Origin of the sequence: Enterococcus sp. 125944, assembly GCF_051909435.1 — a bacterium.
In the GTDB taxonomy this organism is placed as follows: Bacteria; Bacillota; Bacilli; order Lactobacillales; family Enterococcaceae; genus Enterococcus_D; species Enterococcus_D gallinarum.
The window spans coordinates 1-57,671 of the sequence record NZ_JBQASY010000015.1; the positions used below are offsets into that span (position 1 = coordinate 1).

Here is a 57,671-nt window from a genome sequence, read left to right on the forward strand (position 1 = left end):
CCCTACACATTGGTTCGTTTGCTTGCTTTGTTCAGTTTTCAAAGGTCTACTGCGCTGCGTTAGCAACTTTTAAATCATATCAGATCAACAAGTGAATGTCAACTCTTTTTTTAAAAGTTTTTTCAAGCGATTGTTATTTAATCACTCTTTATCTCTCAGCGACTTTTATATCTTATCATCTCGAAAGCTTTGTGTCAACAACTTTTTTGAAAGTTTTTTCTAACTTTTTAAGTTTTTTTACCTAATGCTTTCTGACGACTTTGTTATAATAACATCTGTCTTGATCTTCGTCAACATTTATTTTGAAAAAATATTTGAAAGATTTAAACAGTGACTATCACAAAGACAAATACTAATATAGCAATTCTACTGCGAAAAATCAACAAAAAACAAAGCTTTTTCTCAACATTTTTTTTAGCCGAATCTTTCTTCTATTCTTTATCTCATCGTTCGCTTTTATAGCAATAATTGCGTTTTATAACTATTCGTGTTCCTCAATCGTTCCTGTTTATATGAACAAGCAGAAACGCTGTCCATTAAGTAAGATCCCTTATAAAGAAAAAACCAGCTGATTGTCGCTAACCTACAACAACCAGCTGGTTTCTTCGCAGAGGATCTGCGCTATTTCAAAACATCCTTACTAGATTGAACCACAGGAATATATATTCTAAAAATCGTTCCTTGCCCAATCACACTTTCTGCAGTAATGCGCCCTTTATAACTTTCCAATAATTGCTTAGCAATGGATAGTCCTAACCCATTTCCCCCTTTGGTTCTTGCTCTCGCCTTATCCACTCGATAAAATCGATTGAAAATTTTATCCAAGTCATCTTTGCTGATTCCTTCACCAAAATCCTGAATTGCAATCTCAAACGTTTGTCGATCAGAAGAAATAGATAAATGGACCTCTTTGCGATCTGTGGAGTACTTGACGGCATTATCTAAGATGATAATAATAATTTGTTCGAAATGATTCCGATAAATTTTTAAAGTCAATTCGTGGTAAAGATCATCATCCAATGTGAAAACAAATTCCGGGTAAAGAATTTTAAAATTATTAAATACTTGGTATACGACTTCTTTGGCTTTTGTCGTTTCATTCGCATAGTGGACATCTACTTGCTCAGCTCTGGAAAGGTCGAGCATTTCCTGCACAAGTGTCTTCATTCGACTGATTTCTTGCATGCTGGCTGCAAGCGATTCATCTAATACTTCTGGATCGTCCTTGCCCCAGCGCTGCAACAGGCTCATATGTCCTTCAATGATTGCCACTGGCGTCCGTAATTCATGAGAAACGTCCTCTACAAACCGTTCTTGCTGCTCGATATATAGCCGCATACGGTCGAGCATCTCATTAAAGATGTCTGCCAAATCAGATAATTCATCATTTGTATTCAGTTCAGGCATATGCACGGTCGATTGGGGATTCTTTCGAACGGTTTCCATTGTATCCCGCAAAACTTTCAGTGGCTGCAAGAAATAAGCAGATAAGAAAAAACCTAAAACGCTACTGAGAATCAAGGAAACGACTTCAAGTATGATTAGCGTTAACAAGAGCTTACTGCGAATTTCATAAAATGAGGTCAGTTCATAAAATGTCTGAGCATAACCAATTTTTTCTCTCGTTTCTTTTGAGTAGATTGGCTGGATCGACAAAAAGCCTGTAATATTGTCCAATGTCACGATCGTGGGCGGCTTTCGCTGCACATCGATCAGAGAAAGATTATTTTCATGGGTTTTGAAAATCAATTCCTGATTCAGATTATAAACAAATAAGCTCAAAGGAGACTGGCCTAACTCGGAAATAAACGAGTCGATCTTCATTAAGTTCCCATCAATTGTTGAAGTTCGGTCGTAGATGCTCGTATCACCACTATCGTTCTTAGTTAAATTGCGATAGGTACGCACCAATGTCAATTCTTGGTCTGAATTGGCTAACCTAGAAGCTACTTCCGACATCGTACGCTCCACGTTATTTTCTTCTTTAGCCACAAGCAGGTTGATAGACGTTTTGTAAGTGATGACTGCAAAAATTGTAAAAACAACAAATATAAAGAAAGAACTTGCGAAGGCCCACTTCACAGTCAAAGAAGGCCCCTTCAGTTCTTTTAGTTTTTTCATTCTTTTTTTTAAGCTCACGAACGCATCACGTATCCTGTCCCCCGAACAGTTTGGATATAGCTTTCTTCTCCAGGTACGTCGATCTTATTCCGTAGATAACGAATATACACATCGACTACGTTTGTTTCTACTTCTGTTTCATAACCCCAAACTTTGTTCAGCAGAACATCACGGGCTAAGACGACATTGACGTTCTCCATCAAAGTAAGAAGCAACTCGTACTCACGCTTCGTCAATTCAATGACATCACTGCCTCGACGCACCACACGGTTTTCTTTCTCGATGGTTAAATCACGATAAGTGATCGTCGTTTGTTTGGCAACATTTTTGTCTCCTTCAATGTCGATTCGACGTAACAGCGCACGCAAACGAGCTAGTAGCTCTTCAATCGCAAAGGGTTTCACAATATAATCGTCTGCTCCGTGATCTAGCCCTGAGACCCGATCGATCACTGAATCTCTTGCTGTCATCATAATGATTGGCGTATTTTTGGTCTGGCGCACACGACGGCAAACTTCTAATCCGTTTAGTTCTGGTAGCATCAAATCAAGTAAGATGGCATCCCATTCATTGTTCAACGCTGCATCCAATCCAGTTCTGCCATTATAATGTACTTCGGTATTATAGCCTTCATGCTTTAATTCTAATTCCACGAATCGAGCTAAGTTCTTTTCATCTTCAATGATTAGAATATTACTCATTAGTTAGAGCTCCTTTATCGGTTATTCTGCATATAGTTAGACACTATCTGCTTTATTTTATCATGTATCTAAAAAATAAAAAAGAGATTGACCGAAAGTTCTCACTGTTCGGTCATTCTCTTAATTTGTTCTCAATTGTTCGACTTATTCTTCCTCATACCAAGAGTAGTGGTAAATTCCTTCTTTGTCCGTACGTTCATACGTATGGGCACCGAAATAATCCCGCTGCGCTTGGATCAAGTTTGCAGGCAAACGATCTGAGCGATAAGAATCAAAATAAGCAATTGCTGAAGAGAATGTTGGGACTGGTACGCCAGCTTGGACTGCCAATGCTACGACGTCACGAACGGATTGTTGATAGCGTTTTGTGATTTCCTTGAAATAGTCATCAAGCAATAAGTTTTCGATATCCGTATCTTTTTCATAAGCATCGGTGATTTTTTGCAAGAATTGCGCACGAATGATACAACCTGCACGCCAGATTTTAGCAATTTCACCAAATGGCAGTTGCCAATCATACTCTTTTGATGCGGTCCGTAATTGCGCAAAACCTTGTGCATAGCTCATGATTTTGCTGAAATACAATGCTTCCCGAATTTTCTCAACAAATTCTTGTTTGTCTCCTGTAAATTCGAATCCTTCAGGTTTTGGTAAGACTTGGCTAGCATTCACTCGTTCTTCTTTATAAGCAGAAATATAACGCGCAAAAACAGACTCTGTGATCAACGGTAGTGGAACACCAAGATCTAATGCACTTTGACTCGTCCATTTCCCCGTTCCTTTGTTGCCGGCAGCATCTAAAATCACATCAACGATTGGTTTCCCAGTACCTAAATCGTCTTTGCGTGTTAAGATGTCTGCTGTGATTTCGATCAAGTAGCTATCTAATTCGCCTTTATTCCATTCAGAGAAGATCTCCGCCATTTCAGAAACAGATAGCCCTAGAATTTTTTGCATCAAATCATAGGATTCAGCAATTAGCTGCATATCTCCATACTCGATACCATTGTGAACCATTTTTACATAGTGTCCTGCACCATTTGGTCCAATGTAGGTAACACAAGGAGTGCCATCTTCTGCTTTTGCTGAGATTTGTTCCAAAATAGGAGCCACTAACTCATACGCTTCTTTTTGTCCGCCAGGCATGATTGACGGGCCTTTCAATGCGCCTTCTTCTCCACCAGAAACTCCGGTACCGATAAAGTTGATACCAGAATTTGCTAATTCTTCATTACGACGGATTGTATCTTTGAAGAATGTGTTTCCTCCATCGATCAAGATGTCCCCTTTTTCAAGATGAGGCAATAATTCTTGGATGGTTGCGTCTGTCGCAAAACCCGCTTTGACCATCAAAAGAATGCGTCGTGGTCTTTCGATCGATTGTACGAACTCTTCAATCGTATAGGTTGCTTTAAAGTTTTTATCTGGATGTTCTTTTACTACTTCTTCTGTTTTAGATCCTGTACGGTTGAATAGGGCAACTGAATAACCGCGGCTTTCAATGTTCAACGCTAAGTTTTTTCCCATGACTGCCATACCGACAACGCCGATTTGTTGTTTTGTCATCACTCATCCTCCTAAGATTCAGTTATCTGTTTCATTATAGCGCAAAAGATAGTTGTTTTGAACTATTCTCTTTCAAAGAGTAAGAATTATTTCAGAAAAGTTCTAGTTTTCATGAAACTAATCTGAAACAAAAAGAAAAATCCTAAGGCTCCATGGTTAGCCTTAGGATTTTGAAATCCATTTTTCTGTAAAAAAGGATTATGCTTCTTTTGTTGCTACATCTTTTCCATCGTAATGACCACAGTTTGAGCATACATGGTGGCTTTTTTTCATTTCACCACAGTTTGCACATTCGTTCAAACCGTTGATTGTCAATTTGTAATGAGTACGACGTTTTGCTTTTTTCGCTTTAGAAGTTCTTCTTGCTGGTACTGCCATTTTGCTACACCTCCTTGTAAATGAAAGCAACCTTGAGGCTGCAATTTATTCCAATCCTACGCGTTATCATCTTCTGAATCATTGAACAGTTCCGATAATTTTGCAAGACGAGGATCAATTTGTTGGGCTTGCGCTTCTTTTTGGTTTGCATAGTCTTCTTCTGATAAAACAGCCCAGTCATTTCCTGACGGCATTTCTGTGCTATTTTTCTCTTCCTCAGTAAGGACTTGCATGGGAATCGCAAGTAATAGGTTATCAGCAACTGAATCATCCAAACTGATCGTCTGACCTTCAATGATCAAGACATCTTCTTCTGGAATCATTTCATCTCGCCGCTGAAATTGCTCTGGTGTCATGAAGAGTTCATCCACTGTAAAATCCATTGGCAAAGCAACTGGAGTCAATGAGCGTGTTGAAGGTAACGTGATGGTTGTCTCCACTCGATAATGTAGGAGATATTCATGTTTTCCAACAGACATCATGCCAGTGATTTTCACAGGAGACAAATCAATGATCTGTCCATCGCGTTTTATCAATTGATTTTTTAAGTTCAACGTTTCGTCGAACATTAGTGGTGTCTCTTGGTATTTTTTTAATTCCAATAAAGACCATTTCATTTTTATCACCCCTAAGCAACAAAAGCAATTATACAGGGGTTATTTCCCTTTGTCAATGAAATTTTCTTGACACCTTTTTCATTTCTACAGCTGTAATTTTACGCACAAAAAAGTGATTGCTTTTAGAGAAAAAAACAACAGACTCGCTACTTATGCACGAGCCTGTTGCCTCCATTAATCAATCTTTCGAAAGAAGATTAGATAGCTGTTGTTTCTCCACGGTAGACGATTCCACGACGAGAATCCACAGTAATCAATTCACCATCTTTGATCGTTGTTGTGGCATCTTTTGCCCCAACGATCACTGGAAGGTCTTTCGCAATGCCGACAACTGCTGCATGAGAAGTCAAACCGCCGTCTTCAACAACAAGTGCTGCTGCTTTCTCGATTGCAGGCATATATTCTTTATCTGTTGTTGGAACAACTAAGATCATGCCATCTTTTGCTTTAGCAATTGCTTCTTCTGCACTGTTGGCTACAACGGCATTAGAAACGATTGATTTTTCACCGATTCCTTGTGCTTCAAGCAATTTAGAACCGATCATTTGAATTTTCATCACGTTCGTTGTTCCACGTTCTCCAACTGGCACACCAGCAGTGATCAAAATCAAATCGCCTTCTTTGGCAAAACCAAGATCCACAGCTTGTTTAGCTGCTAATTCGAACATTTCGTCAGTTGTTGAAGGTTTTTCAGCAACTGTTGGATAAACACCCCAGTTTAACATCAAACCACGTTTTGTACGTTCGTCGAAAGTTACTGCCAAGATATCTGCATCTGGACGATATTTTGAAATCATTTTCGCAGTATAGCCAGATTCAGTTGCAGCAACGATTGTTTTTACGCCAAGATTTTTAGCTGCACGTGCCACAGAAAGACCAATTGTTTCTGTTACATCAGTTTTATCAAATTGGTTGATTTGGAAAGTACTCATTTCTGCTAAAGCATTTTCTGCTTCGATATCGATACGAGCCATCGTTGCAACAGCTTGTACAGGATAGTCTCCGTTTGCTGATTCTCCAGATAACATGGTTGCATCTGTTCCGTCAAAGACTGCATTGGCAACGTCAGAAGCTTCTGCGCGTGTTGGACGAGGATTTTGTTGCATTGATTCTAACATTTGAGTTGCAGTGATAACTGATTTACCTACCGCATTACATTTTTTGATGATTCGTTTTTGAACCATTGGTACTTCTTCTGCTGGAATCTCAACACCCATGTCTCCACGAGCAACCATGATACCGTCAGAAACTTTGATGATTTCATCAATGTTGTCGATACCTTCTTGAGATTCGATTTTAGAGAAGATTTGTACATGAGTCATGTTCTTTTCTTCAAGAATTTCACGAATTTCTAAAACGTCTTGAGCTTTACGTACGAATGAAGCTGCGATGAAGTCGATATCATTGTCTAATCCAAAACGAATATCGTCAGCATCTTTTTCAGTAATACCAGGCAAGCTGATTGATACGCCAGGTGCATTGACCCCTTTACGAGAACCCAACATTCCTGCATTTTTAACAACAACAACTAATTCACGTGCTGCTTCGTCTTTTTCGATGATCTCCATATCGATCAAACCATCATCAAATAAGATATGGCCGCCTACATATACATCATCAAATAATCCAGGATAGGTCACTGCAATCTTTTCTTTTGTTCCTTTGTGTTCTGGGTCCATTGAGATACGTGTTTGGTCACCAACGTTGAATTGGATATAGCCGGCACGACCATAATCTGCTTCAGTTGTGTCTTGAACGGTTGTACGGATTTCTGCTCCTTTAGTATCTAAAAGAATCCCTACATCTTTACCAGTTTTCTTGACCGCTTCACGCACCATTGTCATACGTCCTAATTGTTCTTCATGATCTCCATGAGAAAAATTGAAACGGAAGACATTTGCACCGGCTTCGATCAGTTCAGAAATAATTTCTACACTATTACTTGCTGGTCCTAATGTGCTGACGATTTTTGTTTTTTTCATTACTAAACGCTCCTATTCATTTATTTAAAATAGCTTAATAAGCTTTTTTTACAAAATTACTGTTGCGTTTCATACTTCCTAAACTTAAAAGGAAATTTCCTTGTTCAAGTCGTATAAAGAAATATCTGGTTTGTGACGATTGTTTTCAAGCGTTTCGATGATATCTGCAGCAACCATCTGGTTGTTTTCGATACCGATGCACAATCCGCCTTTGCCTTGTTGAAGCAACTCAACTGCGTAAGCACCAAATTTACTTGCTAGAACGCGGTCTCTTGCGCTTGGTGATCCGCCACGAACAACGTGTCCTAAAATCGATACCCGCGTGTGGAAATCGCCATATTCAGATAATTTATCAGCAAATTCGTTTCCGCCCATCACGCCTTCTGCTAAGACGATCAAGCAGTGTTTCTTACCGCGGTCCCGTCCTTCACGAATTCGGTTCGCAACAACGGCCATATCAAAGTCATGTTCTGGGATGATGATCTCATCTGCCCCACCGGCAACTCCTGACCAAAGCGCAATGTCACCTGCACCACGACCCATTACTTCGATTACGAATGTCCGGACGTGAGAAGTTGCAGTGTCACGAATTCGGTCGATTGATTCCAATACTGTATTGATTGCTGTATCAAAACCGATAGTAAAGTCCGTCCCAGGAATATCATTGTCAATCGTTCCTGGAATACCGATCGCCGGAAAACCATGGCGTGTTAGAGCCATCGCACCATGATAAGAGCCGTCGCCACCAATAACGACCAACCCTTCAATACCGAATTTTTTCAGTTGTTCAATCCCTTTCAACTGACCTTCCTGTGTCGCAAATTCAGGATAGCGCGCAGAGTACAAGAATGTACCGCCTCGTTGGATCTTGTCACCTACATCTGCCACATCAAGACGGCGAATATCTCCAGCTACCAAACCAGCATAGCCGTAATTGATTCCATATACTTCCAGCCCATCAAAGATAGCCTTTCTTACAACTGCCCGAACCGCTGCGTTCATCCCCGGCGCATCGCCGCCACTGGTTAGAATTCCAATGCGTTTCATTATCCATTCACCTCATTAGTAGATTTGTTTAGGGAATTGGAACTCCCTTATTTGATACTTTTCAAGTAATAACCACGAGTAGTATTTTACCATTATTCCAGAGAAATGTCTTGAAATAGTGGGAAAAAGTTGAAAAAAGTGTAAGTAAAATTTAACGTTTTCGGAAAATTACTTGAAAACAACATTTTCCTCTCCCAACAAGTGCCCAAGCTTTCTTTCCACTTCTTCGTCTTTTTTTAGCCAGTTCTCTTCCGTCAGCAACACTTTTTTCCCGTTGCTTTCATAGAACAACACCACAGGAACCCGGCCTCGATGCTTTCTCAGCAACTGCGACAATTCTTGCAAATGGTTCGTCTCAACATCACGTGTGATCTTCAGATAACACGTTTGATCTGTTAGCTGTGCTTGCGCTTTTTCAGCTAGCTCTATTTTATCAGCAATCAGTTGTATTTCACCATTGTAACGACTTACTTCCACTTTTCCTTCAACATACAAGACGGCGTTTTCTGCAACGTCAGATCGTATGTGACGATACAATGTGGGAAAAACAGTGATTGAGACTTCTTTACTAGCATCTGTTCCTTCAAGAAACGCCATTTGCTCTCCTTTTTTTGTACGGATTTCTCGAATTTGACGCACATAAAATAGTATCCGGACACGTTCGTTGGGAACTAAGTCAGCGATTGCTATCGTCTGCTTCAACTGTTGCAGCTTCTGATATTGTTGGACAGGATGACCTGATAAATAAACCCCTAGATATTCTTCTTCCAACGCTAACTTTTGCTCTAAGTCATAATCAGCGACTTCGGCTTCTTTGAGAGCCATTGTCTCTAACAAATCGAGACTGCCGCCACTATAGGTGATATTTTGGATTTTCCCTTCTAATTGGATAAGTGCTTGCTTCCGATTAGTGACCAATTCATCAAACGCACCAATACTTAACAACGGACGGATATAATCTTCTTTCAGCCATTTGTTATTCTTTTGATGCAAGCGCAACAGGAATTGATCTAAGGAGGAGAATGTCCCATTCTCCTTTCGTTCATCTAAAATATCTTGAATCAGGTCTCTACGTATTCCTTTAACACTGCTAAAGCCAAAACGAATCTGTTTTTCCGATTGAAGATAGAAACTATAGCCACTCTTGTTGATGGACGGCGGTAAGATTGCTACACCATACCGAGTCGCTTCATTCAAATATTCTTTTAATTTACCTGGATTATTCCTAACCGAGTGCAATAATGCAGCAAAAAATGGTCCTGGATAATGTACCTTTAAATACGCCATTTGGAAGCCGATAAATGAGTAGGCAAACGCATGAGAACGATTGAACCCGTAATTGGCAAAACGCTCAATATAATCGTAAACTTCTTCTGCTTTCTCCGCGGAAAAATGGTTGGCTACGGCTCCTTCAACAAAATGGCGCCGTTCTTCATCTAGGACGTCTTTTTTCTTTTTGCTGATGGCTCGCCGCAAGATATCTGCTTGACCAAGAGAAAAGCCTGCCATTTTAGAAGCAACTTGCATGATTTGTTCTTGATAAACAATGATTCCATAAGTATTTTGTAAAATCGGCACTAAAGCAGCATCCGGATAAACGACTTTTTCCTGTCCTTTTTTCCGTCGAATAAACGTATCGATATTTTGCATAGGTCCTGGCCGATACAACGCATTAACGGCTGCGATATCTTCGATACTTTCAGGTCCAAGTTTTCGCAAAACATTTCTGATCCCCGCTGACTCAAACTGAAAGATCCCGGCAGTATCGCCTTGCTGAAATAGTCGCAGCACAGCTGGGTCATTTAAAGGAATAGCTTTCTGGGTAACTGTTTCATTTGTAACTCGCTTGATCCCTCTTAAAGTATTGTCAATAATTGAAAGATTCCGTAATCCTAAAAAATCCATTTTTAACAATCCCACTGTTTCCACATCATTCATTGTGAACTGAGTCAAGAGGATCTCATCACTTCCTTGTTGAAGGGGGACTAGATCCAAGAGATTCTTGTCGCTGATCACCACACCAGCTGCATGGGTGGAAACATGTCGAGGCAATCCTTCCAGTACCTTAGCCACTGCAAACATCGTTTCATTTCGTTCATTGAAGGTAGCCAGTTCTCGTAATTGATTGGATTGTTCATAAGCTAAAGCCAATGTCATTTTTAATGCGTTAGGAATGGCTTTTGACCAGCGATTGGCTTCGCTTTGTGACAAACCAAACACTCGTGAAACATCCCGCAGCACCATTTTGGCCGCCATCGTTCCAAAAGTAGCAATTTGCGCCATGTACTCCTGACCATATTTTTGACGGACATAATGCAAAATCTCATCACGTCTGTTATCAGGTATATCTAAATCGATATCGGGCATAGTATAGCGTTCGGGATTCAAGAAACGCTCAAACAGCAAGTCATATTCAATTGGATCGACATCGGTGATGGCTAATACGAAAGCTACTAATGAACCTGCTGCTGAGCCCCGCCCTGCGCCGGTAACAATTTCGTTCTTGTGAGCAAAATCCATCACATCCCAAATGATCAAAAAGTAATCGTCAAATCCCATTGTATGAATAACGGATAGTTCATAATCCAAACGCTGACGGTAAATATCTGTGACCTGCGTAATACGTTCAGACAACTTTTCAAAACACAGTTTTCTAAGAAAATCAGCCGCATTTTCCCCTTCTTCTAAAGGGAAATGCGGGAGCAAACGTTGATGGAGAGGAATCGTCAGAGTACATTCTTCTGCAATTCGCTGATTATTTACCAATGCTTCTGAATTTTCTCCAAATGCCTGAATCAGTTCCGCAGGCTGTTCTAAATAATACGTTTCGGAAGATTGTTCCTTCGCTTTACGAAAATCTTCGATCTGAGTACCGTTCTTAATATGTTCCATGACTTGAACAGCAAATAGTTCTGCTTGTTCCAATGCTGCTACGGGTTGATAAGCGCACAGCTCAAGACCATGCTGTTGAAACCACTCTCTTTCTGGCGTTGCCGCTGCTTTTTGAACACCCAGGAAAAGACTCTTTTGATCAAAACGAGCGACAAAGTCTGTCAATGCTCGAGAAAGCTGTGCCAAGTCTTCCGATTGATCTGGAGAGAAACCTTGCCCTTGCGGCAAAATACCAAACAGATCTGGTAACGTTAAGTATTCAGATAGATCCAAGTGACCGTTGATCATTTTCTCACTGGAAAGGCGCATCAATAATCGGTAGCCTGATAGATTCTTTGCAAAAAGATACAATGGAAAACGCATAGTGGACGTGCCAAACGTGCAATCGAATAATACACCAATCACAGGTTTGATTCCGGCATTTTGGCATTGCTGATAAAATTCTAAGGCTCCATATAACACATTGTGATCTGCCAGCCCCAAAACTTTATAACCAGCTTTTTTGGCAGCAGCAATATAACGAGGAATTTTGATCGTACTTTGAAGTAAGGAATACGCGCTTAAGGTTGTCAATTGATGATACATAGAAAATCCCTCCGAAAATGATAATTCCGTTTGTTTCTGCTTTATTTCTAATTTGAAAAGAATAAATGAAAATGTGAAAATCTTTACATTGAAATTTTTTGTGATAAACTAAAGTCGAAAAGCAAGATACGCAGAAAAGAGGTGTCGTCATGCGCTACTTAGCAACATTATTTTGGACATTTATCTTAGGCCAAGTTGTCGGCTATCTAGGCAGCTCACTAGCGGGAGCTACTTATGATTTCCAATTGACCTCAATCATCTCTTTGGTAGCAGGTGTACTAATTATCCTTCTTGGTTTGATTGCACCTTCGCCAAAAAAGACAAGTCATTAATAGAAGAAAAACCAGTTACCTTCATTGTAACTGGTTTTTTTTTCTTTTCAACTGAGATCGTGCTTATGAAAATTTTTACGGAAATTAAATGTAGAAAGACAAATATTCAAAAAGACAAACGCACTGGTTACCCAAAACACGGCTGGGTAGCCAAAACTATGGGCAACGGTTGAACCGACCATTGGACCAAGCACTTGTCCAAAGTTAGAAAACATTTGGTTGTAACTATAAATTCGACTAACACCTTCCATTGGGGTGATTTTACTGATCAACGTATTGATCGATGGCATTAACGCACCAGTAGAGAAGCCCAAAAGAAAGCGTAGAACGCCCAATTGGAATGGTGACGTAACAAAGCCCATTGGAATAAAGCAAAGGAATGAAAGCAGTAGTCCTCCTAATAACACTTTATGATTTCCGTAGCGGTCCCCTACTTTACCTAATATTGGCGAAGAAATAATAGCTGAAACACCGGCAATCGATACGATCAACCCGCTGACAAATAAAAGGTTTCCTGTATTGCCGCTTAGATCACGGATATATAAAGTCAAAATTGGACTAATACTTGTTACACCAAGTTGCAGGATCAATGAAGTAATAAATAAGCCAATCAATAGTTGTAGGTTTTTGATTTGTCCAAAAATTTCTTTGACAGATAGAAGGTCCCTTTTTTCAACAGGTGCGAAATCTTCTTGAACCAAAAAGATCGTTAGCAGCAATGTGATCAAAAGAACGACCCCTGTGATGATAAATACATTCTTCATACCAAACCACTGTGCTAAAGCACCACCCATAGAAGGCCCGATCAAGTTTCCGGCGATAGCTCCGGTTGCTAATGTTCCTAGTGCCCAGCCGCTCTTTTCTTTCGGGGCTTGAGAAGCAATCAATGCTGTCGCATTTGGAATATAACCCGAAAGGATCCCCGTAAAGAAGCGCATAATCAATAGCCAGTAGACATTCGGTACAAAGGCTAATGAGCCCATGGTGACTGTCATACCAGCAGCCGCCCGAATCATCATCAATCTGCGACCTTTCTGATCTGCTAAATTTCCCCAAACCGGCGCAATGATTGCAGCTGCAAACGCAGTCACTGAGATTGCCAGACCTGAAAACAGCTCGATTTGGCTTTTTGGCGCCCCCAACTCTTCAATATATAGCGGAATAAACGGCATAACTAAACTAAAACTTGCACCAGTAAAAAAACAGCCAATCCAAGAAATTAGGAGATTTCGTTTCCAATCAATTTTCATGTCAAAACCCTCTTTCTCTTAAACTATACCGCATTTTTTAAAATAGTAAAATTAAAAAAGACAGAAGATTGTGTGATCTGTCTGCAAAATAAAACTATCCCCACTACAACTGATTTCGCCTTCTTTGTTCTTTACAGCCCACATAAAGCAGCTCATCGACCAAAGAAAGAATCCGTTATAGTTTGGATAGTTCATTGTCAAAAGCACGACCAGAAATCAGTGCTCTTTATTGATTGGTACTAGCTGATCACAGCTAAAATAATGAAGTTCAAAATAAAGAGAATATTTACGACCCACAAAATTGGAGATACTTCGCGGAATTTTCCTTTTACGACTTTAACGATTGCGTAAAAGATAAAACCAGCTGCGATTCCATAAGAAATGCTGTAACAAAGTCCCATAAAGATCGAAGCAAAGAATGCTGGAACTGCTTCTTCAAGATCCGACCAATTGATATCCGCAAATGAAGCGAGCATCATCACACCGACTAAAATCAATGCCGGCGCTGTTGCTTGAGCAGGGACCACGGAAATCAATGGTGAAAAGAAACTACTAATGGCAAACAAAGCTGCTACTACCACTGAAGTCAATCCTGTTCGTCCCCCAGCACCGATCCCGGCAGCTGATTCAACATAAGTAGTGGTATTAGATGTTCCAAAGATCGCACCGATCGAAGTTGCAATTGCATCGGCAAAAAGGGCTTTGTCCATCTTTGTATTGAACCCTTTACTATCTTCCAACGCTTCTTCGTCTTTTTGAGAAAAGATTCCAGTACGGCGCCCTGTTCCAATAAATGTGCCGATAGTATCAAATGTATCTGAAAGACTAAAGGCAATAATCGTCATGATCACTTGAGGAATTTTAGCAGAATCACTAAACAATGAACCCATTCCCTCTGGGCCAAACGTAGCGCCAAAAGTTGTTCCAAGTTCATTAATTGAACTTCCCAAAGAGTTTCCTTGCCAATCAATCGTGCTTAAATCGACCACACCCATCAAAATACCAATGATCGTTGTCCCTAAGATACCGATAATAATTGCTCCTCGGACGTTTTTAACCACTAATAACGTTGTTAAAACCAAGCCAATGATTGCCAAGATAACTGGTGCATTATTAAAGTTAGCGAGTGCCGGCACGATGCCTCCATTAAATGAAGCACTAACAATCGTATCACCATCAACAGTTGATCCAGTAACTGCTGCAGTATCCGCGCTGAAACTTAATAGATTGGCATTTTTCAACCCAACGTAAGCAACGAAGATCCCAATCCCACCACCGATGGCATGTTGCATGCTCTCTGGAATGGCATGAATAATCAATTTACGAATTTTAGTGATCGTGATCAAAATATTGATCACACCACAGATAAAGACCATAGCTAATGCTTGTTGCCAAGAATAGCCTAACCCAAAGACAACTGTAAAGGTAAAGAAGGCATTCAATCCCATTCCTGGTGCTTGCGCATACGGTACGTTTGCAAAGAGACCCATGACCAGCGTTCCAATGACAGAGGCAATGATGGTTGCCAGAAAGACTGCTTGAAAAGGCATACCAGATGCGGAAAGAATCGAAGGATTAACAAAAAGAATGTAGCTCATTGCAAAGAAGGTGGTTACCCCAGCCATCACTTCTGTTGAAACAGTTGTTTTATTTTCTTTTAATTTGAAAAACTTTTCCATGTAAATCGTTCACTCCTACAAGATTAGTTAGTGTTTCTGAAAAGAAAAGAATAATTGCACTTTCCATCGAACAATTACAAATTATAGGCGAATCCCCCCTATTCCACAATAAAAAAATTAACAAAAACCAAATATTTTATCCGAACGTTCGTGTTTTATCGAGAAGCTGATTTTTTCCAGAAACTTACCATCCCCCTTTCATCTCTTGTGAAATCAGTAAAATGTGTTACACTTAAACAACTAGAAAAAGAGAATGGAGCGAGTTGAGTGAACAAAAAATTAATTGCCATCGATCTAGACGGCACTACTTTAAATACAGAGTCCCAAATTTCAAAGCGGACATTTGATGTTTTGACACGAGCAACGAAAGCTGGACATTATGTGACCATCGCAACCGGTCGTCCTTTTCGAATGAGTGATCAGTTTTATCGTCAATTAGCCCTAAAAACACCTATGATCAATTTTAATGGAGGTTTGGTACACAAACCTCGTCAAGTATGGGCAAATGAAACAGAATTCTCTGTGTCAAAAGAAATCGCTTTTGAACTAATGGCTCAAAAAGAGAACCTGAACTTAGATTTTGTTGCTGCAGAAAATCGGGAAACCTTTTTTATCGATCAACTTGAAGGCTTTGATCAGCGTTTCTTTTCTTCCGATAGTATTACTGAAGAAAACTTATTGAAGAACATGAAATCTGATCCGACTTCTTTATTGGTCAAAACACAAAATGAATTCGCTGAGTCTGTTGCTCTACGAATCAACGATCAATTCAATGACACGGTTGATGTCCGTACATGGGGCGGTCCTCATGCAATTTTGGAGATTGTTCCAAAAGGGGTCCATAAAGCATTAGGTCTATCAGTGATTTCCGATTATCTGAAGATTGATCCCAAAAATATTATTGCCTTTGGCGATGAACACAATGATCTAGAAATGTTGGAATATGCCGGCTGGGGTGTGGCTATGGCAAATGGAACCGCACAATTAAAATCTATTGCCAATGATGTAACGGATAAAACCAATGCCGAGGACGGCTTAGCTGACTACTTGGAAAATTTATTAGCCCTATAAAAAGACAAAAAGAAACACGAGGATTCGATGTCTCTCCTCTCCAAAGTCTGTATGAAAATGGACTTTAGAGGGACTACATCTGTCCTCGTGTTTTTAAATTGTTTCGTAAATGATTGTTTCTGCCTTAGGAATTTTTTCATCAATGAAGAATACTTTATACCAGGTCAAGAAAGTGTAGATCGTCCAGATTTTCCGTTGAAGTCCTTGTTTACCGGCGCGATGATCAGCCAATAATTGCAAAATCTTTTCTTGGTCAAAGAATTTTGCAGCAAAATCCTCTGTAAATAGTTCTTTGACGGTTTTGTAACCAGTCCCTTCTTTCAGCCATGCCCGAATAGGGACCGGAAAACCTAATTTTTCCCGATTGGCCCATTCTGTTGGGAGGTGACGATTTGCTGCTTGACGAAAGACATCTTTCGTATTGTACTGATTGATCAAATATTTTGTCGGAATCGTCTGTGCTACTTTCATGACTTCAATATCAAGTAATGGCACCCGTAATTCCAAAGAACTAGCCATTGACATCTTATCTGCTTTTAATAAGATGTCTTTGGGCATCCATTGATGAACATCCAAATACTGCATTTTGTTGACTTCTTCATCAAGATCTTTGACTTTTTCATAGTATGGTGCGACGATTTCCGCCACTGATGGACCACTAGTATAGTCTGGATGCAATATCTCAGTGGCTTCTTGCTCTTCAAAGACCAGTGCTTGCCCGATAAAGAAATCTTTTGCAGGTGCGGTGGCTTCATAGAGATGAATTCGTCCATGGAAGTTTCTCATATTACCAATTGTCCGGCCTAATTTGAATCGAATATTCTTAGGTAATTTTTTCAATCCTTGAGCAAATACACGAATCATCTTGGAGTTCGTATGCCAACCATAAGCAGCATAGCCGGCAAATAATTCATCTGCGCCTTCACCAGATTGTACAACACGAACATGTTGCGAGGCGAGATTAGCTAAAAAGTAGAGCGGGACACAACTCGGATTGGAGTCGGGCTCATCCAAATGATACTGGATCAGTGGAAAAGCGTTGAAGGACATCTCGCCATCAATCACCGCTGCTGTATTGTTCAATCCCAGCATCTTGGTCAATTTTCTAGCTTCAATTGCTTCATTATAGGTCTTGTCATCGAATCCAATTGAGAAAGAATGATCTGGACGCAGAACAGCGGCAACATAACTTGAGTCGACACCGCTTGATAAAAATGACCCTACTTCTACATCACTGATTTTGTGTGCAGCAATCGATTCTTGAACGGTATCATCGATTTTTTGGACCCAATCTTCTTTGCTATAGTTTTCTTTATGACTGTAGTCTGCATCCCAATATTCATGAATGTCCATGACGCCATTTTTATAAGTAAAATAGTGACCTTCTTGTAAGCGATAAACGCCTTTAAAGAATGTTTCGCCATTTAGTGGCGAATATTGAAAAGTCAAATAGGGTTTTAAGGCATCCTTATTCAATTCTTTTTCAAAATCTGGATGTGGTAAAAAACTCTTGATTTCTGAACCAAACATGAATGTACCATTCATTTCCGCGTAATAATAAGGTTTGATTCCGAAATGATCTCTTGCCCCAAAGAGTTCTTGCTTTTCGCGATCCCAAATGGCAAAAGCAAACATGCCGCGAACTCTTTGCAATAAATCAGTTCCCCACTCTTCATACCCATGAAGAAGAACCTCAGTATCTGCATGAGTCGTAAAGACATGTCCAGCTTGGATCAATTCTTCTCTTAAAGATTGAAAGTTATAGATTTCACCATTAAAAATGATTACTTTCGTTCCATCTTCATTATAAATAGGCTGCGTACCGCCTTCTAAGTCAATAATCGATAAACGCCGAAAGCCAAGAGCAACTTGGTCATCAATGAATTTTCCAGAACTATTAGGACCGCGATGAATGATTCGATCCATCATCTGTTCAATGATTTCGGCTTTTTGGTCTTTAGTATTAACGAAACCTACAATTCCGCACATATTTTCACATCCATTTTCATTTTCCTTTTTCATTTTCCCTGAAACAAATCTTATCTTACCATAAATTGAGTAAAATTAAATTTAAAAAAAATATAATAAATTAAATATTTAACCCAACAAAAAGAGTTTTTCAAGCAAAACCGCTTCATACCGCTTTTTACTCAGACACTAGAGGAGCTTCCTTACAAATTTGTTATTTGATTTTTTTAGATAACTTCTGTTCTCCTTAATAAATTTTTAGTAAACTTCCTCTACCATTCAGTTATTATTGGACAGACGCCAAGCAACGTGTTATTCTGATCATGGAATTTCGTTATCAACTTAACCGTTGCCTTTCGTTACGAATAACACTGAAAGGAGAATGACTATGACATTCTATAACACAGAACTACAATATCGAGTTACTCTAGATACAAAACTGAACCTTTTTATCGTTTTTGATAAAAAAGATGCTAACCGTTTTGCAACTGGTGTGACGATCGAACAAGCTGTACAAGAATTGACTAAAACTGCATAAGGAGTTCATCCAAATGAAGGATACCGATTCGTACTGAAAGCACCTCGCTAAGACTAATAGCAGGTGCTTTCTTGTTTTGTTATGAAATTAAACAGCTACTCCAACTGCTTTTCCTCTTCTGGCTCTTTCTTTTGTCCACTCTGCTGTTCATCCAACTGCATGATCTCATCTACTGATTCATCCTTCAAAAAAACGGATAGTCCCTTAACAGCTAATTTCGTTTGGCGCATGACATAATCTTTTTCAAACTCAGCCATTTTATCACCTTCTGCTTTCTTGTTCTCTTTCTTCTAGTTTAATCGATTTCGTTCAAAAAAAGAAGCAATGGCATGACATTATCAAAACTCGTTTCCTAAGCTCTCACTGCTGCCTAAATCAACTCATTAATTAAATTTTATGAGTCGTGTACGATGCTTTTCTCATACCTCGGGCCCCTCCTCCCCATGTCTTTACTTACAAAACAAAAAAAGCCTATCACCAAGGATAGGCCAAACGCTTCAAAGCGTTAATGTAAGGAGAGTACAGGATTTGAACCTGCGCGCCGGGATGAACCGGGTCGGCGGATTTCGAGTCCGCTGCATTACCACTCTGCCAACTCTCCATAACGTTTATTTTCTACTTTTTTCAGAAAAAGTCAAGAAAAAATCTGCAATCCATCCGAAAAAATGGTTGCAGATTCGTTATTATTGAAAGATAAAAATGTCTGTTCTATCTAAAATCCCAGTGATCGTTTCCTCGATCACCTTAATGATTTGTTCCTCCGTTGGCGTAATGATTCCAGCTGACATCAATGAAGCAATGCCGGTAACAACGATCCAAGCACCATTGTGCAAGGCTGTAATCGCTTCTTCCGATAGATCCGCATACTTTGGTTCGGACTTGATCAATTTTTTGAAATAATCAGACGAAAAATCGTGCATCAATTTCCCTCCGCCATAGTCATCTACGAAAAGAGCAATATACAAGTTGTGTTTTTCTTGTGCGAAGTGAATGTAGTTTAATCCTAAATCAATGACTTTATCACCAGTCCGTTCAACAGGAAATACGTTTTCTGAAAGATCTTTGAAGACCGCTTCAACTAAAGTGTTTTTCAAATCCTGCATGTTTTCAAATTCCAAATAAATCGGTTGTGTTGAAATCCCCATTTGCTTTGCTATATTTCGGGCGGTAAAGTTGCCAAATCCTTCTTTATTGATCAACTCATACGCGGCCTTCAAAATATGTTCTCTTGTATAGACCTTTCTTCGCATCAATAAATCCCCCTTTTCCTTTATCTAATTGTAACCGAGATTTTCCAAATTGAAAAACAATATACTCATTTCGTTATCTTATAACTGTCTGAATTGTTCTACAATTATATCCACACCGCTATTTGTGAAGTTTTTTACCAATTTAAATAAAATGGTTGCTTTCAAAAAATAAGATATTTTCTTTATTATTAGTTATTTAACTCACCGGATACTTCTCTTGTTGAATTGGAATGAAAAAGGTAAACTAAAGGAGGATTACTTTTCAAGATAGAGAGGCGTTAAAATGCAAGAAACAAATGAGTTATTGTTAGAAACTTGCCTCTTGGCAGGAAAAATCATGATGGAGAATGGTTCCGAAGTTTATCGAGTCGAAGATACCATGAATCGTATCGCTGCTAACGCTGGCGAAGCCAATAGTATCAGTTATGTGACCGCTACAGGCATCTTTATGGGATTACGAAGCAGTCACTACGCTCAAGTTGAAAATGTTCATGATCGTGTGATCAATTTGGAGAAAATAGTGGCCGTCAATCGGCTTTCCCGGTCGTTCGCAGAAAAACAGATCACATTACCGCAGTTGTATGCATCTCTTAAAGAGATCAATCAAGTCACACCAAGCTTTCCTCTCTGGTTACAAGTATTGAGTGCTGGAGTGGTCAGCAGTACATTAATGATTATTTTTGGCGGCAATTGGTCTGATTTCATTGTTACTTTTTTCATTGGCAGCATCGGGTTCATTACAGGTCTCTGGGTGAAAAAAGCGATTGATATCCGCTTTTTGGATATGTTCGTCGCCTCTTTAGTGATTGGCTGCTTAGCGATCCTATCTGTTCGCGGGGGTTTGGCGGGAAATGTTGACAACCTGATCATTGGTGCCGTGATGCCGTTAGTTCCTGGAGTGGCCATCACAAATTCATTTCGTGATATTCTAGCTGGCCATCTGATCAGTGGAACTGCGCGAGGAACTGAAGCTATCTTTACTGCAGCCGCAATCGGCGTAGGAATCGCTACAGTCTTCACCTTGTTTGGAGGGTTATCATGACCATTTTGATTCATGTCTGTTTTAGTTTTTTAAGTACCGTCACCTTTGGCATATTAACAAATATACCTAAACGTGCATTGATTGCAACCGGGATCGCTGGAACTGTTGGATGGATGATTTATTGGCAGCTGCATGAAATGGGTCATGGCATTGGTAGTGCCAATTTTTATGCTGCCTTTGCGGTTGGCTGTGTCAGCATCTTTTTTTCACGACGCAAGAAAATGCCCATGATCATCTTCAATATTCCTAGTTTAGTTCCCTTGGTCCCCGGTGGTCCGGCTTATAAAGCTGTTCGTGAATTTGCCTTGGGAGATAACCTTTTGGGATTAGAGAACCTCATGATTGTTTTGATCACTGCAGGAGCAATCGCGGGCGGGTTTATGATGACGAGTGTCGTTGAAAAGACCATCGCAAGTTGGCAAAACAAACGAAGAGCACGACTTGATAAAGAGGAGACAACTAGGAAATAAATATAAAAAATGAAAGCAATAACTAGAGATGAAAACAACTTGCCTATCGATCACTCGTGATAATTTGTACATGAATTGCTAAATTTTTCTTATTTCAGACTTTAGTACAATGCCTTCTTGCTATTCTTCTTTTATAATAAGGGTATCAAATCTTACAAATTTGTTTGACGAATGTCATTTATTTTGCTGGATTTTTCTAATTACACCACGTATAGTGGAATTAGAAACGAATAAAGGAGATGAAAGTCTGTGAGTATCGCCACTTCTCGTCGTATCATTAATACGATATCAATTATAGGATTAGGGCTATCTATTGCCTTAACGATTTACTTCATTAATCTAGGTGTCTTTAAAGATATTAATGCACTGCGTGGTTTGGTAGGCAACTCTGTTATTTTGGGACCAATCATCTTCATGCTGCTACAAATTTTACAAGTTGTAATTCCGATCATTCCTGGTGGGATATCCAGTGCGGCTGGCGTCTTGATTTTTGGACCATATCTTGGATTTGTCTACAATTATGTTGGCATTAGTATTGGTTCAGTGATCATCTTCTTGCTTGGCAGAAGATATGGTAAACCATTTATCCTCAGTATGATCAGTGATAAAACATATGATAAATATATTGGCTGGTTGGATAACCAAAGTCGATTTGAAAAACTCTTTGCACTTGCTATCTTTTTACCGGTAGCCCCGGATGATGCCTTGTGTTTGATGGCTGGACTAACGAATATTTCAGTCAAGAAATTCACTTTGATCATTTTATTGGCAAAACCATTATCGATTTTCTTATATAGTATGGCATTGATTTATGGCGGTACGTTTTTAACAGGGCTATTAGGCGGCTAAGTGCCGGGCTTAATAGTAAAAATAAATACAGGAAATTCCCGAACTATAGATGGTGGTCATTCCTTTCATTACAGGAATCAAACACGATAGTTCGGTTTTTTATAGTCTAGAGTTAGGATGAACAACATGAAATATCTAAAAAATAGTTTGATCAACACTTGGGATTTTCTAAAGGCAAGCGATGCTTATTTTCGAGATGTTCTGCTAATGCATGGTTTCTTGCTTTTTTTGGTTATCCCACTGCTTTCTTCTTCAACAAAATTTATCCTGCGTCGTGGGGGATTAGCCTATTTATCTTTCGACAATATAGGTAGTATTTTTACAGAGCATCCAATGGTTCTATTCTCGCTCTCTCTAATCTTGTTGTTGATTTTATTAGCAGTTTTTTTTGAGTTTACATTCCTGCTGCTGAGCGTCTATTTCATCAAGAAAAAGCAGCCGGTCCGATTGCGACAGCTGTTGCGAATGACATTTTTACAAATTCGCAAATTACGCCCCATGACCTTTTTGTTTTTCTTGTTTTATTTCTTTTTGATTTTGCCAATTGGCGGGCTAAGTTTTAACTCAGATTTGCTCTCTAAAGTGAAAATCCCTGCTTTTATCATGGATTTCATCTTTACGAATCGTGTATTGATTATCGGAGCCGTGGTTCTTGGCTACTTACTTTTGATTTATCTAGGGATTCGTGTGATTTTTGCTTTACCAGAAATGATCTTACGTGACCTTCCTTTTCGACAGGCCATTCGAGAAAGTTTGCAGACAACGAAACGCCGTTTCTTTGCGATTGTTGGCCAATTTGTCTTTATTGGCGGCGCGATCTTATTCATTTCAACAGTAGGATTTACTTTTTTGATTATCCTGCAAGCGATCATTGAAGAACTTTTCGCTGACTATGCGCTGTATTCAGCAGTCTTCATTATGACGCTCCTTCAACTCGTTTTGTTGTTGAATATCATTTTGTCTACCGTTGCCATCTTCTATATCATTGTTGATTTTATGGACGATGAAGGTTTCTTACCTGAGATACCACAATGGTTCAGTGAAGAACCATTGCCAGCAAGAAATTTTCAACGACTAAAAGCCTCTTTGATTACTGTAGTAGCCGTCTTCTTCGGCGTAGGAGTAAGTTTATACAACATGAATTATCTGACCTCTGCCGCTAATACTCGACCATTGACGATCTCGCATCGCGGCGTCAGCAATGGTCAAGGCGTTCAAAATTCATTAGAAGCACTGCGCTTCACTAGTGAGAACTACCATCCTGATTACGTTGAAATGGATGTTCAACAAACTAGCGATGGTCATTTCATTGTTTATCACGATTTTTCATTTAAAGCGTTGACTGGCTTCAATCAGAAACCGGAGCAATCAACTTTGGCACAAGCACAAAAATTAACCGTCTCTGAAAATGGACAAACGGCTCCGATTGCTACATTTGATGACTATTTATCCTTAGCGAATTCGTTGAATCAGAAATTGCTAGTAGAAATCAAGACACAACGAAAAGATACGACAACATTAGTCCATTCATTCCTTGAACGCTACCGTGAAAATCTAGCCGAACATGAACATATTCTACAAAGCTTGACCTATAATGTAGTGGAAGAATTGAAACAAGAGGCTCCGGAACTAACTGCTGGGTATATCATGCCCTTCAACATCGTTGGCCCTCCATTAACAAGTGCTGATTTTTTAACGATGGAATATAGTACGATCAACCGCAACTTTGTTTCATCTGCCAAAACGGATCATAAAGATGTCTTTGTCTGGACTCCAAATGATGATGCCGAGATCAGTCGGATGCAGTTCTACGGTGTGGACGGCATCATTACCGATCGGATGGATATTTTGAACCAAACCCTCAGTGAGTCCACCGATGAAATGACTTACTCAGATAAGCTACTGAACTTTGTGATCGGCGTCGGCTAATTCACGCCAGCTAAAAAGACTGGACTCTAGTCAATAAAGATGAATCAGTGCCTACAAGCTGACTTTTCAGCATGCTGGCATAATACATTTTTATTAGCGAGTTCCAGTCTTGTTTTTATTAAGCCACAGCCACTGCGGTAATCTTATCAAATTTTACCAACATCCGCTGATTGCACTCCAATACAATGGATTGATCCTCCATCTCATAATCGGTCACTTTCACAAGAGCCGTATGCTCATACAGCTTCTCAATTACGCCGACTAGCGATTTTTTTGCCCCAACAGGTTGACACACATAGGCATTTCCAATTTCAACATCTAGCATCTTACCACCTCAGAACTTCTTTTCTAAAAATATAATAACAAAAATACCGATTTATGCAAGCGCTTTTATAATAAATTTGGCACCTCTTATTTCCGCAGACAAGATGACAAAATCGTTCGCTTCTTATGACTGGTGTGTTCGTGCATCTTCCAGAAAGTCCTAGTAACATAAAGGAAAGGAGATGAACAGAATGCCAGTAATCCAAACATGTATTTTTGGTCTCTTGACAGTCGCATTATTGATTGGTTTAAAGGAAAATCGTTGATGACTCCTTGATTGGTTAACTGTTCCTAAAGACCACAAATCAATGTCCTATTGTGACGGTCATTTTATGGTTAAATGAATAAGCGTCCTTATTCTGAACCATCCGCTTATGTAAATGAAAAACCAGCCCTCAGAAGAATGATCGGAGGACTGGTTCTTTTTAGTTAGAACGATAAATTATAGACGTTCGTTCAATTCTTTTGCAAGCTCTTCGAAGCCTGGTTTGCCAAGCAATGCGAACATGTTTTTCTTATAAGCTTCCACGCCAGGTTGGTCAAATGGATTCACACCATTCAAGTAACCAGAAATACCTACAGCGATTTCGAAGAAATACATTGTATAACCTAATGTGTAGGCATCCATCGTTGGGATCTTAACCAATAAGTTTGGTACATCGCCATCTGTGTGAGCCAATAACGTTCCTTCGAAGGCTTTGGTATTTACAAAATCAACTTCTTTTCCTTGTAAGTAGCCAAGTCCATCAAGGTCAGCTTCTTGCGTAGGAATTGTGATTGATTTACGTGGTTTTTCAACTTTAACAACAGTTTCAAAGATGTTGCGGCGGCCTTCTTGGATATATTGACCCAATGAATGCAAATCAGTTGAGAAGTTAGCACTTGAAGGGTAAATTCCCTTTTGGTCTTTTCCTTCTGATTCTCCAAATAATTGTTTCCACCATTCAGAGAAGTATTGCATTCCTGGTTCATAATTGATCAGCAATTCGGTTACTTTTCCTTTGCGGTAAAGGATGTTACGCATTGCTGCATATTGATACGCTTCATTTTTTTCAAGGTCATCACTGGCATATGCTTCACTAGCGTCTGCTGCACCTTGCATCAAAGCATCGATATCCGCACCGCTAGCAGCGATTGGCAATAGACCTACAGCTGTCAAGACAGAGAAACGTCCGCCAACATCATCAGGAATTACGAATGTTTCCCAATTTTCAGCATCTGCTTCAACTTTAACGGCACCTTTTGCTTTATCTGTCGTTGCATAGATACGTTTGTTTGCTTCTTCTTTGCCATATTTTTCGATCAAGCGTTCTTTGAAGACACGGAATGCGATCGCAGGTTCTGTCGTCGTTCCTGACTTAGAAATGACATTGACAGAGAAATCACGATCACCGATGATTTCGATCAAATCAGCTAAATAAGTCGAAGAAATTGAGTTTCCGGCAAAAAAGATTTGTGGTGCTTTCCGTTCATCTGATGAAAGCAAGTTATAGAATGAATGGTTTAAGAAATCAATCGCAGCTTTTGCCCCTAAATAAGAACCACCGATACCGATAACAACTAATACTTCTGAGTCCGATTGGATTTTTTCTGCTGCTTTTTTGATTCGTGCAAATTCTTCTTTATCATAATTTTTAGGCAAGTCGATCCAGCCTAAAAAGTCGTTACCTGCACCAGTACCTTCACGTAAGAGTTTATCTGCTGCTGTAACTTGACTTTGCATGTAGCTTAATTCGTATTCATTCACGAATGGTGCTACTTTTGAATAGTCAAATTTGATGTGTGACATGATTTGTCCTCCTTGAAAAAAATTAGTTTTTCATACAAGTACTACTTTACGTTTTTTTTGAACTTTTTTCAAGTAATTCCTTATTATATCGCCTATCTGGCAGAGTTAGACAAGTCCTTGAGAAAACATTGCTTTAGCAACTTTTTCAAATCCAGCCACATTTGCTCCTAGCATGAAATTATTTTTTTGATCAAATTCTTCTGCAGTGTCACGGCAAGCATCATAAATATTCTTCATGATCTCATCCAATTTTTGATCGACTTCTGCCTGCTCCCACTGCAAACGTTGTGAGTTTTGACTCATTTCTAAAGCAGAAACCGCTACGCCACCCGCATTAGCCGCTTTCCCAGGACAATAGTAGATTCCTTGCGCAATAAAATATTCTGCCGCTTCAAGAGAGCTTGGCATATTGGCACCTTCAGAAACAATCCGGACACCATTCGCTTTTGCCCGTTTGGCTTGTTCTAGATTGATTTCATTTTGAGTCGCACAAGGGAAGGCTAATTCCGCTTGAACATCGAAGTCCCAGACAGAAGCGCCTTCATGGTACTCTGCTGAGGGGCGTGCGTTGGCATATGCTGTCAAACGTTCCCGTTTCACTTCTTTGATTTCTTTCAATAATGCCAGATCGATACCTTCTTTGTCATAAATGAAGCCAGAAGAATCAGAGCAAGTGATGGCTTTTGCGCCCAACTCATGCAATTTTTCAATCGCATAAATGGCTACATTGCCGCTTCCAGATACAATTGCCTGTTTCCCTTGGAAGTTTTCCTTTAAATCTTTCAACAGATGCTTAACAAAATAGACTGCCCCGTAACCGGTAGCTTCCGTCCGATTTTTACTTCCCCAAAAGTCCAATGGTTTTCCTGTAAGGACACCAGCATCATATTGTTTCAGACGTTTGTAAGCCCCAAAGAGATAGCCAATTTCACGGCCACCAACACCAATGTCCCCCGCAGGCACATCTAAGTCAGGGCCGATATGTTTTGCTAATTCCGTCATGAAACTTTGACAAAAACGCATGACTTCTCCATCTGATTTCCCTTTTGGATCAAAGTCACTTCCGCCTTTGCCGCCACCAATCGGTAATCCAGTCAAACTGTTCTTGAAAATCTGCTCAAAAGCCAAAAATTTCAAGATACTTAAGTTGACGCTGGGATGAAAACGCAGGCCGCCTTTGTAAGGCCCTAATGCAGAATTAAATTGGATCCGATAACCGCGGTTGACTTGCCAATTGCCTTGGTCATCTTGCCATGGCACACGAAATTGAATAAATCGCTCTGGTTCTGTTAATAAATCAACCAAATTCGATTCAATGTATTCTGGATGTTTTTCTAAGAAAGGAATGATTGTTGGTAAAAATTCATCTATCGCTTGTAAAAATTCCGTTTGGTTCTGATCTTTTTCGTGCAGTTTCTCTTGGATCGCTTTTACATACTCTGAAGCATTTGTCATCAGGCATTACCTCCTTTAGTTAAATTCTATTTTATAGAAAATTTCAGAAATTGCATCTATTTTTTACGAAATTGTCAGAATTTTTTTTCGATTCATTGAACAAACAGCTTTCTCCCCGCTTGTTCCTGCAATATGGTACAATCCACAAAGAGGTGAAGGAAGATGAAGAAATCCTATGATGTGATCGTGATTGGTGCTGGGACCAGTGGCATGATGGCCGCTATTTCAGCAGCCGAAAACGGTGCAGACGTATTACTTATAGAAAAAAATAAAAAAGTTGGCAAAAAATTGCTTATGACCGGCGGCGGTCGTTGTAACGTGACCAATCATCGCTCTGTCGATGATTTGATCGCCCATATTCCCGGCAACGGAAAATTTTTATATAGTACATTCTCGCAATTCAATAATTTCGATGTGATGACCTTTTTTGAATCCCATGGTGTCCCTCTGAAAGAAGAAGATCACGGACGGATGTTTCCTGTCACAGACAAATCGAAAACGATCGTTGAAGGCTTATTACAGGCGCTCCATGAGAAACAAGTCACTTTATTGACCAATACAGGCGTCACTAAATTACTTCATGATGGGACTCAGATCCAAGGCGTTCGAACAGAATTCGAAGAATTTACTGCGCCCTGTGTGATCCTGACGACTGGTGGTCGAACTTACCCTTCGACTGGAGCAACTGGAGACGGCTACAAAATGGCCAAAAAAGTAGGGCATACCATCACACCGCTTTATCCTACCGAGTCTCCCCTCATATCAGAGGAGACATTTATCAAAGAACGCACACTGCAAGGGATCTCTTTACAAGATATTGCTTTATCTGTTTTGGATTCTACAGGAAAAACCGTTGTCTCTCATACCATGGATCTCTTGTTCACGCATTTCGGGCTTTCGGGTCCAGCTGCACTGCGCTGTTCTTCTTTTGTCAATCAAGAATTGAAAAGTCATACACCTGTCACAGTGATGCTGGATTGTTTTCCAGAAAAAACAGCGAATGAATTGGTGAATGAGCTAACAGTGGCAGCCCATTCGAAGAAAAAATTAGTCAATGCACTGAGCGGCATCTTGCCGGAACGTCTGCTAGAGTTCTTTATCCATCGACTGGCACTTTCTGATCTGGTGGCTGAGCAAACAACTGAAGACCAGCTACAGGCTTTAGCAGCTATCATGAAAGGCTTTTCTGTCACAATTTCTAAAACATTTCCGCTGGAAAAATCTTTTGTGACGGGTGGAGGGATTCATTTAAAAGAAGTGAATCCCAAGACAATGGAAAGTAAGTGCATCAATGGCCTTTATTTCGGCGGCGAATTACTCGATATCAACGGTTATACCGGTGGATTCAATATCACTGCTGCCTTTTGTACTGGTCATGTCGCCGGCAAGCATGCGGCAGAAATGGCGAGCTATTTCCACTATTCACAAGGGTAGCCTTTATTCTCTTAACGATCTGACACAATGAAATACAAGAAATTTCGAATCTTTCGCAGACTTGCATCTGAGTAAAGTTGCTGTCACATCCCATTGCTAGCGGGGTAGTGACAAAGCTTCGTTTTTTTGTTTGCATTTCTAGAAATTGCTTATTAGTTGGCGATTTTTGTGAGAAGGCGTAGACTGAAAGAGAACTTAAAGGAGGCTGGACAAATGAAACGTATTTCAAGAGGCAAATTTGAAAAAATGCAGAAACTTTCAAATGAAGATGGGGTGATTGCGGCATTGGCCATTGATCAGCGAGGATCAATGAAAAAAATGATGAAAGCTGCCACAGGGCCCGATAATTTCAAAATGGAACAAATTTATGACTTCAAACGGTTGGTTTCACAAGAATTGACAAAGTATGTCAGCAGCATTTTATTGGATGAAGAATATGGATTTCAAGGCATCGAAGCGAAAAATCCTAATGCTGGTTTGATTCTGTCTTATGAAAAAACCGGTTATGATGTCAATACTCCAGGACGATTGCCGGAGCTGTTGCCAAATGAATCTCTGCAACGTCTAGTCCAAAAAGGAGCTGACGCAGCTAAAGTGCTGGTTTATTACAATCCTGATGAACCGCAAGAGATTCTTGATACGAAACATGCTTTTCTAGAACGTTTAGGTACGGAAGCACAAGCAGCCGATATCCCAATTTTTGTCGAACCAATCGTCTATGACGATGAAATCACCGACGATAAATCACCGGCTTTCGCTAAAATCAAACCTGGAAAAGTCATTCGTACGATTCAAGAATTGACCAAAGACAAATACCATATCGATATTTTAAAAGTTGAAGTACCCGTACAATTTGATTTGGTTGAAGGGTTTCAAAAAGAAGGCTTAGAAGCTGTGTATACCCAAGAAGAAGCTGCCAACTACTTTAGAGAAGCTAGCGATGCCGCTACTCGTCCTTTCATTTACTTAAGTGCAGGGGTTCCCGCAAACATCTTCCGAGAAGAGTTACGCTTTGCCGGCGAACATGGGGCAAAGTTCTCTGGTATTCTTGGCGGACGTGCAACTTGGCGAGACAGCGTGGAAATCTATGGAAAACAAGGGGAAAAAGCACTGCTTGATTGGTTAGATACGCAAGGCCGGGAAAATGTCGAAGAACTGAATGCTATTCTAAAAGAATATGCTACACCATGGTATGAATTTTATGGTGGATTAGATAACATTGAAGTCTTTGATATTTCCGTTATGGAATAATTGTCCATAGAACAAACAACAGAGCCGCTGCATTGAAGTAGGATACTTCAATGCAGCGGCTCTGTTGTTTTGTCTGTTCCTGTTTAATCAACTTCAGAAATAGCAGTCAGCGAGACAAACTGTCCGCGGACTAATTTGCTCAAATCTGTTGGAGACAGTCCGATTTGTAAACCACGCTTTCCTGCTGAGATGATGATTTCTTCCAAATGTTGCGCACTTTCATCAATATAGGTTGGAAAGAGCTTCTTCATGCCGATCGGTGAACATCCACCGCGAATATACCCTGTGGTCTCTTCTAGGTCTCGTAAGTGCAACATTTCTACTTTTTTGTTGCCGCTGGCTTTAGCAATTTTCTTCAAATCTAATTCGTGATCTCCAGGGATGACTGCGACGATGGGACCCGTTTTATTGCCAACTGCTACCAGCGTTTTATAGATGGCTTCTGGATGAGCGATTTGCTGAGCAACAGACCCTGCATCCAAATGATCTTCTGACCATTCGTACGTATATTCCTGATAGGAGAATTTCTTTTGTTCTACCATCCGAATCGCATTTGTTTTTTTTACTTTTGCCATGACGCATTCCTCATTTATCCAAACTTCTGGTTCTTTCTTTACGACTTCAATTTTAAGAGTCTCATTTAAGACTGCTCGAAACTATAGGACTAGTCTGCCCCATTTTTTTCTGTTTATGTTCCCGATTGTTTAATTTTTCATTGTTTCGATTGAAAACTCAGCTAAATAATCTTTCATCCGCTCCACTGGAATCTGACCAGGGGCAGAAGCTTGATCCAGCGCAGCAAAAGTCATGACTGAATCGATCAGACTACCACTGACGCGGCTGATTTTGCCTAGATTTCCCATTGACATGACTGCTAAAGGTAATTGATTGAATCCCCGCGCTTTATTGATAATGCCCATCAAACGCAAAACGTCCTGCACATTGTGAGGCATCATTGCTAGTTTTCCGATATCAGCGCCAAATTGATTCATAATCCCGATTTTTAAGATCAACACAGCATCTTCTGGTGTTTTGTCGAAATCGTGACTACTTAACACCAATTTCACTTGATGTTCTTTGATTTTCTGAATAAAGTTTCTGCCTAAAAACTCAGCTTTTTCCAGTTCTACATCAATCATATCGATCAATCCAGATTCTGCAACGCCTAGACATAAATGTTTATATTGTGTCAAAGTGAAAGGGATTTGTCCCCCTTCTTCGATGGTTCGAAACGTAAACAGAAAAACTTTTGATTTTAGAGTGGTCCGAACGTGAGAAAGTACATCCAGAACGTCGGATAAACTATCGACTTTTTTATAATAATCAGCCCGCCACTCAATGATCTCTGCATCCGAAGTTTCTGCGGCTAGGGCTTGCTTGATAATCTCCTCATTAGTTGTTCCGGTCAGCGGCACACAAATGCGCGGGTGCTTGCCATCCAACTCGATCGACTTTACTTGAACCATCCGTCTCACTCCTTTTTGATTTGGTAAAAGAATACTTTTAAGTAATTCCCTTCTAAAAAGTTAGGATCAACTGCAAAATCACTTGGTAGTCGATATTCTTGTATACATTGATATGTGACTTGTGCCTGATCCATTGCTTCTTCGATTATTTGTTGAAACTTCTTTTGGGAAAGGTTGGCAGCATTCGTTGAAGCAATCAACAAGCCTTCCTCGTTCATAATCGCCAAACTATCCGTAACCAGTTCACCATAATTTTTTGCAACAGAAAAGACTTTTTTCTTGTTGCGGGCAAAACTAGGCGGATCTAAAATGATCATATCAAAGGTCAGCTCTTTTTTCTTAGCATACTTAAAATAGCCAAAAACATCCATCACATGAATCTTCTGTTTTTCTGGATCAAAGCCATTGATTGCAAACTGCTCTTTGGTCTTCTCCAAACTGCGCTTGGCAAGATCAACACTCGTTGTCTTTGTCGCACCGCCCATCGCAGCCGCAACAGAAAAAGCACCGGTATAACTAAACATATTGAGCACTGTCATGCCTGCTGACAGCCCTTCGGCGAGTTGTCCGCGTACTTCCTTTTGATCAAGGAAAATCCCGGTCATCAGTCCCTCATTAAGATAGGTAGCATAGTGAACGCCATTTTCTTTCACAATCAGCGGTTCGGGCGCCTCCTCTCCATAGACGGCTGCTGATTCTGGCAGATCAGAGTCAAAGCGGATTTTTTCAACCGCTCCTTTGACTTCTGGAAAAACTTGTTGGAACGCTTGGATCAATAGAGATTTATTTTGGTACAATGTTTCGTTATACCAAGAAAATACGGCAAATTCTCGATAGAGATCAATCGTTAATCCACCTAAGCGGTCACCTTCTCCATTAACGATACGAAAAGCATCTGTTTCTTCGCTGGCATAGTAAGCACTTCTTTTGGCTTTGGCTTTTGCAAAAGCTGCTTCAAAAAAGTCCTTGTTGATCGGATGATCTTCAAAAGCCAATACCCAGCCGATGCCTTTATTCTGTTTCCCTAAATAGCCGGTTCCGACAATTTTCCCTTGCGAATCGACAAAAGAGACCCAATCCTGTGTATCTTTGACTTGCAGGAGATCATCTTCTTGGATCAATGGGTTTTTTTTATGGAATTTTTTGATTCCTTTTTTGCTTAAATTCATTTTCATCGTTTATCTGCTCCATTCATTCTATTGATAAGTATAGCAAAAACCTGTTTCTTTGTCTGTAATCTTGAAAGTAAAGAAATACTTAATTCCGCACCACGACAGGGAATTCGATTGACACTGTTTCGATGGACTAGTAGAATATAGGATGATGTAAATTCGAATCTTATTCGTTTAAGCTGGAAAGAGAGAGGAAGATTCCTTTGAAAAAAAATAGAGTATCCACTTTTGTGAATACAAGAATGGGCTTTTTTTTCATATTGGCCCTATTATTTTGGTTAAAAAATATCTTTGCTTATTTGGTGGACTTCCACCTTGGGATTGAAAGCACTGTGCAATACTTCATCTTATTTATCAATCCAATCGCAACAACTTTATTTTTACTTTCGATCGCACTGTATGTGAGACGAACAAAAGCAGCCTATATCACCATGATCGCCATCTATTTCTTGATGACACTGCTACTGTTCTCAAATGTCAGTTATTATCGAGAGTTCACGGATTTCATTACCATCAATACGATGCTTGGTGCCGGAAAAGTTGCTAGTGGTCTGGGAGAAAGTGCGATTCGTCTTTTCAGACCTTACGATTTATTGTACTTCGTGGACTTCGTCATTTTGATTGCCGCTCTCGTTATGAAGAAAATCAAAATGGATCAGCGTCCCGTTAAAGCTCGGATGGCTTTTGCCATTTCAACATTAGCAGTAATGATCTTCTCAGGAAATTTGTTCTTAGCCGAAGCAGATCGTCCAGAATTATTGACTAGAACTTTTTCTCGTGATTACTTGGTCAAATATTTAGGGATCAATGCATTTACTGTTTATGATGGTGTGCAGACGTATCAAGCTTCTCAAGTTCGAGCAGAAGCTAGTCCCAATGATATGAACGAAGTCGAAAGTTATGTCAAGCAGCATTATGCAGAACCTAATGACGACATGTTCGGGATCGCTAAAGGAAAAAATGTCATTTATGTCCATTTAGAAAGTACACAACAATTTCTGATCGATTATAAATTAAAAGATGAGAATGGCGTAGAACATGAAGTGATGCCATTCATTAATAGTTTGTATCATAGTAAAAGCACATTTAGCTTTGATAATTTCTTCCATCAAGTCAAAGCTGGAAAAACCAGTGACGCGGAAACACTTTTTGAGAATTCACTCTTTGGTTTGAATCAAGGGGCTCTCTTCACGCAACTTGGCGGGAAGAATACCTTTGAAGCAGCACCAGATATTTTAGGACAAACACAAGGCTACACATCAGCCGTTTTTCATGGAAACACTGGTACCTTCTGGAACCGAAACGAGACTTATAAACGCTTTGGCTATGATTACTTCTTTGATGCTTCTTACTATGATGTCAACGAAGATAACTCATTCCAATATGGGTTGCATGACAAACCATTTTTTGAACAATCAGCGCAATACTTGGAACGGTTGCAACAACCATTTTACGCCAAATTTATCGCTGTCTCTAATCACTACCCATACTCTGAATTTACCAATGATGAAGGTGGCTTCCCGTTAGCAACAACTTCTGATGAAACGATCAACGGGTACTTTGCTACTGCCAACTACTTGGATCGAGCAGTTGAAGAATTCTTCAACTACTTGAAAGAATCTGGTCTGTATGATAATTCTGTGATCGTCTTATACGGTGACCACTACGGTATTTCAAATTCGCGAAACAAAAACTTAGCAGAATTGCTTGGTAAAGACAGCGCTAGCTGGTCTAATTTTGATAATGCAGCCTTACAGCGTGTCCCTTACATGATCCATATTCCTGGACAATCGAAGGGCGGAATCAATCATACGTACGGTGGTCAAGTGGATGCTTTACCAACCTTACTTCATCTGTTAGGTGTGGATACTTCGAAATATATCCAATTAGGACAAGATTTGTTCTCGAAACAAAACGAACAGCTCGTTGCATTTAGAGACGGTGACTTTGTTACACCAGAGTATACTTATTACGGAGGCGTCCTTTACAGTAACAGTACTGGCATGGCGATCCCAAGTCCTTCAGCAAGCTTACAAAAGCAAGTAGATGAATGGAAAGCCAAAGTCGATAAGCAACTGTCGGTCTCTGATCAAATCAATAATGGAGATCTGTTGCGCTTCTATGCGAAAAGCGGATTGAAAGAAGTCGATCCAGATAACTATGATTACAAAAATGCCTTACAAAAATTGAGCGCCAAAGAAAAAGAACTCGGTGCCGATTCAACGAGTGTCTTCTCAAAAAATGGTGAGAAATCGACCGTCGATTTGTATCATACGAAGACCTATAAAGAATACGAAGAAATGGTCAAAGAGACCGATAAATAAGCTTCAATCAAAAGTACCGCTAGCGTTTGATCGCTCGCGGTACTTTTTTGCACAAAAAATCAAGAAGTCTCCGCTGACTTTCTTTTTTTTGTACAAGAACTTCATACTTTATTCAAACTCCCCTTTTATACTAGATAGTAGAATGAGGTGAATTGAATGAAAACTTTTCGTTTTGCTGTAGCCAGCATTCATTATCATAAAAAAGCATTGATCCTCTATGGATTGTTGACCTTTTTTGCCGTGATTGGTTTAATCATTAGTGATACTCTGCTCCACTCATTGAACCAATTATTTACGCAAGCCAAAGATTATTTGATTGGCGAAGAAATGCCGGCAAAAATCGCACAAGAGATCCAACCGATTGCATCTATTTATCAGAATCTTTTTCTGTTGATTTTCATCAGTTTCCTATTGGTCTTCACAGGTTTCATTATTTTTTACCAACGAATGAAAAGAAAGGAATTTCAGGCATGGCTGATGAGCGGAGCTTCCTCGCGGCAATGGGTAGGAATGCAGCTCTTGGAAGTCCTCCTGCCACTGCTTGCAATCATCGTCCTCGTCTTTGCATTGCTGATTCTATTTCAGCCTTTCTTTCAACGAGAAATGATTACCAGTCATATCACAACTTTCGACAGAGAAGATGCCTCCTTGCAGATTTGGCAGTCGGTCAATAGCCACACAACAGCGGATTTCGGCATCACGATTCCTCAAACAAGCCAAGCATTCATTCAGAATGTTGAATTGAACAGCAATGAATGGTTGTCAATGATTCTAAAAAGTTTACGCCAAACCTTTGTCCTACTCGTTGGTTCAGTCTCAATCATTACGTTAGTCGTCGTCACCAGTCACTGTTTTTATTGGAGGAATCAGCAATGGAAAAACCAAAAAATCAACTAAACACCCCAGGTCTTTTCTATCTTGCAGCCAATGACCTTGCTGCGAAGGAGACGTTGGCTCACTTTCTGCAAACTAACCAAGCGGTTACCATCGAGCCAAAATGGCAGTATGTCCCCTTTCTATCATTGAAAGATAATCTTTCCTTAGCCAATAAAAAAGAAAAACCTTTGGAAGAGCTGTTAACTGCCGTTCATTTAGAACCGACTTTTTTGAAAAGATCCTTAGATGAACTCACTTCTTTAGAAGAAGTTAAAGTACAATTGTTACTGGCACTTTTATTGGAAAAACCGGTCATAGTTTTAGAGACTCTTTCAAAAAATTTACATACCGCCGACATCCAAGCCCTTCTGCCTTTATGCAGTCAACTAGCAAAACAATTTCAGCTATCGATCTATTTAATGAATGAAGATGAACGCTTGGCTCATACCCCCTATATCACAAAACAATGAGACTTTTCTATTTTATAGGTACACAAAAAGGAAACCATCGATGACGATGGTTTCCTTTTTGTCTATCACTGCAAAAAAGCATACTGTATGTTTCTAGCTTATTCTTCTATTTCGATATCGGGAAAAGTCACTTTGAAGGTCGTTCCTTGCCCCAATTCGCTATCGACTTCGATTTTACCTTTGTGGAGGCGAACCAACTGTTCCACTATCGATAACCCTAATCCCGATTCACCAAATTGTCGATTTTTTCGAGAAGGATCAACTTTATAGTAGCGATCCCAAATATTTTTGACTTGTTCTTCGGACATACCGATTCCTGTATCAGAAATCTCAATGATCGTTTCTAGATAGCCTTTTTCGATTCGCACGCGGATCTCACCATCTTGTGTGAATTGAATCGCATTTTGGAGTATGTTAACCATAATTTGAACAAACCGGTCATAGTCGGCATAGACGTCGATCGACTCCTCTGTTTCCAGAATCAAACGATCGTTTGCGACTTCTGCTTTGCTTTCCAATTGCGTCAACAAATTGGTCATTGTCTTGGTCGCATCAAACTTCTTAATGACCATAGAAATCTGATTGGTTCTGATTTTTTCATAATCCAGATTTTCATTCACTAAACGAATCAAACGATTGGTCTCATTTTTCATCAAGCGGATCGCATTGTCTCGCTGATTCTCTGGAATTGCATGGTATTCTAATCCTTCTAGCAACCCATTGATAGTGGTTAAAGGCGTACGCATTTCATGGGAAGCATCAGCCATAAATTGCCGTCGTCGTTCTTCCTGACGCTCAATTTCTTCATGCGACTCTTTCAATGACTGGGACATTTGGTTAAAGTCTTCTGCCAATTCATCAAATTCATCGCGATTATGAACAGGTAATGAGATGTCAAAATTCCCATTCGTAATTTCTTTGGTTGCCCGCTTCATCCGATTGATCCGCCGAACTTGGAAAGTCGCGAATAGATAACTGATCAATAGCGAAACAATGATCGAAATCAAGAAGACTTTGAATAAGTTCTGATTAAAAGCACTGACTAGATTCAAAATATTGCTGGCAGATTGTGAAACCACCATCACGCCATAAAAATCCGTCCGATTAACAGAAAAAGGAATCAACACATAGGAAGTCAACTCTCGTTCGCCGAATAAATTGGTATTCGAAGTCATTTGTAATCGACCACCATTTTGCAATGACTGCCAATCTGATTCTGAAATGCTAAAGTCGACCGCTCGTCCCGCCGTATCTAATGGATAGATTTGTTCTTTCGGACTTTTAAAAAAAGCAAAAGAAATATCTTGATTGCTCAGAATATTTTCAGCAAGATGTAGTGAATACTGCAAATATTCATCTCGCGTCATGTTCTGCTGAAAAAATTCTGAGTCACTGATCTGGGAAATTTTTGCTACGGAAGAGGCATACCCCATCAATTGCTCGTAATTGCGCTCTTGCAACGTCTGTCTGGTCATTTGGGTAAACGCTACTCCAATCGTCATCAAAATGACTAGAATCACAGCAAAAAACGCAATCAATTGTTGATAAAGATACCGCATTAGGCAGCACCTGCATCATCAAATTTGTAGCCAACTCCCCAAACAGTCTGAATCACTTGCGGTCCCACTTTTTCAATTTTTTGCCGCAACTTTTTGATATGCGCATCGACGGTACGCTCGTCACCAAAATATTGATAATCCCAAACCAACTCTAGTAATTGTTCCCGGGAAAAGACTTGTCGCGGTTTTTTCGCTAATGTATAAAGCAAATCAAATTCTTTGGGCGTCAGACCATCGATCAATTTGCCGTTCAAATAAGCCTCCCGAGTCTTGGTATTCATTTTAAAGTGATCGGTAACGATATCAAATGTCGTGTCTGAAGTCTCAGAACTTGCCTTCTCAGCAATTTCACTCCGTCGATGCAGGGCTTTGATACGAGCAATCAATGTTAATGGACTAAATGGTTTCGTCACATAATCATCCGCGCCCATTTCCAGCCCAATCACTTGATCACTTTCTGAATCACGGGCAGTCAGCATAATAATGGGCACTGTATTAGAAATCTTGCGAATCTCTCTGGCAACGATCATTCCATCCATGGTAGGCAAATTTAAATCCAGCGTGATCATATCCCATTTCTCTGGAGTTTCGGCAAAAGCTTCCAGTCCCTCTTTGCCATCATATTTGAAAGTCGCATCCCAACCTTCATTCAAAAAAAACATTTGCATCATTTCTGAAACAGATTCATTGTCTTCAATCATTAGAATATTCATTGTCTTCACCCCTATGTTGTTCATCAAATTGTTGCAGCTTTTCTTCGATCAAACCAAAAATCGGTACAATAAACCAAGGAATTGCAATCATTTCTAAGAGAAAGAAATTGGTCCATCCCTGCCACTTCAGTAGGATTCCTATCAATGTCATGACTCCCCCAAACAGCAGAAAATACCGCGTACAGATCTTTTGTGCATACTGCCAATTTCGTTCATTCTGTTTTGCTAAATAAGAACGATAGCCGTAGATAAAATTGATTTTCTTTGAAGGGAGAATCAAAAAAACAAAACCGATCAAAAAGAAAATCGCTCCAATCACTAAAAAAATCATATTCCCACTCCATTCTTTCTCTAGTATACTCGAAAACCTCCTATCTACCAACAACTTCACGGTTTCTTCATAAAGGTTTGCGTTTTTAGCAATCTTTGTTAAGATTGATTTTGTAACTGTCAATAAGAGTAGGAGAAAACTGTATGAATTATAAAGCTTTAGCATTTTTTGATTTAGATGGCACACTACTAGATGAACACTCACAGATCACCCCCGAAATTTCTGAGGCCATGCATCGCTTACGCCAAAATGATGTTTTACCAATCATTGCAACCGGCAGAACGGAAACAGAAGTTCTTGCTATTCGCGAAGCTGCTGGGATCACCTCAAATATTGTCATGAATGGGGCATTCATTCGTATCGATGGCAAAGAAGTGTTTTCAGACACATTAGATAAAAATCTCTGCGCACGGATGTTGGAAGCCGTGAGAGATCATGGCGACGAACTTTCATATTATAACGAGAATGGTTACTGGGCAACTGGACACAATGATGAGATGATCGAGGCTTACAATTATGTCCGCAGCCCCCTTCCAGAAATCGATCCATTCCGTTATGAAAAAGACCGGATCAATATGATGCTCGTATTAGGTATCGCCAATGAAACAGTCTATAAAGAACAGTTCCCTGAATTGACTTTCTACCGCAATACACCTTTTTCAATTGATGTCGTGAAAAGTGGCACCTCTAAAGGAACGGGAATTAAGACATTGGTGAACTTACTAAATCTCAAAGATGTGCCAACATTTGGCTTTGGTGACGGTAGCAATGACTTCGCTCTTTTAGAAGCTTGCGACTATAAAATTGCCATGGGTAATGGCTTGCCAGAACTAAAAGAGATTGCTGATTTTGTTACTCTTAAAAATACTGAAGGCGGCATCGTGCATGCCTTGAATCATTTTGAATTGATCTAAATCTTTGCATATAGCGCAAATTATGTTATACTAATGGTTGGTAGCGATACCCCTTTTATCAGGGGGATGTTACGGATTCGACAGGCATAGTTGAGCCTGAATTGCGCTTCGTAGGTTACGTCTACGTTAAAACGTTACAGTTAAATATAACTGCTAAAAACGAAAACTCTTACGCTTTAGCTGCCTAAAAACAGTTAGCGTAGATCCTCTCGGCATCGCCCATGTGCTCGAGTAAGGGTCCTATTCTAAGTGGGATACGTTTTAACTTTCCGTCTGCAAGTTAAAAAAGAGAACATCAGACTAGCAATACAGACTGCCTGTCACTCGGCAAGCTGTAAAGCGAATCCTTAAATGAGCTGACTATGAGCGTAGATTTTTAGGTAGCAATATGTTTGGACGCGGGTTCGACTCCCGCCATCTCCATAGACTAAAATCGAGAAGATTTTCGTAGTTTTTCCAAAGTGAGATGAACCTTGTTTCTATGAGGTTTATCTTGCTTCTTTTTTATTTTTAACCTGCCTTCTCTGAGATTATCAGTTAACAGTCAAGCCGACCAGCATCGCGACAGATGCATTCTTTTAGTCGCTTGTATAAGCAAAGAAGCCTCCTTACTCACAAAACAAGCAAGCGGGCTTCCCTTTGATCAAGCAAATTTATCCTTAGTGTGCTGGAAATTTATTTTAACTAAAATAAGAGAAAAAAACGAAAAGAAAACGTCTCTTCCTTACATATATTTTTCTACTTCGTCCAACTCTTTTTGTAATTCTTTCTCATCATACGTTTCGTATTTACCTGCTTCGTGTGCGATCTTCTTGATTTCATGAATCGCTTTTTTCTCAACAATCCACTTCTTCATACTATGTTTTTTAGCATCTGCTTCTAGAGAATCCAATTCTGCTAAATTAGAATCTAACTTGTCCAAAACTTCTCCGATTTTTAACAATGCTTTTGATTCTTTTTCTTCATAGTTTGCCATAGATAACACTCCTTATATATTTGATAAAACTATCTTACGATCATCCTTAAATATTTTCAAGTTAAATGATTCACTAAAGGTTAATAGTACAGATAGCGATAAAACAAACTTTTCAGAGCAAGCATTTGCTCTTACTCATCAGATTGTGAGGGAGTGATCGTATCTTTTATTAGGGGAACCCTTTTCTTATTACTATTTGCTTTTTTACTTAAAATTACTAACGGACTATTTTGGGCTCGATTTCTAACCGAGTTTTAACTGATAGAAATGATCGAAGATATGAGATCGAGCGTAAAGCAGGCAAGTTTTTCTCCATTTTATTTTTAACTATATCCCGCCGATTTTTAGTGATTTCACTATTATTTTAAGGCTGACATCCCTCGTTAAATAAAATTATTTGGCTTATTTAGTGATAATTTTTTAGATTTCCCTTAGTCCGCTATTGTGGCGAATAATTGGCTTTAGCTCAGAATGATACTTGCATCGCTATAAAGGAAGAGTAATCGTGAAACAAAATATTGCTCTTGTCATAAATGATTACGATGAAGCAATTGAATTTAGACTGAAAAGCTTGACCACACACTGATCGAAGATACGTATCAGCCTGAACAAAACAAACATTGAGTTGTACGATCACGCCAGAATTCACCATGGGAGAATCCTATCAAAACATGGTGGACGAAATTTCGTCCATTTAATACAAACTAGCTGATATCATGATAAAATACAAAAACGAAGAGTATTAGGTGTCTACAAAAAGTCTTCCCCAAGCCTTTTGTCCTAATACTCTTCTATGATTAATGCATGTTGCTCCTTTAAGATATTTGAAATAAACCATTTTTGCAACTATTTCGAACAATAGATACGAGTTGCTCATTCAATTGTTTTTTGTTTTGTCCAGTCTACTTACATAGAACTTCGTTTTTATCCTACAGATCGGCACGTATGCTTTGTAAAAAACATCTTTTCTTCCAAACGTATATTAATTAACTAAAGGGTCTTTTTAAAAAAAGGCATCCCTATAAATAAAAGGAACACCTGATGTAGCGTATCAACTTAAGAAAATATATAGTGTCTTATTTTCAACAAATTTATTGATTCTGCCAATCTGCCGGGAAAGTGACATAAACAAAGCGGGCTTCTTCTGCGACTGAAAACTGTATTTTGCTATTTTTAGGAATTAAAATGAGCTCACCTGCACTGGCAGAGACTTTCCGTCCATCAATAATAATATCTAATTTGCCAGAAATAACATAGTCGATTTCGTCATAATCGAGCGTCCAGTCAAATGTTGTTTCTTTCATTACCATCAATCCACAACCTAGACGAGGACTCTCTTCGAGTGAGAACAAATCCTTTGTATAAACAATATCATTGGGGTTCCCCGTATCCAGACGATCTTCTTCAGAAACAGTGATCTCTGGTAGCTTGATCGATGCAACACCGCTAGGATCCACTTGTTTTGTTGGCATCAATTGTTCAGTTACGATTTGACGAACCAAAGTTTCGATCATTTTACGATTAAACTCTGTCATATTTTCACCTCATTATTTTGTTTCTATTTCTGGTTTCCCTAACATACGATTAGCCATAAAAATCGCTACAAAAATAGCAGTTATCCCACCGACTAATTTACCGATGATCATAGGAAAAATCATTTCTTTTGCTACCCCAGCCGTAAAGCCTAGGTGATCGCCTAAAACAAAAGATGCAGAAACAGCGAAAGCAATGTTGATGATTTTTCCTCTGTTATCCATATCTTTCAACATTTGGAACATTGGGATATTATTTGCTAATGTTGCCACCATACCGGCAGCAGCCACTTCATTCATCCCTAAAACTTTCCCTAATTTCATTAATGGTTTGTTAAACACTTTCGTAATCACAGCAACCAAACAAAATGCCCCAGCTAAAGTCAATGCGATGCTCCCTACGACTTCGATTCCTTCTGTAACAGGTGCAATGTCAGGAATGACTGTAATTCCCACAAGTAACTGAATCGCTCCGACAATCAAACCGATAATCGCAACGATGACAACACCTTGACCAAAAATCTGGAATCCTTTGATCATACCGTTTGGTGCCAACCATAATCCCACGATGATTAATGCAGCAACGATAATGATAGGTAGCAAGTTAGGAAGGATCATAGACATTGGCATTCCTGCGGTTAAACCACCGGCCAATAACCCGAAAGGAATGGTAATAATTCCACTTAACACCCCTGTGGCTAAAAACTGTTGATCTTCTTTTTGAATAATCCCCAACGCAACAGGAATGGTGAAAACAATTGTTGGTCCCATCATAGCCCCAAGGATTGCTCCAGCAAATAACCCTGCTTGAGGATCATTTGCTAATTGCTGTGCCAGAGCAAATCCCCCCATATCATTTGCTAGTAGTGTTGTCGCGAACATTGCCGGATCAGCACCCAGCAATTCATAGACGGGAACAACGATAGGACTTAAAAGATTCGCCAAGACCGGGGCTAACGTGATGATCCCCACCATTGATAACGCTAAAGACCCCATCGCCATGATACCTTCTTCAAATTGTTTTCCAAGTCCTAATTTATTACCGATGCATTTATCAATGCCTCCAATGATCATAAAAAGAACCATAATATACATAATAATTTCATTAATGCTCATAGATTCAACCTCCTTATTCTTCCTCTGCAGCATCGATGACGCCAACGATCATTGCGTCAATAGGTACTTCTGGATTTTCAGCAGAAATTCGAGCAGCATTGCCTTGACTGATCAATACTTTATCGCCAATTCCTGCGCCAGCATTATCCGCTGCAATAATAAAGCCTTGTTTTTGTTCTTCTTGATTCAAAATGTCTACCATCATAAATTTCCACCCGTTTAATTTCTCGTCTTTTCTTGTAGACCACAAACTGCCGGTAACTTTTCCTAAAAGCATGCTTTTTCCCCCTTTATAAGCAACTTTTGAGTGCGCGCATAATCTTGTGCTAATGGTGTCAATTGCGCATTCTTTATTGGAGGAATGCGGTATTCTAGCATTTTTTTCAATTGTTTTTCGGTGATGAAGGTCCGCTTAGGCAATGCCTTAGGCACTGATTTTTTCTGACAGGATTTCCAAAAATCAGCATAGTCTTGCGGGGAGCGATAGAATGTCAGACCAAACTGCTGACATTTGTCTCGATATTCTTGAATTGTCTTTTTCACTTGATATTTAAGCGGTGTTTCTTTCGGAATTGCTGGCAAAGTTTCTAAAACAAGAATCGGTTTTCCTTGTAACAAAAATGAAAGTATTCTTCGGGTCAATAGATCGTTTTCTTGCAGAAAAGCAATACTGGACATTTGAGAAATCGTTAGTTGTTTCACAATCATTCCAGCCGACTCTTGATCTTCACCGGTTTTCCACTGAACAGTGGGAAACTGGGTATATAATTCGGCAGGAATCTCTTTTTTCTCTTGCGAAAAAGCAAGAGCAAGGGTAGGCTTTGGGAGTTGCTGACAGATACGATCAGTAATTTGTTGAACCAGTTCTTCTATTTCAGAAACTTTCATTGTCCAACCTCCTCTTACTTAATGATGTAACCATGAACACCTTTTGATAAACCACAAGCGTTTGCTTCATCATAATCAATATGCATATACGTCGCGAAATGAGGACTGACACGTATCACTACATCATCAAAAATCAATGGTCGCGTGCCTAGTACTTTTACTTGGACGATTTGTCCGTTAGTCACATTGTTTGCTAGGGCATCTTCTGGTGTCATATGGATGTGTCGTTTTGCCACGATCAATCCGCGATCTAATGAAACAGTCGTTGCGCCATTCATCAATGTCACCCCTGGTGTTCCTTCAATCTTTCCACTTTCTCTAACTGGCGCGTTAATACCTAAAATTCGGGTATCTGTCATTGACACTTCGACTTGTGCTTCCTTACGTTCAGGACCTAAAATCACGACATTTTGGAACAGTCCTTTTGGTCCTGCAACAGTGATTCGTTCTTTACATACATATTGACCAGGTTGTGACAAATCTTTTACTTTCGTTAACTGATACCCTGATCCAAATAAATGATCGATTTCTCGACGAGACAAATGGACGTGACGTCCAGAAGCTTCTACTTCAAATGTGTGATTTTGTAGTTGAATTCGTTTGATAACTTCTTCAACAATTTCATTGATTGAATCCAATGTGTTCATCTCCTAGTTCAGTTTTACTACAGTCATTGTTTGGATCAACGCATCCGCCCATTCTTGGAAATACTGATAGCGCCTATCAGGCTTTTCTTCGAACAAGAATAGGATTTTGTTCAATTGAAGTTGGATTTCCTTTGAAGAATAATCCCATTGTCTTCGCTGACTGCTCTCTATCACTACTTGCTCTTGATCAATCGCTTGTTCAATCACCGAGAATTTTCCTTGAATGATATTCTCCAACCAAGCTTGTTGTTTCTCAAAGTACAGCCATAGTTCTGCAGGAAACGTGTCATCTCTCAACATAGGAAAATAAAGAAGATGCTTCAAGTGCTGGATTTCATATTCTATCTTTCGTGATAGTGACTTTGTTTTGATCGAGGAGGTCCGAATAGGACAACTATCGGCTCTTTTCTGAGTACTTGTCGTTACGCTAGTGATATGATGCTCGCGCAAATAACTTTTTGCAGCTGGTGTCAGCAAACTTCCTGAAGGAATAATGAGATCCATTCCCTCATATAACTCTTTACTAAGTACCTTTTTGCGAAGTTCATCTTCGGTAATGACTGTCATAACACCCCTCCTCACTTAATGTTTAGGACAGAAGCCATACTCACTTCTGTCCCAAACATTTAAGATGATCATTCAGTTACAGCATGTGGTAAAATAGCATCTACTTCCGTATGTGGACGAGGGATCACGTGAACAGATAACAATTCTCCTACTCGTTCAGCAGCGGCAGCGCCAGCATCTGTTGCTGCTTTGACAGCACCGACATCTCCACGAACCATGACAGTAACTAATCCGCCACCAACTTGTTCTTTCCCAATCAATGTGACGTTTGCCGCTTTAACCATTGCATCTGCTGCTTCTACCGCACCTACTAAACCACGAGTTTCGATCATTCCTAAAGCGTTTGTACTTGACATTATATTTTCCTCCTAAAATGTTTGTTTTTATTTTTAAAAATTCAAGACGATCCTCAAATGGATTTCAGTCTTAAACTTTAAATCCTAAAGTTATTTTGTTTGCAGTTTCTTTTGTAATTTCTTTTGTAGCTTCTTTGTGCTTGTTGAGATGGCTTATTTAAGCCGATCCATTACTTGAGCGATGATCGTATTGATCAACTCCTCTTTGTTATCCGTGATAGCTGTGTTTGGTGTGATCGTTGTCTGACTAAATTCTCGACGAATATCCTCTAGATCACGAACGCCATAAGCAACTCTACGTAAGTTGAATAAATTTTCAACACCAATATTGTCTGAAGTTGAACTTCCTCCAACAGCGCCGCAGCCGAGAGTCAGTGCTGGAACTAAATTCGTTGATGCGCCAATACCACCAAGTGTTCCAGATGTATTGACAAGCAATCGCGATACTGGCTTTTTGGCACCAAATGCTCGAATGACTTCCTTATTTTCAGTGTGGATGCCCATTGTGTGGCCTGCACCTTCACCTTTGAGGATCTCAATCGATAAAGTACAAGCAGCTTCCCAATTCTCCACTGTATAAAAAGCGATGATTGGTGCCAATTTTTCTCTTGAAAATGGATACTTCAATCCAACATGGGTTTCTTCAGCCACAATCAAGCGACGATCTTGCGGTATAGCCAGACCAACTAGGGATGCGATATGTTGAACCGAGCGACCGACGATTTGCGGATTCATTGTTCCATTTGGTCGTAAGATAAATTTAGCTAACTTATCCGCTTCGTCTGTACTCAAGAAATAAGCCCCTTGCTTGATCAATTCTTCTTTGACCGCTTCACGATTGACATTTTCTACAATAATGGATTGTTCAGAAGCACAAATGGTTCCATTATCAAATGTCTTAGAGTCCATGATTTGCTTAACTGCATGAGGAATATTAGCACTCCGTTCAATATAGGCTGGACCATTCCCAGGCCCCACTCCGATTGCGGGTGTTCCAGAGGAATACGCAGCTTTGACCATTGCATTGCCGCCAGTTGCCAAGATTAAGTTCGTATCGCTATTTTTCATCAATTCACTTGTTGCTTGCATTGTAGGTGTTTGAATGACCGAGACACAGCCTTCAGGGGCACCTGCCGCTGTTGCTGCTTGTTGAATGATCTCAACAGTGGCAACAATCGATTTTAGTGCATTGGGATGTGGTGAAAACACAATGCTATTTGCTGCTTTTAAGGAAATCAGCGCTTTATAAATGACTGTTGACGTAGGATTGGTCGAAGGAATAAGTCCAGCAATCACACCTACTGGAACAGCGATTTCTGTGACCTTTTTAGCCGCATCATCATGAATCACGCCCACAGTCGCTTTATCTTTCAGCTCGTCATAAACGACCTTTGAAGCAAAGGCATTTTTGATGATCTTGTCCTCATAAATACCAAAACCTGTTTCCTCATGGGCCATTTTTGCTAGTTTTTCTCGTTGGGCAAAGGTGGCCTCAGACACAGCTTTTACGATTGCGTCGATTTGTGTTTGTGAGAATGTTGCTAGCTCTTGCTGCGCTTCCTTGGCTTTTCTGATCAAATTTCTTGTTTCTTGGATGGAACGTAAATCTTTATCTACTAATTCCACTCGTCTTCACTTCTTTCTATTTCTGCCATAATTGCTTGGATCAACGATTCTTTATTTGCTAATTTGATTTCACTTTTCTTTAATGTGCTCAAATTCATTTTGTATGCTTGCTTGCGTAAATCCACTACTCGTTTACGTTGTAGTTCTTTTAATTGAGCGGCACTGACAACGGGTGCTTTGTCTGATGCTTTGGTTTCTAGCACTGATGGCACTGCGTCAGACTTATCTTTAGGCTCTGGCATCACTCTTGATTCTGATTCAGTGTTTGGCAGTGTCACTTTAGATTCTGTTTGTGTTTGTAGATCTGATATTGGGTCTGTTTGTGATTCTGTCTTTGGTTCTGTCTTTACTTCTGATTGCGATTCTTTTTTTGGCTCTAAATCAGACAAAATGATCTCTGTTTGGGCATCCACTCGAGAAATGACGTGGTGTGCTATCAAGCAATTCAGCTCCTTAGCTACTTCAACACCCACTTCTACTGCTGCATTGACGGCTGCCACATCACCAATAACTTCGACGGTTGTTAATCCACCATGAATAATTTCCGCTTTTAATAATGTGACATCAGCTGCTTTAACGGCTGCATCTGCCACACTGATGGCACCTAAGAAGCCCCGTACCTCGACCATACCTAATGCTTTCATCTGCTACACATCCTTAATAACCCAATGGATTATCGGCAATATTCTGTACTGCCTGTTCAAATGCACTACAAGCAGCTTTACAGGCAGATTGACTTCCTGTCAACAATGCCCCACCAAAATTTGTTTCAGAAGGTGGGCCATAAAAGACGCCCATTTGCACATCTGCAGCCTTCATGGCAGCATCTAAAGCAACCATCGCTTCTAATGGTGGTGCAATAAGGTAAGCAATTGCTTCGCCTTCTGGGATATTAGCTTGTTCAGAAAGAAAACTACCAGTTCTAGAAACAACGTGTGCAAAATATACGATACTATCGTCGTCATTGGCACTATAAAAGCTTGCCTCTTCTTCAATGACTTGGTTTATCACACTTAATCCACTATTGATTTCTGCTGGACTGGGTCCCGCAATGATGCCTATCACTTCACCGGCAAGCTTCGTTGATGCATTTCCGGCTCCAGCATACATACTTTTTCCGTAAACGACTTCGACATCCGCCGCTTTTGTTGCTTCATCCAGTGCAACGTATGTCACATCATCACAATCAGAAGTCACAATTCCTAGGGATCGATGTTCTGGCTTTAACGATAACTCTTTGGCCAAAGCTGGATCCACGTTGGGAATGACTTTCATGCTTAAAACGTTGGCACCTAAACGATCATTTTTCATGTCCTTCCTCCTTTACTCTGCTTCTTTCAAATCAATACCCGATTTTTTCTTATCGAGCATTTTTTTGATAACTTCAGCAATATAAGCGCCTGCTTCAACCGCTGGAGTACCACCACGATGAATGTTTGAGATCACTGTTCGTCGGGCTTCCGGCATACCGACAGTTGGCTTATATGCAATATACGCACTCATCGACTCTGCCGTTACCAATCCTGGACGTTCTCCTACTAATAGACAAACAACATCTGCATCTGTGATTTCACCAATTTTATCCATTGCTGGAACGCGACAATATTTTACAAAGAGAACTTGATCAAAATCTAATCCATACATTTTCAATCCTTGTTTGATGGCAGGCAAAACTTCTTTGACATTGGCCTCGATTGCAGCTGAACTCAAGCCATCGCCAACAACCATTTGCACTTTTGCTTTCGGTGTTGTATTTTTGCGAATGATCTCACAGTTTTCTTCATCGAATTGTCGTCCGTAGTCTGGTCGCGTAAGGTATTCATCTTTGCTCGTACAAATCGTTTTTGTAGCAATAAAGCCCATTTCTTTCACTAACTCTTCACTGACATCTGAAAAGACAGCATCTTGTGCTGCTGCATGATCCGCACGAAAACGCAGTGTAGAAGGTGTCAAGTAGCGGGTGCCTGTACGCCCAACCCCTAATCTCGCTGGTGTGTAAGCTTTCATTTTCAATAATCCTTCTGGATCTTTTGCTCCTTTTAGCAATAATTGTTTCCGTAAATCAACTTCTGTGATATCAGGTATCATCCCTGTTTCTATTTCAGCAGTTTCTGTCACTTGAGTTGCTGGTTTTTCTTCTGTAAGAACAGTTGCAGGCGCTACATGGTCGTCCACCATTTCGGACAAAATGCCAACGATCATTTCTTTTAATTCTTTTTCATTCATTCGTGTACTCACCTCGTTTATTTAATAAAAACAGATGCATCTCCAGCGCAACTGGTCAGCTTGCCATTCTCCATAAAGCCCATCTTTTCCATCCACTCTTCAAATTCCTTAATTGGTCGTAGCCCTAACGTCTCACGGATCGTAGCAGTTTCATGGAAGCCTGTTGTTTGATAATTCAACATGACATCATCGCCATGAGGGATCCCCATAATATAGGTACATCCTGCTGTTGCCAGCAACATAGCCAGATTTTCCATGTCATTTTGATCCGCTTTCATGTGGTTGGTGTAACATACATCACATCCCATTGATATTCCAGTCAATTTCCCCATAAAGTGATCTTCTAACCCAGCGCGAATTACTTGTTTTGAATCATATAAATATTCAGGTCCGATGAAACCAACTACTGTATTAACGATGTAAGGGTCAAATTTTTTCGCTAGTCCATAACAACGTGCTTCCATCGTTACTTGATCAGCACCAAAGTTGGCTTCAGAAGAAAGTTCAGAACCTTGTCCGGTTTCAAAATACATTACATTCGGTCCAGCCGCTTGCCCACTGTGTAATGCCAAATCTTGTGCTTCTTCCAAGATAGCGGCATTTAAGCCAAATGCGGTATTTCCTTTTTCAGAACCAGCAATGGACTGGAAGACTAGCCCTGTAGGTGCCCCTTGCCGAATGGCTTCCATTTGTGTGGTCACATGAGCTAAAACACAGGTTTGTGTTGGGATTTCCCATTCACTCCGAAATTCTTCAAATTTATTTAGAATTCGTTTGACACTTTCTGTGGAATCATCTACTGGATTCAAGCCAATCAAAGCATCACCTGCTCCATAAGAAAGTCCTTCCATGACAGAAGCCATAATGCCATCTACATTATCTGTTGGATGATTCGGCTGTAACCGATTGGAGAATGTTCCCGGGCGGCCAATGGTCGTGTTCGCAGTTTTTTCGATGTGAATTTTTTTGGCACCGACGATTAAATCCATATTCGACATTAGCTTACATACAGCAGCAACCATTTCTGAAGTCAAGCCGCGAGAAATACGTTTGATATCGAAATCAGTCGTTTCTGAAGACAAGATAAACTCCCTTAGTTCAGCTACTGTCCAATGTTTGATACTCTCAAAAATTCGCATATTGACTTGATCGATAATAATCCGTGTCACTTCATCTTCGTCATAATCGACAACAGGATGATTGAACAAATCATTTAATGTCAGCTCAGCTAGAACAACTTTTGCCGCCACCCGCTCTTCTGCAGAATTTGCTGCAACGCCAGCTAGTTTGTCACCTGACTTTTCTTCATTTGCTTTGGCTAATACTTCTTTCACTGACGTAAATTGGTATACGTTGCCAAATAATTTGGTTTTTAAAATCATATCCGTGTCGCTCCTTTTTAATTAAATACTAATGTCTTAACAATCACAGGCAGGACTGCACCTTCTGCAACTGGTAGGCCGATATCCGCATAGTCGCCATTTTCCACCTTGACAGAATCGATACAGATGAAAGGATATTCTGGAGGTAAATTGGCACTTAGCGCATGGCCCAAAGCTTTAGCCATATCTTCGTCCACCATAACAATGATAGGAATGGCTTCTTTCACTAGACTGTCCAAACCTGCCACGATTCCTTTTCCATATCGCTGAATGTCGTCAAAAGTCGGATTTTTATCCCCTCTGATGGCCAAAGCCACTTGGGGTGTCCCTTCTGTTGTATGCCAATTGAGCTTTTCTCGAATCCGCTCACTCAATTCGGAAGCCGCCAATTCTTCATCTTCTTTGGCTAATTTCAAAATGGGGATATTTTTTATAGGTAAAATCTGTTCGCGATAAGCAATCGTACTGCCACTGATTTCAGCCGTATGGGAGCCTGCGCCAACCACAGTTGCACGAATCGTTTCATTGCTTTGAAGCACTTCTTTTTCCGAAAAAATCAGCGACTGGCGGAGATATTTTCCTAATAGCAAGCCGATGTCCCCGAATTTGAATGGCTCCTTTTCTTCGGCAACAAAGCAGTCCGCCACCCCACCGGAAAATGTGACAAGCGGGATTTCTTCATTCCTTTTGAGGGGATGGTTGGTCACTAATAAATCAAAGAAAGGACTTTTTTCTCCTAAACCCACACTGTTTTCCAAGACATGAACAAGTTCTAAAAGAATCGGCTTGAGAGTTGCTTCCGTCACCTGATCCCCAATGGTAAGAGAAAGCTCTTTTTTTCTAATTATTTCTTGGATTTTTGGTGCGAGATAAGTGACTCGCTGCTGTTTATCGACTTTGATCAACCGACCACCAATATCAAAGCAAGCCGTGTCTATGACCTCGCCATCTTTAAAAACAGCTAAATTGGTCGTTCCACCACCGATATCCAAATTAACGACTGGTTTTCGTTTGCTCTCCGAAAACGTTTGGGCTCCTGCTCCTTTTCCAGCAATAATGCTTTCTAGGTCTGGGCCTGCCGTTGCGACGACAAAATCCCCAGCATACCCGCTTAATGCGTCTAAAACTTTATTCGCATTGGCCTTTCTGGCTGTTTCACCGGTGATGATGACGGCACCCATCTGGATATCTTGCTTTTTAATCCCAGCTTTACGATACTGTTCCGCGACAAAATCATTGATCGGTTCTGCATCAATCTCTGTCTGATTCAATAAAGGTGTAAAGATGATATCACTCCGATAAATGACTTTTTTATTGGAGATGGAGATTCGGGGAACTGTAAAAGCCGAAGCAAAGTTTTCAACCGTCAATTCCGACAATACGAGTTGCGTTGTGGATGTCCCTAAATCGATCCCAACCGTCAAGAGTGTCTCCTTAGACATGTTTTCCCTCCTTCTGCATACAAAAAAGCGCCTAAAGAATTCGTAGAAAATTTCTTTCTACTTTTCTTTAAGCGCCTTTGCTTAATCACTGAACAACATCACTGGTGTTCTGTTCGAAATAAAAACAGGTTTTGGTCCCCTGATCATTTGATTCTATCATAATTTTTCCCTTTAGTTTGTCCTTAACATAGCTTTTTACAATCATTAAGCCCAAACTATTCTCATTCTTTTGATGAACATCATAGCCTTTACCGTTATCCATCACTGTGATAGTAATCATTTTGTTATCTAATGTTCCAATCACTTTCACAACGCCGCTAGCTGGTGAATCAAACGCATGATCGAAAATATTTTGCAGCAGTTCGTTGACGATCAAAGAGATCGTCACCATTTGCTCACTGGAAACCATAATTGCTGGATCCACATCCATGGTCATTTCTAACGATTGTGCCCCTTGAAAAAGATGCCGAAAATTATACATCACTGCTTCCAATGTTTGCCGTAATGCCACGTCGTCCTTGACCTGTTTGGACAGCAATTCATGGGTGGCCGCAATGGCCATGATTCGGTTCACACTTTCATGAAGGACCTTTTTTGCTTCTAAGCTCTGTGTTCTTCGTTCTTGAATACGCAATAAAGAGACAACAGACTGCAAATTATTTTTGACACGATGATGAATTTCACGAATCGCAACTGATTTGGAAATGATTTCGGCTTCTTTTTCTTTGAATTCCGTGTTATCTTGAATGATCATCACTAATTGCGCTTCGGATTCCAGCCAAACTTTGCGGATTTTAAAATAATAATTCAAGTAAGTTGTGTTGCTTTCAATTGGTTGATTGCTGACTTTATACCTCATTTGGTAAAGAACATACTCAAATGTCGTGTAGTCAATGGACAAATTATCATAGCTCATACCAATAATATTATCGCGATAGCCCAATTTTCGATACAATTCCTGTGCATTATTATTGGTAATCAATAGATGCCCCGCTGCATCAAAAATCAAAACAGCTTCAGCTAATTGATCAATAAACAACGCATCTACTTGACTCGTTGATTTCGCCACTTTAGCTAATTGGCAATGATTCAGCTCTTCCTTATGCAGATCTGCTTGAATCTCTCCATCTGCTGCCATCTCAACAATAATGACACCAATTGTTCGATGCTCATTTCGAATCGGATAAATATTTTGCTTGATCAACCGATTTTCTTGCGTCACAGCTAGCAGGCCGATACTGTTCAAGCTTGTTTGCATGGTTCGCAACACACCTGGTTCATTTTCTAACAATGCTTCCATACCAACAACATCACCACTGTATAAAGAGTCTGCTTTTGTAGGTGGTTTGTGATAAACGACTAATGCTTGTTGCGACATTTCTTTATACACATCAATGAATACATCCGCACTTTGGTAGAGTGTTGTTGAAGAAAGATAGTTTGCTGTTCGTTGTAACTCTTTGATATCTGACTCAGATAGATTGGTATATTGTCTACATAATTGCGCTAATCGTTTCATCTACTCATCATCCATTACAATTAGTTCAGCAATTTCACCCATCCGCGCTCGTTTATTCATACTTAATGTCCTTAACATTTGATAGGCTTCCTCTTCAGTAATATGATTCTCCTTAACAAGGATCCCCTTGGCTTTTTCGATAATTTTTCGTTCTTCCAACTTCAAACTTAATTTATCGATTTGACTTAGTAAAGATTGCGTCTGTTTTCCTCGTTCAATGCTCATTTCAATTGTAGGTATCAACGACTTTTCATCTAATGGCTTGACTAAATAACCTAGTGCACCGAGTTTCTTTGCCTTTTCCGTATTCTGGACATCACTATAGGCGGACAAAAAGACAATACTACTGGCTAGCTGGTCTTGAACGATCTTCTTACCAGCTTTTAAACCATCTAAAATTGGCATTTGGATGTCCATAATCACTAAATCAGGACGTGTCTTTTTACAAACTTCAATCGCTTCAAATCCATCTGCCGCTTCACCGACCACTTCATATCCTGCCTCTGCCACAATATTACGAATATCCAATCTCGTAATAGGTTCATCATCGACTATTACAATTCGTCCATCCATTCTCTTCACGCCCTTGTCCGTTCGAGACTATGTTCTAGTGATTTTACAAGTTACGGAGAAATTTAAAATCTGTTGCAATCCTTCGATTACTGCTTGTAAAGCCGCCTCAACCGAACTAACATCTCCTGAAATAACGACCGAACCAGAAAACCGATCGATGAAACCGATTTGGATATCCCCGCTTTTCGTTGCAATATCCACTGCGATGATTGCTGCTTCACTCGGGGTGATCGTTAAAATTCCTAGCGCATTGCTTGTTCCTTCAGGTAACCCCAACTTTGTATAAATCTCTTTATTGGGACTTGCAATGATATGCGCCAATGTGACTTGTTTCCCAGGAACATATTCTTGAATCATTCGTTGTTTTTCTTCCAACAAGACTCGCTCCCTTAATTTAGCAAATAAAAAATCCTCAATAAAAAACGTAAAGATTCCACTTTCGCTTTCTACTAAGGAGCTTCTTTGCTCTTAAATTTTGAAGCACGCCGTTGTGCTACCCACATTATATTTTATTGGCTACATCCTGTCAATCGCTTATAAGACAGAGTTCAAAATTTCTATGACTTCTTCTTTTGTTGGCTGAATGGGATTCGTTCTCGTGCAGCCATCTATCAGAGCAGCACTCGCGATTTTCTCACTATTCTCACGTACTTCCGCTTTTGTTAACCCATATTCAGTAAAAGAAGCTGGCATTTGTAGTTTTCTCCGCAATTGCTTGATTTGTCGAATGAGTTGCTGAACGCCTATTCGAGCATTCGTTGTTTTCGTAGAGTAGATACAATCAACTAGCTGTGCGTAACGTTTTGCTGTTGCTTCATTTGTTACTTTTCCACTTGCCAAACCACTATTGAATGCAATCACATCAGGTAGCAAAATCGCATTCATACGCCCATGGGGTACATGCAATCGTGCTCCTGCCGCATGGGCGATCCCATGGTTGAGCCCTAATGAGGTTACATTGAAGGCCATGCCGGCCATACAAGAAGCTAGGTGCATATTTTCTCGAGCTTGTTTATTGTTGCCATCATGATAGGCTATTTCTAAGTTTTCAAAAACCAATCGAACCACTTTTTCACATAGAGCATCTGCAATCGGATTTGCTTCTGTCGACACGTATGCTTCTATGACGTGAGTCAACACGTCCATTCCAGTATCAGCGGTAATCTTCGGGGGAACACTCATGACTAAAGCTGTATCTAAAATGGCCACATCCGGTTGGATTTCATCCGTAACCAAAGGTATTTTTGTTCCAGTTTCAGCAATTGTGATCACAGAAAAATTGGTGACTTCTGAACCGGTCCCACTCGTTGTTGGTACAGCAATGAATTGATCCACTTTGATGTTCATCGTCTGTTCTCCAAAAAACTTCATTGCTTTTGCTGCATCAATCGCCGAACCTCCGCCTAAAGCGACAATCGTATCTCCTTTAAAATCAACCAATTGCTTGATACCTGAAACAATCTTGTCAATCGGCGGATCTGGTACGATGTCACTAAAAATAAGGTATTTGTTGTGTGACAAATGCTTCGTTAAATGATCCACAAAACCTGATTCAACCATGAATGGATCGGTAACCACAAAAACTCTTTTTTCTCGAAGCTTTTCAAGATTGGTTAATGCCCCTTCCCCTGCCCATATTTGGGTAGGAAAATGAATAGTTTCCATATGGATTCCTCCTAATCAAAAAATAGCAAAAAAACGCCTCAAACAAACGAAAAACGTCTGTTTGAAGCGTCTTTGCTTCATTATGTATACGCCATTGTACACCAAACCTTACAAATAGAGTACAACGTCATTAAATGATTGTCAATAAGAAAAGGGAATCTAGCAGTACACCGTTGTACCTGAAATCTCCTTCATCGTTGAAAGACCAGCCCAAAATTCCCTAGACGCACGCCTTCGTGCGAACATATGGATTAACACAAATATCTTGGGCTGGATTTTCAACACAAGCGTTGGAAAGAAACATCCTGTTTTGCCTCGAAACAGTATGCCCAATAATGAAAAATTGAAAAGACCTGACTTAAAAGCAACCCTGCTTTATCACAGTGGCGGGACCGTGCCAGATTTTCACTGACTTCCATTCATATTCTTCATAAAATATTCGTTTAATCTACTTGGAATTTACCACATCTTACTTAGAAAAGCAACTGTCTACAATCCCTCCTCTTTTATTTTATGGAAAACCTTTTCTCCTCTTTCATAAAAAATATCCGGTTCATTGGCTTGAACATTGAGATAGCGTGCCAATGCATAAAAGTAATCTGACAATCGATTCGTAAAAATCAGCACTTGCTCATTGATCTTGGCTGTCCAGTTTAGACGAACAATCGCGCGTTCCCCACGACGAGCGATCGTTCGCGCCACATGGACCATACTAGCTTCTGGTGTGCCACCGGGTAAAATAAACCGATCTATATCCGGAGATTCGGCAGTAAAATAGTCGATTCTTTCTTCTAACCAAGTGACACTTTCT

54 protein-coding genes, 1 tRNA gene, 1 other RNA gene and 1 riboswitch (1 of these 57 running past the window's edge) are annotated in these 57,671 nt (G+C 40.0%); of the genes, 14 read left to right on the plus strand and 42 right to left on the minus strand.

Features of this window, described 5'->3' with window-relative positions; translation table 11 throughout:
• Nucleotides 1-621 precede the first annotated feature (621 nt).
• From ACTFWY_RS12495 to dnaE, 8 genes are all read right to left on the minus strand, one after another.
• Nucleotides 622-2,121 (minus strand): HAMP domain-containing sensor histidine kinase, encoded by a 1,500-nt coding sequence (locus ACTFWY_RS12495; RefSeq protein WP_081132372.1) that lies wholly within the window; start codon nt 2,119-2,121, stop codon nt 622-624.
• A gap of 14 nt (nt 2,122-2,135) precedes the next feature.
• Nucleotides 2,136-2,822: a response regulator transcription factor gene (locus ACTFWY_RS12500; protein ID WP_003127863.1), complete on the minus strand. Its 687-nt coding sequence runs from the start codon at nt 2,820-2,822 to the stop codon at nt 2,136-2,138.
• Nucleotides 2,823-2,966: 144 nt separating this feature from the next.
• A complete protein-coding gene (gene gndA / locus ACTFWY_RS12505) occupies nt 2,967-4,388 on the minus strand; it encodes an NADP-dependent phosphogluconate dehydrogenase (RefSeq protein WP_138371696.1) in 1,422 nt (473 codons plus the stop codon).
• Between the two features lie 198 nt (nt 4,389-4,586).
• Nucleotides 4,587-4,766 carry a 50S ribosomal protein L32 gene (rpmF, locus tag ACTFWY_RS12510; RefSeq protein ID WP_003127860.1) on the minus strand — a complete coding sequence of 60 codons (180 nt, stop codon included), beginning with the start codon at nt 4,764-4,766 and terminating at the stop codon, nt 4,587-4,589.
• Between the two features lie 56 nt (nt 4,767-4,822).
• Nucleotides 4,823-5,383, minus strand: coding sequence for a YceD family protein (locus ACTFWY_RS12515; RefSeq protein ID WP_005472104.1), 561 nt, complete (start codon nt 5,381-5,383; stop codon nt 4,823-4,825).
• A gap of 197 nt (nt 5,384-5,580) precedes the next feature.
• On the minus strand, nt 5,581-7,365 hold the full coding sequence (pyk, locus tag ACTFWY_RS12520; protein WP_005472102.1) for a pyruvate kinase: 1,785 nt from the start codon (nt 7,363-7,365) through the stop codon (nt 5,581-5,583).
• 84 nt (nt 7,366-7,449) lie between these two features.
• Nucleotides 7,450-8,412 (minus strand): 6-phosphofructokinase, encoded by a 963-nt coding sequence (gene pfkA, locus ACTFWY_RS12525; protein ID WP_003127857.1) that lies wholly within the window; start codon nt 8,410-8,412, stop codon nt 7,450-7,452.
• Between the two features lie 168 nt (nt 8,413-8,580).
• Nucleotides 8,581-11,889, minus strand: a complete 3,309-nt coding sequence (dnaE, locus tag ACTFWY_RS12530) for a DNA polymerase III subunit alpha (RefSeq protein WP_156248093.1) — start codon at nt 11,887-11,889, stop codon at nt 8,581-8,583.
• A gap of 149 nt (nt 11,890-12,038) precedes the next feature.
• Here dnaE and ACTFWY_RS12535 point away from each other — a divergent pair, with 149 nt between their 5' ends.
• Nucleotides 12,039-12,221, plus strand: coding sequence for a YjzD family protein (locus ACTFWY_RS12535; RefSeq protein ID WP_003127855.1), 183 nt, complete (start codon nt 12,039-12,041; stop codon nt 12,219-12,221).
• Nucleotides 12,222-12,268: 47 nt separating this feature from the next.
• Here the strand turns inward: ACTFWY_RS12535 and ACTFWY_RS12540 are convergent, their stop codons facing one another.
• Both ACTFWY_RS12540 and ACTFWY_RS12545 read right to left on the minus strand, forming a co-directional pair.
• The gene (locus ACTFWY_RS12540; protein WP_439927053.1) at nt 12,269-13,471 is read right to left on the minus strand and encodes a multidrug efflux MFS transporter; all 1,203 of its coding nucleotides are present in this window, start codon (nt 13,469-13,471) and stop codon (nt 12,269-12,271) included.
• Between the two features lie 239 nt (nt 13,472-13,710).
• Entirely contained in the window at nt 13,711-15,150 is a 1,440-nt protein-coding gene (locus tag ACTFWY_RS12545) for an NCS2 family permease (protein WP_439927051.1), read from the minus strand.
• Nucleotides 15,151-15,417: 267 nt separating this feature from the next.
• Here ACTFWY_RS12545 and ACTFWY_RS12550 point away from each other — a divergent pair, with 267 nt between their 5' ends.
• Nucleotides 15,418-16,221 carry a Cof-type HAD-IIB family hydrolase gene (locus ACTFWY_RS12550; protein WP_003127852.1) on the plus strand — a complete coding sequence of 268 codons (804 nt, stop codon included), beginning with the start codon at nt 15,418-15,420 and terminating at the stop codon, nt 16,219-16,221.
• 93 nt (nt 16,222-16,314) lie between these two features.
• On the opposite strand, the gene asnB is transcribed toward ACTFWY_RS12550, so the two are convergent.
• Nucleotides 16,315-18,210 (minus strand): asparagine synthase (glutamine-hydrolyzing), encoded by a 1,896-nt coding sequence (asnB, locus tag ACTFWY_RS12555; RefSeq protein WP_439927048.1) that lies wholly within the window; start codon nt 18,208-18,210, stop codon nt 16,315-16,317.
• 367 nt (nt 18,211-18,577) lie between these two features.
• Here asnB and ACTFWY_RS12560 point away from each other — a divergent pair, with 367 nt between their 5' ends.
• Nucleotides 18,578-18,727, plus strand: a complete 150-nt coding sequence (locus tag ACTFWY_RS12560; RefSeq protein ID WP_003127849.1) for a hypothetical protein — start codon at nt 18,578-18,580, stop codon at nt 18,725-18,727.
• A 95-nt stretch (nt 18,728-18,822) separates the two neighbouring features.
• Here the strand turns inward: ACTFWY_RS12560 and ACTFWY_RS12565 are convergent, their stop codons facing one another.
• From ACTFWY_RS12565 to ACTFWY_RS12575, 3 genes are all read right to left on the minus strand, one after another.
• The gene (locus ACTFWY_RS12565; RefSeq protein WP_003127848.1) at nt 18,823-18,984 is read right to left on the minus strand and encodes a hypothetical protein; all 162 of its coding nucleotides are present in this window, start codon (nt 18,982-18,984) and stop codon (nt 18,823-18,825) included.
• Nucleotides 18,985-19,240: 256 nt separating this feature from the next.
• Nucleotides 19,241-19,328 (minus strand) — tRNA-Ser (locus ACTFWY_RS12570).
• A gap of 82 nt (nt 19,329-19,410) precedes the next feature.
• Nucleotides 19,411-19,977 carry a TetR/AcrR family transcriptional regulator gene (locus ACTFWY_RS12575; protein WP_005472096.1) on the minus strand — a complete coding sequence of 189 codons (567 nt, stop codon included), beginning with the start codon at nt 19,975-19,977 and terminating at the stop codon, nt 19,411-19,413.
• Between the two features lie 283 nt (nt 19,978-20,260).
• On the opposite strand from ACTFWY_RS12575, the gene ACTFWY_RS12580 reads away from it, so the two are divergent.
• The 4 genes from ACTFWY_RS12580 to ACTFWY_RS12595 all read left to right on the plus strand — a co-directional run bounded on the left by ACTFWY_RS12580 (nt 20,261) and on the right by ACTFWY_RS12595 (nt 24,267).
• Nucleotides 20,261-21,019, plus strand: coding sequence for a threonine/serine exporter family protein (locus tag ACTFWY_RS12580; RefSeq protein ID WP_103301305.1), 759 nt, complete (start codon nt 20,261-20,263; stop codon nt 21,017-21,019).
• Nucleotides 21,016-21,489: a threonine/serine exporter family protein gene (locus ACTFWY_RS12585; protein ID WP_003127845.1), complete on the plus strand. Its 474-nt coding sequence runs from the start codon at nt 21,016-21,018 to the stop codon at nt 21,487-21,489. The genes ACTFWY_RS12580 and ACTFWY_RS12585 overlap by 4 nt, the downstream gene beginning before the upstream one ends.
• Before the next feature lie 249 nt (nt 21,490-21,738).
• Complete coding sequence (locus ACTFWY_RS12590; RefSeq protein ID WP_003127844.1) at nt 21,739-22,338, plus strand: TVP38/TMEM64 family protein; 600 nt, start codon at nt 21,739-21,741, stop codon at nt 22,336-22,338.
• Between the two features lie 126 nt (nt 22,339-22,464).
• Nucleotides 22,465-24,267 carry a glycerophosphoryl diester phosphodiesterase membrane domain-containing protein gene (locus ACTFWY_RS12595; protein WP_096710918.1) on the plus strand — a complete coding sequence of 601 codons (1,803 nt, stop codon included), beginning with the start codon at nt 22,465-22,467 and terminating at the stop codon, nt 24,265-24,267.
• Between the two features lie 118 nt (nt 24,268-24,385).
• Here ACTFWY_RS12595 and ACTFWY_RS12600 read toward each other — a convergent pair whose 3' ends face one another.
• From ACTFWY_RS12600 to gdhA, 3 genes are all read right to left on the minus strand, one after another.
• Entirely contained in the window at nt 24,386-24,592 is a 207-nt protein-coding gene (locus tag ACTFWY_RS12600) for a hypothetical protein (RefSeq protein WP_060815276.1), read from the minus strand.
• Nucleotides 24,593-25,033: 441 nt separating this feature from the next.
• Nucleotides 25,034-26,380 (minus strand): glucose-6-phosphate isomerase, encoded by a 1,347-nt coding sequence (locus ACTFWY_RS12605; protein ID WP_005472008.1) that lies wholly within the window; start codon nt 26,378-26,380, stop codon nt 25,034-25,036.
• Between the two features lie 105 nt (nt 26,381-26,485).
• Nucleotides 26,486-27,835, minus strand: coding sequence for an NADP-specific glutamate dehydrogenase (gene gdhA, locus ACTFWY_RS12610; RefSeq protein WP_005472006.1), 1,350 nt, complete (start codon nt 27,833-27,835; stop codon nt 26,486-26,488).
• Nucleotides 27,836-27,997: 162 nt separating this feature from the next.
• On the opposite strand from gdhA, the gene ACTFWY_RS12615 reads away from it, so the two are divergent.
• Both ACTFWY_RS12615 and ACTFWY_RS12620 read left to right on the plus strand, forming a co-directional pair.
• Complete coding sequence (locus ACTFWY_RS12615; RefSeq protein ID WP_081131285.1) at nt 27,998-29,269, plus strand: NAD(P)/FAD-dependent oxidoreductase; 1,272 nt, start codon at nt 27,998-28,000, stop codon at nt 29,267-29,269.
• 213 nt (nt 29,270-29,482) lie between these two features.
• On the plus strand, nt 29,483-30,520 hold the full coding sequence (locus tag ACTFWY_RS12620; protein ID WP_003127836.1) for a tagatose 1,6-diphosphate aldolase: 1,038 nt from the start codon (nt 29,483-29,485) through the stop codon (nt 30,518-30,520).
• Between the two features lie 83 nt (nt 30,521-30,603).
• Here ACTFWY_RS12620 and ybaK read toward each other — a convergent pair whose 3' ends face one another.
• From ybaK to ACTFWY_RS12635, 3 genes are all read right to left on the minus strand, one after another.
• A complete protein-coding gene (gene ybaK, locus ACTFWY_RS12625; protein WP_103301301.1) occupies nt 30,604-31,095 on the minus strand; it encodes a Cys-tRNA(Pro) deacylase in 492 nt (163 codons plus the stop codon).
• A gap of 129 nt (nt 31,096-31,224) precedes the next feature.
• A complete protein-coding gene (aroD, locus tag ACTFWY_RS12630; protein ID WP_060815281.1) occupies nt 31,225-31,986 on the minus strand; it encodes a type I 3-dehydroquinate dehydratase in 762 nt (253 codons plus the stop codon).
• A gap of 5 nt (nt 31,987-31,991) precedes the next feature.
• Complete coding sequence (locus ACTFWY_RS12635) at nt 31,992-33,161, minus strand: class I SAM-dependent rRNA methyltransferase (protein ID WP_439927041.1); 1,170 nt, start codon at nt 33,159-33,161, stop codon at nt 31,992-31,994.
• 239 nt (nt 33,162-33,400) lie between these two features.
• Here ACTFWY_RS12635 and ACTFWY_RS12640 point away from each other — a divergent pair, with 239 nt between their 5' ends.
• From ACTFWY_RS12640 to ACTFWY_RS12650, 3 genes are all read left to right on the plus strand, one after another.
• Nucleotides 33,401-35,482: an LTA synthase family protein gene (locus tag ACTFWY_RS12640; RefSeq protein ID WP_081131302.1), complete on the plus strand. Its 2,082-nt coding sequence runs from the start codon at nt 33,401-33,403 to the stop codon at nt 35,480-35,482.
• Nucleotides 35,483-35,638: 156 nt separating this feature from the next.
• Nucleotides 35,639-36,379, plus strand: a complete 741-nt coding sequence (locus tag ACTFWY_RS12645) for a hypothetical protein (protein WP_439927039.1) — start codon at nt 35,639-35,641, stop codon at nt 36,377-36,379.
• A complete protein-coding gene (locus ACTFWY_RS12650; protein ID WP_060815284.1) occupies nt 36,355-36,828 on the plus strand; it encodes a hypothetical protein in 474 nt (157 codons plus the stop codon). Before ACTFWY_RS12645 ends, ACTFWY_RS12650 begins: the two co-directional genes overlap by 25 nt.
• Nucleotides 36,829-36,926: 98 nt before the next feature.
• On the opposite strand, the gene ACTFWY_RS12655 is transcribed toward ACTFWY_RS12650, so the two are convergent.
• The 3 genes from ACTFWY_RS12655 to ACTFWY_RS12665 are packed head-to-tail and all read right to left on the minus strand — an operon-like array spanning nt 36,927 to nt 39,431.
• A complete protein-coding gene (locus ACTFWY_RS12655; protein WP_060815285.1) occupies nt 36,927-38,387 on the minus strand; it encodes a sensor histidine kinase in 1,461 nt (486 codons plus the stop codon).
• Entirely contained in the window at nt 38,387-39,100 is a 714-nt protein-coding gene (locus ACTFWY_RS12660) for a response regulator transcription factor (RefSeq protein ID WP_003127824.1), read from the minus strand. The genes ACTFWY_RS12655 and ACTFWY_RS12660 overlap by 1 nt, the downstream gene beginning before the upstream one ends.
• Entirely contained in the window at nt 39,081-39,431 is a 351-nt protein-coding gene (locus tag ACTFWY_RS12665) for an SdpI family protein (RefSeq protein WP_003127822.1), read from the minus strand. The genes ACTFWY_RS12660 and ACTFWY_RS12665 overlap by 20 nt, the downstream gene beginning before the upstream one ends.
• A gap of 143 nt (nt 39,432-39,574) precedes the next feature.
• On the opposite strand from ACTFWY_RS12665, the gene ACTFWY_RS12670 reads away from it, so the two are divergent.
• Nucleotides 39,575-40,345 carry a Cof-type HAD-IIB family hydrolase gene (locus ACTFWY_RS12670; protein WP_003127820.1) on the plus strand — a complete coding sequence of 257 codons (771 nt, stop codon included), beginning with the start codon at nt 39,575-39,577 and terminating at the stop codon, nt 40,343-40,345.
• A gap of 62 nt (nt 40,346-40,407) precedes the next feature.
• Nucleotides 40,408-40,771: a transfer-messenger RNA gene (gene ssrA, locus ACTFWY_RS12675) on the plus strand.
• A 298-nt stretch (nt 40,772-41,069) separates the two neighbouring features.
• Here the strand turns inward: ssrA and ACTFWY_RS12680 are convergent.
• The 19 genes from ACTFWY_RS12680 to ACTFWY_RS12770 all read right to left on the minus strand — a co-directional run.
• Complete coding sequence (locus tag ACTFWY_RS12680) at nt 41,070-41,321, minus strand: hypothetical protein (protein ID WP_005471992.1); 252 nt, start codon at nt 41,319-41,321, stop codon at nt 41,070-41,072.
• 1,091 nt (nt 41,322-42,412) lie between these two features.
• Nucleotides 42,413-42,856: a cupin domain-containing protein gene (locus ACTFWY_RS12685; protein WP_003127755.1), complete on the minus strand. Its 444-nt coding sequence runs from the start codon at nt 42,854-42,856 to the stop codon at nt 42,413-42,415.
• A gap of 12 nt (nt 42,857-42,868) precedes the next feature.
• Entirely contained in the window at nt 42,869-43,969 is a 1,101-nt protein-coding gene (eutH, locus tag ACTFWY_RS12690) for an ethanolamine utilization protein EutH (RefSeq protein ID WP_021149532.1), read from the minus strand.
• A 13-nt stretch (nt 43,970-43,982) separates the two neighbouring features.
• The gene (locus ACTFWY_RS12695) at nt 43,983-44,246 is read right to left on the minus strand and encodes a EutN/CcmL family microcompartment protein (protein WP_002345851.1); all 264 of its coding nucleotides are present in this window, start codon (nt 44,244-44,246) and stop codon (nt 43,983-43,985) included.
• On the minus strand, nt 44,237-44,857 hold the full coding sequence (locus tag ACTFWY_RS12700; RefSeq protein ID WP_439927034.1) for an ethanolamine utilization protein: 621 nt from the start codon (nt 44,855-44,857) through the stop codon (nt 44,237-44,239). The genes ACTFWY_RS12695 and ACTFWY_RS12700 overlap by 10 nt, the downstream gene beginning before the upstream one ends.
• A gap of 14 nt (nt 44,858-44,871) precedes the next feature.
• Nucleotides 44,872-45,504, minus strand: a complete 633-nt coding sequence (gene eutD, locus ACTFWY_RS12705; protein ID WP_025478888.1) for an ethanolamine utilization phosphate acetyltransferase EutD — start codon at nt 45,502-45,504, stop codon at nt 44,872-44,874.
• 3 nt (nt 45,505-45,507) lie between these two features.
• Nucleotides 45,508-46,071, minus strand: coding sequence for a hypothetical protein (locus ACTFWY_RS12710; protein ID WP_002345854.1), 564 nt, complete (start codon nt 46,069-46,071; stop codon nt 45,508-45,510).
• Between the two features lie 68 nt (nt 46,072-46,139).
• Nucleotides 46,140-46,427: an ethanolamine utilization microcompartment protein EutM gene (gene eutM / locus ACTFWY_RS12715; protein ID WP_002345855.1), complete on the minus strand. Its 288-nt coding sequence runs from the start codon at nt 46,425-46,427 to the stop codon at nt 46,140-46,142.
• 153 nt (nt 46,428-46,580) lie between these two features.
• Nucleotides 46,581-48,053 carry an acetaldehyde dehydrogenase (acetylating) gene (locus ACTFWY_RS12720; RefSeq protein WP_081131279.1) on the minus strand — a complete coding sequence of 491 codons (1,473 nt, stop codon included), beginning with the start codon at nt 48,051-48,053 and terminating at the stop codon, nt 46,581-46,583.
• Nucleotides 48,044-48,697 carry a BMC domain-containing protein gene (locus tag ACTFWY_RS12725; RefSeq protein WP_208775194.1) on the minus strand — a complete coding sequence of 218 codons (654 nt, stop codon included), beginning with the start codon at nt 48,695-48,697 and terminating at the stop codon, nt 48,044-48,046. The genes ACTFWY_RS12720 and ACTFWY_RS12725 overlap by 10 nt, the downstream gene beginning before the upstream one ends.
• A gap of 13 nt (nt 48,698-48,710) precedes the next feature.
• A complete protein-coding gene (eutL, locus tag ACTFWY_RS12730) occupies nt 48,711-49,364 on the minus strand; it encodes an ethanolamine utilization microcompartment protein EutL (protein ID WP_002345858.1) in 654 nt (217 codons plus the stop codon).
• A gap of 12 nt (nt 49,365-49,376) precedes the next feature.
• On the minus strand, nt 49,377-50,279 hold the full coding sequence (eutC, locus tag ACTFWY_RS12735) for an ethanolamine ammonia-lyase subunit EutC (RefSeq protein WP_077454595.1): 903 nt from the start codon (nt 50,277-50,279) through the stop codon (nt 49,377-49,379).
• 17 nt (nt 50,280-50,296) lie between these two features.
• Complete coding sequence (locus tag ACTFWY_RS12740; RefSeq protein WP_002345860.1) at nt 50,297-51,661, minus strand: ethanolamine ammonia-lyase subunit EutB; 1,365 nt, start codon at nt 51,659-51,661, stop codon at nt 50,297-50,299.
• A 17-nt stretch (nt 51,662-51,678) separates the two neighbouring features.
• Nucleotides 51,679-53,103, minus strand: coding sequence for an ethanolamine ammonia-lyase reactivating factor EutA (gene eutA / locus ACTFWY_RS12745; protein WP_439927030.1), 1,425 nt, complete (start codon nt 53,101-53,103; stop codon nt 51,679-51,681).
• An 85-nt stretch (nt 53,104-53,188) separates the two neighbouring features.
• A complete protein-coding gene (locus tag ACTFWY_RS12750; RefSeq protein WP_041119374.1) occupies nt 53,189-54,622 on the minus strand; it encodes a sensor histidine kinase in 1,434 nt (477 codons plus the stop codon).
• Nucleotides 54,623-55,195 (minus strand): ANTAR domain-containing response regulator, encoded by a 573-nt coding sequence (locus ACTFWY_RS12755; RefSeq protein ID WP_439927027.1) that lies wholly within the window; start codon nt 55,193-55,195, stop codon nt 54,623-54,625. It abuts the gene before it with no gap.
• Between the two features lie 27 nt (nt 55,196-55,222).
• The gene (eutS, locus tag ACTFWY_RS12760; protein ID WP_002345864.1) at nt 55,223-55,570 is read right to left on the minus strand and encodes an ethanolamine utilization microcompartment protein EutS; all 348 of its coding nucleotides are present in this window, start codon (nt 55,568-55,570) and stop codon (nt 55,223-55,225) included.
• Between the two features lie 159 nt (nt 55,571-55,729).
• Nucleotides 55,730-56,860, minus strand: a complete 1,131-nt coding sequence (locus tag ACTFWY_RS12765; protein WP_002345865.1) for a 1-propanol dehydrogenase PduQ — start codon at nt 56,858-56,860, stop codon at nt 55,730-55,732.
• Between the two features lie 295 nt (nt 56,861-57,155).
• A riboswitch (adenosylcobalamin (AdoCbl) riboswitch) is annotated at nt 57,156-57,305 on the minus strand.
• A 44-nt stretch (nt 57,306-57,349) separates the two neighbouring features.
• Nucleotides 57,350-57,671, minus strand: partial view of a cob(I)yrinic acid a,c-diamide adenosyltransferase gene (locus tag ACTFWY_RS12770; protein WP_041119595.1) — the 3' portion only. It continues 260 nt past the right edge of the window; 322 of the gene's 582 nt are visible here — the last part of the coding sequence; its start codon lies beyond the right edge, outside the window; the stop codon is at nt 57,350-57,352.

Bases quoted from the DNA above. Each gene is read 5' to 3' on its own strand.
- ACTFWY_RS12700 (WP_439927034.1), bottom strand. From the start codon at position 44,857: ATGAAAGTTTCTGAAATAGAAGAACTGGTTCAACAAATTACTGATCGT.
- ACTFWY_RS12650 (WP_060815284.1), top strand. From the start codon at position 36,355: ATGGAAAAACCAAAAAATCAACTAAACACCCCAGGTCTTTTCTATCTT.
- ACTFWY_RS12500 (WP_003127863.1), bottom strand. From the start codon at position 2,822: ATGAGTAATATTCTAATCATTGAAGATGAAAAGAACTTAGCTCGATTC.
- ACTFWY_RS12750 (WP_041119374.1), bottom strand. From the start codon at position 54,622: ATGAAACGATTAGCGCAATTATGTAGACAATATACCAATCTATCTGAG.
- ACTFWY_RS12585 (WP_003127845.1), top strand. From the start codon at position 21,016: ATGACCATTTTGATTCATGTCTGTTTTAGTTTTTTAAGTACCGTCACC.
- ACTFWY_RS12495 (WP_081132372.1), bottom strand. From the start codon at position 2,121: ATGAAAAAACTAAAAGAACTGAAGGGGCCTTCTTTGACTGTGAAGTGG.
- dnaE (WP_156248093.1), bottom strand. From the start codon at position 11,889: ATGTATCATCAATTGACAACCTTAAGCGCGTATTCCTTACTTCAAAGT.
- eutH (WP_021149532.1), bottom strand. From the start codon at position 43,969: ATGAGCATTAATGAAATTATTATGTATATTATGGTTCTTTTTATGATC.
- asnB (WP_439927048.1), bottom strand. From the start codon at position 18,210: ATGTGCGGAATTGTAGGTTTCGTTAATACTAAAGACCAAAAAGCCGAA.
- ACTFWY_RS12680 (WP_005471992.1), bottom strand. From the start codon at position 41,321: ATGGCAAACTATGAAGAAAAAGAATCAAAAGCATTGTTAAAAATCGGA.
- ACTFWY_RS12615 (WP_081131285.1), top strand. From the start codon at position 27,998: ATGAAGAAATCCTATGATGTGATCGTGATTGGTGCTGGGACCAGTGGC.
- ACTFWY_RS12660 (WP_003127824.1), bottom strand. From the start codon at position 39,100: ATGAATATTCTAATGATTGAAGACAATGAATCTGTTTCAGAAATGATG.
- ACTFWY_RS12685 (WP_003127755.1), bottom strand. From the start codon at position 42,856: ATGACAGAGTTTAATCGTAAAATGATCGAAACTTTGGTTCGTCAAATC.
- ACTFWY_RS12725 (WP_208775194.1), bottom strand. From the start codon at position 48,697: ATGAAAGCATTAGGTATGGTCGAGGTACGGGGCTTCTTAGGTGCCATC.
- ACTFWY_RS12565 (WP_003127848.1), bottom strand. From the start codon at position 18,984: ATGGCTGAGTTTGAAAAAGATTATGTCATGCGCCAAACGAAATTAGCT.
- pyk (WP_005472102.1), bottom strand. From the start codon at position 7,365: ATGAAAAAAACAAAAATCGTCAGCACATTAGGACCAGCAAGTAATAGT.
- ACTFWY_RS12580 (WP_103301305.1), top strand. From the start codon at position 20,261: ATGCAAGAAACAAATGAGTTATTGTTAGAAACTTGCCTCTTGGCAGGA.
- ACTFWY_RS12695 (WP_002345851.1), bottom strand. From the start codon at position 44,246: ATGCTTTTAGGAAAAGTTACCGGCAGTTTGTGGTCTACAAGAAAAGAC.
- ACTFWY_RS12640 (WP_081131302.1), top strand. From the start codon at position 33,401: ATGGGCTTTTTTTTCATATTGGCCCTATTATTTTGGTTAAAAAATATC.
- ACTFWY_RS12600 (WP_060815276.1), bottom strand. From the start codon at position 24,592: ATGCTAGATGTTGAAATTGGAAATGCCTATGTGTGTCAACCTGTTGGG.
- ACTFWY_RS12535 (WP_003127855.1), top strand. From the start codon at position 12,039: ATGCGCTACTTAGCAACATTATTTTGGACATTTATCTTAGGCCAAGTT.
- eutC (WP_077454595.1), bottom strand. From the start codon at position 50,279: ATGAATGAAAAAGAATTAAAAGAAATGATCGTTGGCATTTTGTCCGAA.
- gdhA (WP_005472006.1), bottom strand. From the start codon at position 27,835: ATGACAAATGCTTCAGAGTATGTAAAAGCGATCCAAGAGAAACTGCAC.
- ACTFWY_RS12665 (WP_003127822.1), bottom strand. From the start codon at position 39,431: ATGATTTTTTTAGTGATTGGAGCGATTTTCTTTTTGATCGGTTTTGTT.
- ACTFWY_RS12540 (WP_439927053.1), bottom strand. From the start codon at position 13,471: ATGAAAATTGATTGGAAACGAAATCTCCTAATTTCTTGGATTGGCTGT.
- ACTFWY_RS12635 (WP_439927041.1), bottom strand. From the start codon at position 33,161: ATGAAAATGAATTTAAGCAAAAAAGGAATCAAAAAATTCCATAAAAAA.
- ACTFWY_RS12605 (WP_005472008.1), bottom strand. From the start codon at position 26,380: ATGTCACACATCAAATTTGACTATTCAAAAGTAGCACCATTCGTGAAT.
- ACTFWY_RS12740 (WP_002345860.1), bottom strand. From the start codon at position 51,661: ATGATTTTAAAAACCAAATTATTTGGCAACGTATACCAATTTACGTCA.
- ACTFWY_RS12595 (WP_096710918.1), top strand. From the start codon at position 22,465: ATGAAATATCTAAAAAATAGTTTGATCAACACTTGGGATTTTCTAAAG.
- ACTFWY_RS12710 (WP_002345854.1), bottom strand. From the start codon at position 46,071: ATGACAGTCATTACCGAAGATGAACTTCGCAAAAAGGTACTTAGTAAA.
- ACTFWY_RS12575 (WP_005472096.1), bottom strand. From the start codon at position 19,977: ATGCGAAGAAAGGTCTATACAAGAGAACATATTTTGAAGGCCGCGTAT.
- gndA (WP_138371696.1), bottom strand. From the start codon at position 4,388: ATGACAAAACAACAAATCGGCGTTGTCGGTATGGCAGTCATGGGAAAA.
- ACTFWY_RS12545 (WP_439927051.1), bottom strand. From the start codon at position 15,150: ATGGAAAAGTTTTTCAAATTAAAAGAAAATAAAACAACTGTTTCAACA.
- ACTFWY_RS12765 (WP_002345865.1), bottom strand. From the start codon at position 56,860: ATGGAAACTATTCATTTTCCTACCCAAATATGGGCAGGGGAAGGGGCA.
- ACTFWY_RS12515 (WP_005472104.1), bottom strand. From the start codon at position 5,383: ATGAAATGGTCTTTATTGGAATTAAAAAAATACCAAGAGACACCACTA.
- ACTFWY_RS12670 (WP_003127820.1), top strand. From the start codon at position 39,575: ATGAATTATAAAGCTTTAGCATTTTTTGATTTAGATGGCACACTACTA.
- pfkA (WP_003127857.1), bottom strand. From the start codon at position 8,412: ATGAAACGCATTGGAATTCTAACCAGTGGCGGCGATGCGCCGGGGATG.
- eutD (WP_025478888.1), bottom strand. From the start codon at position 45,504: ATGAACACATTGGATTCAATCAATGAAATTGTTGAAGAAGTTATCAAA.
- rpmF (WP_003127860.1), bottom strand. From the start codon at position 4,766: ATGGCAGTACCAGCAAGAAGAACTTCTAAAGCGAAAAAAGCAAAACGT.
- ybaK (WP_103301301.1), bottom strand. From the start codon at position 31,095: ATGGCAAAAGTAAAAAAAACAAATGCGATTCGGATGGTAGAACAAAAG.
- eutM (WP_002345855.1), bottom strand. From the start codon at position 46,427: ATGTCAAGTACAAACGCTTTAGGAATGATCGAAACTCGTGGTTTAGTA.
- aroD (WP_060815281.1), bottom strand. From the start codon at position 31,986: ATGGTTCAAGTAAAGTCGATCGAGTTGGATGGCAAGCACCCGCGCATT.
- ACTFWY_RS12645 (WP_439927039.1), top strand. From the start codon at position 35,639: ATGAAAACTTTTCGTTTTGCTGTAGCCAGCATTCATTATCATAAAAAA.
- ACTFWY_RS12655 (WP_060815285.1), bottom strand. From the start codon at position 38,387: ATGCGGTATCTTTATCAACAATTGATTGCGTTTTTTGCTGTGATTCTA.
- eutA (WP_439927030.1), bottom strand. From the start codon at position 53,103: ATGTCTAAGGAGACACTCTTGACGGTTGGGATCGATTTAGGGACATCC.
- eutL (WP_002345858.1), bottom strand. From the start codon at position 49,364: ATGAAAAATGATCGTTTAGGTGCCAACGTTTTAAGCATGAAAGTCATT.
- ACTFWY_RS12560 (WP_003127849.1), top strand. From the start codon at position 18,578: ATGACATTCTATAACACAGAACTACAATATCGAGTTACTCTAGATACA.
- ACTFWY_RS12620 (WP_003127836.1), top strand. From the start codon at position 29,483: ATGAAACGTATTTCAAGAGGCAAATTTGAAAAAATGCAGAAACTTTCA.
- ACTFWY_RS12755 (WP_439927027.1), bottom strand. From the start codon at position 55,195: ATGGATGGACGAATTGTAATAGTCGATGATGAACCTATTACGAGATTG.